Raw genomic sequence first — 57,671 nt, 5'->3', positions numbered from 1 at the left:
TCCTGCAGCTTGGCCTGCTCATCCATCAAAGCCTGCATCTTATCCGGATCTTCCAGTACTTCAGGATCTGCAAATTTTTCGTTAACTGCTTCGTAGGCTTTTAGTGTGTCAACTACTTCCTGTACGCCTTCTTCCACTACCTGGCGTACGGTTTTATTCTCATCCAGTTGGGGTTCCTGCTCGAGGTAGCCAACAGAATAACCAGGTGAGAAAACCACGTCGCCCTGGTAGTTTTTTTCTACACCGGCAATAATCTTTAACAGTGTTGATTTGCCAGAACCGTTCAAACCGATGATGCCGATTTTGGCCCCGTAGAAAAACGACAGGTAGATGTTATTCAGTACTTTTTTTTGTGGAGGAAAGGTTTTGCTCACTCCAACCATACTGAATATGATTTTTTTATCGTCAGACATGTTTTTGTTTTTTTGATTTTGTTGCAAAAGTAACGATAAGTACAGAACAATGGAAGAGTGAGGAGGAAACTATGTGATGGTGTTTAGCGGTATTTTTGTGGGTGGGAGCGTTGATTAAAACAAAAAAGGAGAAACAATATCTGTTTCTCCTTTGAAAGTGGGCGATGAGGGAGTCGAACCCCCGACCCCTTGGGTGTAAACCAAGTGCTCTAAACCAACTGAGCTAATCGCCCTGAAATATATGTAGTTTTAATAATGGTGGGCGATGAGGGAGTCGAACCCCCGACCCCTTGGGTGTAAACCAAGTGCTCTAAACCAACTGAGCTAATCGCCCTGAATATTTTCAGGTAATTTCAATAAATTACGTGCTATGATTTCGTTCAATCATTAGTTGGTGGGCGATGAGGGAGTCGAACCCCCGACCCCTTGGGTGTAAACCAAGTGCTCTAAACCAACTGAGCTAATCGCCCCTGTGCTTATCTCCTTAGAAAAGCGATGCAAAAATATGTCTCTTTTTTATTACCTCCAAATTTATTTAGCATTTTTCTAATATGTCGGCTACAATAAATGTGCTTCCGCCAATGAAAATCAGATCGTTGGGATTTGCATTTTTTTTAGCTTCGTTGAGTGCCGAATGTACATCCGGGTAGGTGTGACCATTTAATTGAAACCTTTCGGCCATTTCCTGCAGTACTTTTTCATCCAAACTACGCGGGATAGCAGCCTTTGTAAAGTAGTAGCTGGCATGTTTGGGTAAGGTTCCAAGCACAGCCGCATGATCCTTATCGTTTACCATGCCCAAAACTATGTGAAGCTTATCGTGAGGGGTGTTCTTAATCTGTTCTACCAGCATTGAAATGCCGTCCAGGTTGTGCCCGGTGTCGCAAATAATTCTCGGGTTGTATCCCAGGTGTTGCCAGCGCCCCAGCAAGCCGGTGTTACTGACTACCTTTTCAAAACCCTGGTAAATGTGCTCTTTACTTATGGTAAAGCTGCCTTTTTGCAGTTGCTCAATAATTGCTAAAGCTGTTAATATATTCTTTTGCTGATAGGTGCCCAGCAAGTCCAGCTTTAAATCGGCATACGCCAACTGGTCGTCTCTGTAAATCTGAAACACCTGCTTTTCGTCAATCGATAGGGTGGCCGTAGAAACTTTCAGTTGTTGATCAGCAAATACAATGTTAGTGCCTCTTTCGTCAGCCAACGAAGTAAAAACAGATGCGGTTTCCTTTTGTGTCTGCCCAATAATGACGGGAACATTTTTTTTGATGATGCCACCTTTCTCAATGGCGATTTTATCCAACGAATCTCCAAGGAATGCTGTATGATCCAGTCCGATGTTGGTAATGGCCGAAACTTCGGGACTGATGATGTTGGTTGAGTCGAGGCGACCGCCCATGCCCACTTCAATGATGGCCACATCAACCGCCTCTTGCTTGAAATGCTCGAAGGCCATCGCTACCGACATCTCGAAAAAAGAGGGCTGTAGTTCTTTGATAATGTTTTGGTGATTGCCCACAAAATCAATCACAGCCTGTTCGCTAATCATCTGGCCATTGATGCGTATGCGCTCACGAAAATCCTTGAGGTGGGGTGAGGTGTAAAGGCCGACTTTGTAACCAGCTTCCTGTAGCACAGATGCAATGCAGTGTGATACAGAACCTTTGCCATTGGTGCCTCCAATATGTATTGTTTTATAGGCGTTGTGCGGATGGTTAAAATGGTCGTCCAAAGCCAGGGTAGTGGCTAAATCAGCTTTATAGGCCGCTTTACCCACGCGCTGATACATTGGCAACTGGGCAAACAAAAAGTCAAGTGTTTCGTGGTAATTCATAATGCAAAAATATTGCTTAATCTCATTCAAACGCTCTTTTTTTCTCTATCTTTAAGAGAAACAAAACCGAACTTTATGGCAAAAAAACTTTTTATTCTCGATACAAATGTGTTGTTACACGACCACAAATGTATATACAACTTTGAGGAAAATGATGTAATTATTCCGATTGTTGTTCTTGAGGAATTGGATCGATTCAAAAAAGGTAATGACCTCATTAACTTTCAGGCGCGTGAGTTTGCTCGCGAGATGGATAAAATGGCGGGCGAAAAGGCTTTTAAAGAAGGTATTCCGCTTGGGGCAAAAAAAGGGAAGCTATTTGTAGCTACTGGCAAGCCCATACCCGAGGTGATGAAGGAATCATTTAGTGAAAACACCTCTGATCATCGTATTCTGGCCATTTCACTGCATGTTAAGTCAACCTTCCCACGCCGGCAAACGGTGCTTATCACCAAGGATATTAACTTGAGGCTTAAAGCAAAGTCGCTAGGACTTAAATCGGAGGATTATGAGAATGATAAGGTCAAGAATATCGATATCCTGGACAAGGGCGTTGAGATTCATGAAGATTTTGATAAGGCACTGATTGAATCACTCTACCAGCATCAGGGTATACCCATCGATGAATTTCCAATAAAGGAAGGTTTACCTGCCAATCAGTATTTTGTGTTAAGAAATGGTAATCAGTCGGTTTTGGCGCATCACGATGCTTTATCGGGTTTGATAAGAAGGGTAGAGAAGCATGGTGCTTATGGTATTGAGCCGCGTAATGCAGAGCAGACATTCTCATTAAATGCGTTGCTAAATCCAGACATTAAGCTGGTGTCATTAACTGGTAAGGCCGGAACTGGTAAGACACTTTTGGCGTTGGCCGCCGCTTTACAACAGCATAAGCAGTATCATCAAATTTTGTTGGCACGACCTATTGTGCCATTGGCAAACCGCGATCTTGGTTTCTTGCCGGGTGATATCAACGAAAAAATAGGGCCTTATATGCAGCCGCTTTTTGATAACCTTGGTGTGATAAAAAGCCGATTCAAGGCCACAAGTAAAGAGGTGAACAACCTGGATGAAATGCTTAAAAATGAGCAGCTGGTTATCACGCCTCTGGCTTATATCAGGGGACGAAGCCTGTCTGATGCCTTTTTTATCGTGGATGAGGCGCAAAATTTGACGCCGCACGAGGTAAAAACGATTATTACACGTGCCGGCGAAGGAACTAAAATGATATTCACTGGTGATGTGCAGCAAATTGATTCGCCTTACCTGGATATGCAATCCAACGGCCTCGCTTACCTGACCGATAAGATGAAAGGGCAGGAGATATTCGCTCATGTTAACCTGGTGAAAGGTGAGCGCAGTTATCTGGCCGAATTGGCATCTGATTTGCTTTAATTTATACAGCATTGGGCTCTCATTCCGGGAGCCCATTTTTCTGCCAGATATAAGGTTGACTAATAGGAACAACGACCAAAGAGCTATGGGCTAATGGCATTTTTGCTACCTTTGCGCTTTTCCTGAAGATACAATGATAGATAATTCGGTTTTTGAAAATAAGAAGGTGGCGTTTCATACCTTTGGGTGTAAGCTTAATTTCAGCGAAACATCAACGGTGGCGCGTACCATGGTTGAGGCAGGGTTTGCGAAGGTGGATATTTCGGAACCGGCCGACGTGTACTTGTTTAATACCTGTTCGGTAACCGAGCTGGCAGATAAAAAATGCAAGCAGGTTATTCGCAAGGCCATCAAGCAAAATCCGAATGCATTTATCGTAGTTACCGGTTGTTTCGCTCAGCTCAAGCCAGAGGATGTTTCTAAGATTGAGGGTGTTGATTTGGTTCTGGGTTCCAATGAGAAATTTGATATACTGCAATATATCGAAGATTTTAAGAAGGGAAACGGTGCCGAGGTACATGCTGGTCAAATAGGCGAGAACAAAGAATTTAAGCCATCCTATTCGTTTGGCGATCGTACCCGCTGTTTTCTGAAAGTGCAGGATGGTTGCGATTATTTCTGCAGCTATTGCACCATTCCATTTGCCAGGGGGCGAAGTCGTAGCGATACCATTGCCAATACGATTGAACAAGCAAAGAAGGCAGCCGAAGGAGGTGCGAAAGAAATCATATTAACCGGGGTTAATATTGGCGACTTTGGCAAAGGGACCGATGAGAACTTCTTTCAGTTGGTTCAACAATTAGAAAAAGTGGAGGGTATTGAACGTTTCCGTATCTCATCCATCGAACCCAACCTGTTGACAGATGAAATAATAGCCTTTGTTGCTGCATCTAAGAAGTTTATGCCTCACTTTCATATTCCGCTGCAGTCAGGCTCCGATAAGGTGCTTAAACTGATGAAGCGAAAATATGATACACAGTTGTTTCGCAGCAAAATTGAGCGCATCAAGGAGTTAATTCCACATGCATTTATTGGAGTTGATGTTATTGTAGGTGTAAGAGGTGAGTCTGAGGAAGAGTTTAAGATAACACATCAGTTTCTGGCCGATCTGGATATTTCGCAACTACATGTGTTTACCTATTCAGAACGGCCCAATACGCAAGCCTTGAAAATAGATGAGGTGGTGCCCATTCCGGTCAGGAAAGAGCGAAGTAAGATATTACACGAACTGTCGGAGAAGAAAACCCGTCATTTTTATAAAACATACATAGGAGAAGAGATGCCTGTGCTGTTTGAGGGGGCCGAACATGGAGGGATGATTAATGGCTTTACGCCTAATTACATCAAGGTGGAAGTGCCTTATGATTCTGAACTTAGCAATTCTATAAAGGATGTTAAACTCAGGCATTTGTCATTGGATACGCTCAATATGACGGGCCAATTAACTTAACATTATGAACTACCAGGAATTATGCCAGCAGGTTTGTGATATTGCCAGGCAAACAGGACACTACATCAAGGCGCAACGTCAGGAGGCTTCGATTAGTATTGAGGAGAAAGGGAGTAACGATTTTGTGACGCAGGTGGATAAGGCCTCGGAACAGCGCATTGTATCGGCACTGCAAGGCTTATTGCCCGAAAGTGGTTTTATTGCCGAAGAAGGTACTACTGACGCCAGGGGAGATGTTTATAACTGGATCATCGATCCTATTGATGGTACCACCAATTTTATTCATGGCTTATCGCCTTATGCCATTAGTATTGCCCTGATGGATGGCAAAGAACTGGTGTTGGGGGTGATTTATGAAATTGGCCTGGATGAGTGTTTTTATTCTTATCGTGGAGCACCAGTGTATTTGAATGGTCAGGAAGTTCGTGTGTCTGCCACATCAACGGTTAAGGATAGTTTGATTGCCACAGGATTCCCTTATTCTAACTATTCGCGGCTGAATGGTTTTATGGATTCTGTACGTTACTTTATGGAGCATTCGAGGGGTTTGCGGCGACTGGGCTCCGCCGCTACCGATTTAGCTTATGTGGCATGTGGTCGATTTGATTCGTTTTATGAATATAACCTCAAAGCATGGGATGTGGCCGCAGGCGCTTTTCTGGTGCAGCAAGCAGGTGGTAAGGTATGCGATTTTAATGGTGGAGATGATTATATTTTTGGTCAGGAGATAATAGCTGCCAATGCTGAATCTTTTAATGAATTTAAAGAGGTAATTAATCGTATTGTCCGGTAAAATGGGAAAGATTGGAAATTATATTGCTTTAGGCTTTTTGTGGTTGTTTAGCTTACAACCCTTCTTCATACTCTATTTATACTCTGATTTATTGTATCACTTTATCCGTCTGATCGGGTATCGCAGAGCTGTTATTAACGAAAACCTGCGTTATGCCTTTCCCGACAAGTCAAAAGACGAGTTGCGCGAGATTCGCTTAAAGTTCTATCGTGGCTTCTGCGATGTGATGATTGAAACAATTAAAGTGCAATCCATGAGTGAAAAGCAGATGCGCAAGCGAATGGTTTTTAATAATATGGAATATGCTAATCAGATGGCGAATGAAGGAAAAGATGTGGTGGCCATCATGGGGCATTATGGCTGCTGGGAGTGGATTCCTTCATTGGCACTGCATTCCAACCATGTGGCATGCGCCACCTATCGCCCGCTTAAAAACGAGCAGTTTGATAATTATATGCTAAAGCTCAGAGGGCGTTGGGGTAGTTTGAATTTTACCATGCGTGATACCATGCGCGAGCTTATTAAAGTAAGGCGTCAGAATAAGAATTTTATCATTGGGTTGATAGCCGACCAATCACCCGATAGAAATAAAATACAGTACTGGACTAAGTTTTTGAATCAGAATACGGCTGTATTGCTGGGGCCGGAGAAGATGGCTAAGGCCTTTAAGGCACCAGTTGTATTTATGAAAATGAGCCGAATAAAACGCGGTTATTACCAGGTAGATATTATTCCATTAGTTGAGGATAGTGTGTCGACCAATGAATTTGAGATTACCGAGATGCATCTAAAATGCCTGGAAGATATCATACGCGAAAGGCCCGAAGATTGGTTATGGTCGCATAAGCGTTGGAAGTATTCTGAAGTCAGAGAAATTCAAAACTAAAACCGGATATGTCTAAAACGGCTGTTGTCATATTAAACTGGAACGGACGGGTATTACTTGAAAAGTTTTTGCCTGTGGTTTTAAAAAATTCTGCCCATGAGGGTGTTGAGGTGATTGTGGCTGACAATGCTTCAAGTGATGATAGCCTGCTCTTTTTGCAGGAGAGTTTCCCGTCTGTCCGTGTTATTCAGCTGGATAAAAACTATGGTTTTGCAGGCGGTTATAATCATGCTCTGAAGCAAATTGAAGCCGATTATTTTGTGTTGCTAAATAGTGATGTGGCTCCAGAAAAGGACTGGCTGCCACCGCTTATTCAAGCTATGGACAAACAGCCATACCTGGGAGCCTGCATGCCTAAGGTAAGATCATACAACGAACCTGATAAGTTTGAATATGCCGGAGCTGCCGGAGGGTACATCGATGTGTTTGGTTACCCGTTTTGCAGAGGACGTATACTGGATCAAATTGAAACAGATGAAGGTCAGTACAATGAGCCTTTAACAGTTTTTTGGGCTACCGGAGCAGCTTTAATGATTCGGGCCGAACTGTATAATGAGACTGGCGGGCTTGATGAATCGTTCTTTGCTCATATGGAAGAAATTGATTTATGCTGGCGATTGAAAAACAGGGGATATGCCATTAAGGTGTTGCCTGCAGCTGAAGTGTTACATGTTGGCGGGGCTACTCTAAGTCAGCAAAGTGCGCGTAAAGCGTTTCTCAATTTCAGAAACAACCTGGTGATGATGGTGAAAAATATGCATGGTAGTCGTCTATTACCTGTATTATTCATCAGGATGGTACTCGACGGTATTGCCGGATTGCATTTTATTACCAAAGGGGAATTTGGCTTTTTCATGGCTGTTTTAAAGGCTCATTTTAGTTTCTATGGAAGATTACCACAAGTGCTAAAACAACGAAAAGAGCTGGCACCATTTCGCCTTAAAAAGCAGCACAAAGAAAAATATCCTCAAAGCATTATTTGGGCTTATTACCTAAAAGGTGTGCGAAAATTCAGCGAGCTAAAGCATTTTCGTTTCCATTAAAGATATGGGAGTACTTCTTCCAGTTTATTGCTGCGCGAACCTTTAATTAGGAAGTAAGCATTTTTAATTCGGGATGCTTTTAATGAATCAATCAGTTCATCGGTTGTTGCAAAAAAACTGAACTCTTTGTTGTCATTTGCTAAGTTATGGAACTCCTCACCAATGAGCATGACTTGTGATAGTTTCAACTCTTTAATAGTATCAATTAGCTTACTGTGTTCGCTAAGGCTGTCACTACCCAACTCTTTCATGCCACCAATGATCAGGATTTTATTTTCAGCATCAACTCTGCCAAAGTTCTGCAATGCTACCTGCATGCTAGAAGGATTTGCATTGTAGGCATCCATGATGATTTGGTTATTTTCCGTCTGGATAAATTGCGAGCGGTTATTGGATGGTGAGTATGCTTGAAGGGCTTTGTTAATGGCTGTTTCGTTCACACCCAGCGCGTATCCAATGCAAATGGCTGATAGGATATTTTCCAGGTTGTAAGCGCCAATTAGCTGAGTGGAGATATCGTAGCTTTTATTAGTCTGACCAGAATGCCATTTAATGGCAACAAACGGATAGTCGGCTGTAATCTGGCCGGTTATTTTGCCATGATTTGGGCCATAATCAATCCGGTTGCTTAGGCCGGCAGCCATTTGATCCAGGTGGGGGTTGTCGGCATTAATAAACACTATACCATTGGTGTGCTTTAAGTATTGATAAAGCTCACCTTTAGCTGTTTTAACACCCTCAAATGAACCAAATCCTTCAAGGTGTGCTTTGCCTACGTTTGTAATAATGCCATAGTTGGGTTCAGCTATTTTGCACAAAGCTTCAATCTCGCCAATATGATTGGCACCCATCTCAACAACACCAAATTCAATAGACTCATCCATGCTTAAAAGCGTTAATGGAACACCAATGTGGTTGTTATAATTGCCAGAAGTAGCCTTAATAGTATATTTCTCTTTTAAAACGGCTGCCACTAATTCTTTGGTGGTTGTTTTGCCGTTAGAACCCGTTATGGCTAAAATAGGAATATTTAAATAGCGACGATGAAAACGGGCGAGTTCTTGCAGGGTTGTTAATACATCTTCTACAATAAAAACATTTGTTAGGCCGCTCAGAGTTTCGTCATCTGCTACCGCAAAGGCAGCTTCATCTTTCATTACACTATCTACATATTTGTTACCATCGAAATTGGCGCCTTTTAAAGCAAAAAACATAAACCCTTTATTATTGCTCCTGCTATCGGTAGATACGCCTTTGCTTGCCAGAAAAGCTTGATGAATGTTTGCGATTTGACTCATGGTATGTCGAAGTGAAAAATGTTTGAATGACAAAAATAAAAAAAGAGGCTAACTATAAAAGTCAGCCTCTTGATAATATTCTGTTGTCAGAATTATTTCTTTTTGCTATTGATTGGACTTCCTACACGTGTCATAGCACATCGGAAACCTAAATCATCGCGACTTTCTCTTTCGTCAAGGTAGCGGCGTGTGCCAGGAGCTAACCAGTAAGCGCGGTCTCTCCAACCTCCACCTTTGTATACGCGTGAGCGGTCAGATACCAAGCTTCCAAGGCTACTGTTAGGTGAACCTGCATACATTGTGCTAGTATTAGCATCAACATCGTTCCAGTCTGAACCTACTACGGCATTCGAAGTAGCATCACCGTCAGCATAGTTGCGGTTGTCAGATGTGCGGTAGTTCTTTCTGTTTAAAATGTCTTTGTCTTCTTCAGTACGGTAGCGAATACGGCCAAGGCTATCTTTTTCTACAATGTAACCTTCTTCATCAAGCACTTTCTGCTGGAAAACGTTACCACGGTATGGACTGAACTCATCCATATCTTCGAATGATAAAGGACGATATACATCAGCCACCCACTCATTCACGTTTCCGGCCATACAGTATAAGCCGTAATCATTAGGGTAATATGATTTAACATCAACGGTGATGTCACCACCATCGTTAAGATTTCCGGCCATACCCATCATGTCACCTGTTCCTCTCACGAAGTTAGCCATCATTTTGCCACGCTCTTTTTTGCTGGCATTACGAGTGATGTGGCCATCCCAAGGATAGATTCGACGGTCAGTCATGCGTTCGTCGTATGAGTTTCCAATTAATCCAAGTGCTGCGTATTCCCACTCAGCTTCGGTTGGGAGTCGGTAACGAGGAAGCAGAATTCCGTCATCCCATCTTACACGTCGAGTGTCGTTATTTGGGTTTAGGTCTTCCATAGGGTTTTTTCCCTGGATACCTTCGTATTGCCCGTAAAGGTATGCTTCGGTATTGAAGTTGTTTTCACCAATCTGGTTTACATCAAATTCCAGAATACCTTCGTCAACCAATATCATTTCGTTTACACGGTCAGTTCGCCATTTACAGTAATCCTGAGCCTGAATGTGACTTACACCTACTACAGGATACTCTGCATAAGCCGGGTGACGCAGGTAGTTTTCTACCATTGGCTCGTTATAAGCCATAGGGCGACGCCAAACCAAGGTGTCCGGCAAAGCCTTGCGGTATACTTCCGGGTAATCAACGTATACACGTCTAATCCAGAATAAATATTCTAAATAATCAATGTTTCTAACTTCACTTTCATCCATATAGAATGAAGGAACGGTCACTCGCCTTGGGGCATTGTTCCATTCATAAAGAACATCTTGCTCAACGCGGCCCATAATAAAGGTACCACCTTCAATAAAAACCAATCCGGGTCCGGTTTCTTGCTCATAGCCTGACTTGTATTCAAAACCACCAAAGTCAGGGTTGTTATATTCCCAACCTGTTGCAGAAGAAACAGTTTTGTTTCCACCGCTCTTACTACATGACGATAAGCCTACTAAGCTAAAAGCCAAAACAGCCAAAATAACTGCGGTATTTAATCTCATAGCACTTTGATATTGTGTTCTAATTATCAATTATTTGCGAACTTTAATGCTGCGCTCGTAATATGCGCAACTGACTTCTTTATACTGCAAAAATAAAAAAAGGTTATAGCTGAACTTCTTTTTCATTCCCTTTTTTTAGTAGTGGCAAAAAGTTATCAATACAATTTTTCATCATTGAAAACGTTAAAAATAGAAAATTCTTGTACAGTAATCTCTATTTTTGTGTTTTTTCATAAACAAAAATGTGTAGTGGCTGTATTAAAATTGATGGGTTTAGAGAGTTGTTGTTGTGTAAGGTGTTGATATTAAGATATTAGATGAAGCAGATTATTGTTGTTTTAGTAATGTGGAGTTGTTACTGGGTTAACGCACAGGAGCATACTGGTAGAGTTCAGTTTCAGTGGATAGATGGTGAAATGGTGAGCGATGTTCAGCCACCAGTCCAATTCAAAGATCTTAGCTTTTGGGATGATGTCAGTCAACTGCCAGTGAAGAAAGTGGACATATTGTTACCAGGTTATATTCATCCTGATTCAGTTGACATTAAGTTGTCATTTGAGACAACCCTAATTACCGACTCTCTCCAACTGGCCTTTTTGACAAACATAGATAAAGATTTTTTTACCCTTTTAACCAAGAATACAGTAAATATCCGTGGTGAATACTTTCTGCAGCTGGTTTTTCAACCCATTATTTTTGATGAACTGGAACAGCACTTTTATCGCTTAGAGCAAATCACCTATGAAACAACCATTCCTAAGGTGTCAGAGAATCAGTTACAATTGAAGGGGCTGAAGAAAGAGGCCAGTGCCTCGGTGTTAGCCAGCGGAAAATGGGTGAAAATAAAAGTGAATGAATCCGGGGTTCATAAAATTCCATATTCGCTGCTGTCTTCGTGGGGTTTCACTAATCCATCAAACGTGAATGTTTTTGGTAACGGTGGTAATATGCTACCACTTACCAATGGAGTATTTGAGTATGAAGATTTAGAAGAGAACGCAATTTTGCATGACAATAATGCCATCTATTTTTATGCGCAGGGGCCTGTAGGATGGCATTATAATTCTACACAAAAGTTTTTTGACCATCAGTTGCATAATTTTTCGGATGTTGCCTATTACTTTCTGTCTGAGGATAATGGAGAGGGGAAGAGAGTGCAATTAAGTGAATTGGTTAGCAGTACTTTTACGAATGAAACAGATGAGTTTGATAGCTATCAGTTTCATGAACTGGAAAATCAAAACCTACTTAAATCGGGCAGAAAATGGTATGGATTGCGTTTCGATCCGCAGCAAGCTCGCACCTATAGTTTTGAATTTAAGAATAGGGTGAAAGAGAAGGATGTTAGAATAAAAACGAATGTGATTGCGAGATCGAATGTGTCCTCTTCGTTTGAAACCCAGGTCAATGATAAAAATGTTCAGACAATTAATGTTCCGGCAGTTGATTATAATAACTACGTCGGAGCGTTTGCAAATGAAGGCTTAAGTATTGGTAGTTTTAGTTCAAACGATGACCTGGTAAGTGTTAATTTAAGGTATAAGTCTGAAGCTGGCAGTGCCAGTGGGTGGCTCAATTACATTACTCTTAATGCGAAGGAAAAAATTGTTGTTAACGATCAACTGAGCTTTCGGAATGCGGATTTTGTGGGAGATGCAATGTCAACCCGCTATTACTTGTCGGGCGTCAGCAGTTCTATGGAATTATGGGATGTAACCAGGCATACTGCAGCAGCCAAAATTAATATTGAAAACTATAATGGTAAAAGCGGCTTTACATACCATTCGGAAGATTTGCGAGAGTTTGTTGCTTTCGATAAAGCAGGCAATCTGCCCCAGCCAGGGTTTGAGGAATCTGTTATAAATCAAAATTTAAGGGGCATGACAGTGCCAGATATGCTTATCGTGGTGCATCCTTTGTTTGAGAGTGAAGCCAGAAGACTTGCAGCTATTCATGCCAGGCATTCAGGCTTACAATGCGAAGTAGTATCGACATATCAGGTGTATAACGAATTTTCTTCGGGTTCACCAGATGTTAGTGCTATACGTGATCTCGCCAGGCATCTTTATAAGCAGGGAGGAAAGTTTAAATACCTGTTGCTGTTTGGCGACGGCTCATACGATAACAAAACCTACGATGATAAGAATACCAACTTTATATTGACCTATCAGTCCGATAACTCTATTAATGTGCAGTATTCCTATGTGTCTGATGATTTTTTTGGATGTCTGGATGATGGCGAAGGTGCCAATATTTTATATAATGGACTCGATATTGGAATAGGGCGTTTTCCGGTTAGTACTATGGAGCAGGCCAAAACCATGGTGGACAAAGTGGAAACCTATCTGTTTAACAGTGAGCCTGGCCCCTGGAAAACCAAAGTTACTTTTGTGGGAGATGACGGCGACAGTAATTTGCATATGACACAGGCTGATACCCTATCCAGGCGGGTGTTTGCCAGTTTCCCGGCCTTTAATCAGCAGAAGATATACTTTGATGCATATACCAAGGTCACAACTTCAACCGGCGATCGTTACCCTGAGGTGAATGAGGAAGTGAACAAGACCATTGAGCAAGGGACGCTCATTTTTAATTATACAGGGCACGGTAGTGAGCGTCAACTGGCGCATGAGAATATTTTGGATATACCTGCCATCAAGAAATTTACCAATATCAACCGCTTGTCGGTATTTATGACGGCCACTTGTGAATTTAGCCGATACGATGACTATCATGATACATCAGCTGGTGAGTGGGTGGTTCTGTCGCCACTAGGCGGCGGTGTTGCCATGTTTACAACCACTCGTATAGCCTGGTCAAACAGTAACCTGGCCATCAATAAGAGTTTCTATAAATACATTTTTGAGAAAGATGAAAACGAAGAGAAGCTGAGGTTAGGTGAGGTGATGATGTCCACTAAAAATGAATTAATTAACTCCAATAACCGGCTAAATTTTACATTGTTGGGCGATCCGGCTTTGCAGCTGGCCTATCCTTCTGGCGATATAGTTACCCATAGTATTAATGGCAACGTCGATAGTACGCATACCGAGGTGCTCAACGCATTAACCATTGCCACCATTGAAGGTGAGATAACGCAGGCAGAGGTTAATGAGCCACTGGTTTCCATGCAGGTGTTTGATAAGCCTATCACGGTTAAGACCCTGGGTAATAAGGGAGCTGTGCCTTTTGAATATCAGGTGTATCAGAGTCGCATTTACAGTGGGCAGCAGGAGGCTAGTGGCGAGTTTTTTCAGTCGTCTTTCGTGGTGCCTAAGGATATACGATATAATGTAGGTGCCGGGCGTATCAGCTATTATTCTACCGATGCTAACGGTGCAGAGGCCTTTGGTGCCGATAACTCAGTTTTAATAGGAGGCGTGTCAGATAATCCGCCAAATGACACTGAAGGACCTGAGATAGCTGTATGGTTAAACGATTCTACATTTGTAAGTGGAGGTTTAACTGGCAGTCAGCCTGTTTTATTGGCCCGCTTGTATGATGAAAACGGGATTAATGCAAGTGGAGTAGGCATTGGACACGATATTACACTGGTAATTGATGATAACCGTTCCTTGCCTGTTAACCTGAATAGTTACTACGAGGCAGATAAGAATAGTTTTACAAGTGGCACCATAACGTACCAGTTGCGGCCACTTGACGAAGGGATGCATAAACTTGAGTTAAAAGCCTGGGATAATCTCAATAATTCATCTGTGACTAACCTGGATTTTGAAGTATACATTGGCAAGAAACTTAATATTAGTAATGCATCAGTTTACCCTAATCCTTTGGAGGTTGGTGGTACAATGTATCTTGAGTTTGAGCATGATGCCCCTAACATGATATTAGATGTTACCTGCAGCTTATACAGCATTAGCGGGCGACTGATTGATCGTTTTGAAACGCAACAGCCAGCCAGTGGTACTTCTGTTAAGCCGATAGAGTGGCGGCCACGGCAGTTGCAGAAAGGCCTGTATGTGTTGCAATGTGAAATTCGCTCACCAGAAAACCAGGTTGGAAAATTCTCCAAAAAAATCCTCGTTATTAGATAATAAAAACAGATTTTTGCAGTTCTGTAAATATTCACCTGACCTTTTTACTAATTACTTAGAAGGAAGTAAATAATTATGAATCAATATATGAATCAAACAGTATTAAAAGTTAGCCTTGTTGCTTTTGCCTTTTTTTTAAGCTTTAACACCATTGTTGCACAATCTGACGGTAACAATGCCATCACAACAGCAGCTCCCTTTTTAAATATCAATCCGGATTCGAGAGCTGCCGGTATGGCCGATGCAGGTGTAGCCACATCACCAGATATGAATTCTCAGTTTCTTAATCCTGCCAAATATGCTTTTATGGAGGAGGAAATGGGAGTTTCTGTTTCGTTTACTCCCTGGTTGCGCAAGTTGGTGAACGACATCAATATGTCAACAGCCACTTTTTATTATCGACTGGATAAGATGCAAACAGTTAGTGCGTCTTTAAGGTATTTTTCGATGGGAACAATTGAATTTACCGACGGAATAGGAACACCTCTTTACAGTGGTAAACCCAATGAATTTGCAATTGATGCAGCTTACTCCCGTGTTCTGTCTGATAAGTTCTCGGGAGCTGTGGCTTTTCGCTATATCCGCTCTGACCTAACTAATGGCTATTCAGAAACAGGCGATTTGCAAGCTGGTAATGCATTTGCAGCCGATATGGCATTTTACTTCAAGCAGCCCATGAAAGTTAATCGTAACGATGCCGAGTTTACGGCAGGGATTAATATTTCTAATATAGGTTCAAAAATCAGTTATGATGGCATTAACAAAGAGTATATACCAACTAATCTGAAGCTGGGAACTGGCTATGCCATGGAGCTGGATAAGTATAATTCAATTTCATTTGCACTTGATATTAATAAATTATTGGTACCATCTAACCAGATTCGCCCAGATGATGCTGATGAAAATTGGGTAGATCCTAACGAAGGCAAGTCAGTGCCGGCTGCTATCTTCGGCTCTTTTAATGATGCACCTGGTGGCTTCCAGCAGGAAATGCAGGAGGTGACCTTTTCGTTAGGTGCTGAGTATTGGTATGACAAGCAGTTTGCCATTCGTGCCGGTTATTTCCATGAACATGAGAATCAAGGTAACCGAAAATTTGCTTCAGCCGGTTTTGGCTTGAAATTTAACATGTTCACCCTGGATGCCTCATATATTATTCCAATGGTGCAAAACAACCCATTGGCCAATACGATGCGTTTTTCGTTATCATTTGATTTAAGCGATATGCGATAACAACTTTATTCATTATATTTGAAGAGACCTTAGGGAATTTCCTTAAGGTCTTTTTTTTGATTGACTATGATGAATATAAAAGTTGGTTTTGGATACGATGTTCACAAATTAGGAGAAGGAGAAGAATTGTGGATTGGCGGCATAAAAGTTGAGCATACCAAAGGAAGCATTGGTCACTCTGATGGGGATGTTTTAATACATGCTATTTGTGATGCCCTGCTGGGAGCTGCCAATATGCGAGATATAGGTTTTCATTTTCCCGATACAGACCCAAGCATCAAGGGAATTGATAGCAAAATTTTATTGTCCAAAACAATGCTACTACTGCGAGAGGCTGGTTATGAAGTCGGAAATATTGATTCGACTGTTGCCCTTGAGCAACCTAAACTGAAACCGCTTATTCCGAAAATGCAGGAGGTGCTTGCACGTGTGATGACTATTGATAAAGAAGATATTGCCATCAAAGCTACTACCACTGAGAAACTGGGTTTTGTGGGCACTCAGCAAGGTATTGCGGCTTATGCTACGGTTTTAATTCAGAAAAATAAATGAGATATGGAAACGGCTATTCTAAAGTATTTCTCGCATCAGCATTGTAATGTATGTAAGGTACTAATGCCAAAAGTTAAACAGCTTCTTGAAGAAGAGTTTCCAAAGATGGCATTTCAGTATGTAAATACTGAGGAAGAACCTGAAGTGGCTGCCAGTCATCAGGTGTTTACCGTTCCCACTATATTGGTGTTTTTCGAAGGGCGGGAGTATTATCGTTATGCCCGAAATGTTTCTATTGTTCAACTCAAGGAAGCCATTGAACGCCCTTATCATTTGCTTTTCTAATTACTGAAGTATAGAAACTATAAGGGCAATTACTTGTTTATCAGGTATGTCAATAAGAGTATATTTTTGCTTAAATAACATTCGTTTTATTGAAAACTCTTGTAACACTCATATTTCTTTATGTAGCCTCATACTGTATTTATGGGCAAGAGCTTCTTAAAGTTAAAAAAGTCTCTTTCAAAGGGAATAATGCAATCAGTTCATCCAGGCTTGAAGAGGAGCTAACCATTAAAACATCTGGTAAAACAGGGGAACGCTTTTTTAATAAAGAGGCAGACAGGTTTACCATGCCTTTGTATGAAGATAACAAGGAACGGATTAAATATGCCTATCAAAAAGAAGGTTTCTTAAATGTCACCTTTGATGAGCCTAAGATAAAGGTAACATCTGGCAAGCGGGTTAAAATCATCTATAATATCAACGAAGGAGAGCCGGTTAAACTCGAGGAAGTGACCTATACCGTTGATTCAATAGATAGTTTCCAGCAGTTCTTTAGTAAGAAAACCCAGCGGAAAATACGCTTACAATCCCAATTGAAGGTTAATAAGCCCTTTAGGGATGAATGGTTCTTTGCCGACCAGGCCTTTATCAACGATGAATTGAATAACATGGGGTATGCCTATGCACGAGTGAAGCATCAATTAGTGGTTGATACACTCAAGAATATGGCCTACTTAGAGTGGATAATAAAGAAGGATAAGCTGACCTACTTTGGTAATATTACTGTTGAAGGAAATGAACGCGTACCCACTAAAAATGTTGTTAAACAATTGCGATTTGAGCCAGGTGATGTTTGGTCGAAATACGAAATTGATGAATCGCAAAAGCAGATTTACAACCTGGGAATGTTCAGGGTGGCCTCAATAAAGACTCTGATTACAGATGATAAGCCAGATACTTTATCAACATTGGTGGTACTTAAAGAGGCGCCAAGGCTGACTTCAAGATTTGGTGTTGGTTATGGTAGCGAAGATAAATTCAGGGTGTTTGGCGATGTGCAGTACTTAAGCGTCATCACTAAGACAGGTCGCGTTAACTTGTTTGCAAAGCATTCTGCGCTTGAGCCCTACAACTTTCAGCTTAATTTCATTCAGCCAGCCGTTGTTTTCCCGTTTAATTCACTGAACATTAACCCCTACTTTATGAAGCAGCATGAGCCGGCTTATAGAGTAACCAGGCAAGGCTTAAACCTGACTTTATTGCAGCATTTTACCGACCGCTTTAACTCTTCTGTTAATTTTTATCTGGAGGAGGTTAATTCCGACTCTGTTTTGGTGACCACTCAGGCGCGAGACATGCAGTACGACCAATCCTCTAGCTATAGTAAATCGGGTGTGGCTATAGGTTTTGTATTTTCAAATGGCACCCCCAGGTTGGATCCTGTAACCGGCTATTCATTGGCAGTCAACATCAAACGTAATGGAACTATTATTGAGGAGTCAGTGCCTTTCTACCGAAGCTTGGTTGAATACAAGAAATACCTTGGCATATCGCAGGGAGTTACTTTGGCCTTTAAAGGAAAAATGGGCTTGGCCTTTATGTCGCGAAGCGATGATTTGGTACCTGTTGAGGAGCGCTTTTATGCTGGTGGAAGCTATTCGGTAAGGGGATGGGCAAGAGCACAGTTGGGGCCCAAAGATGGCAACGGTCAACCTTTAGGTGGTAATAGTTTGCTCGAAGGCAGTATTGAATGGCGTTATTTGCTTTCGCCCAAGGTGGTGTTGGCACTATTTGGCGATGCAGGTAATGTTTGGCAGAATTCTTTTGATTATCGACTCAATGATTTACATTATGCGGCCGGTTTTGGTATCCGTTTTAAAACGCCCATAGGTCCGGTTGGTCTGGATTTTGCGCGTCCTGTTTTTGAGCAGAACAACACCTGGCAGATTCACTTTAATATAGGAAACCCGTTCTGATAATGGTAAAAAAAGCACTTAAATACACGACTATAATTATCAGTGCACTCTTGCTGATAGTTGTGCTATTGATGGCTTTTACTCAGACCAAACTGTTTCGTAATTATGCCAAAGAAAAGGCTTTGCAGCTGGTTAATGCCCGCCTGAATGGAGAATTAAAAGTGGGTGAACTAAGAGGTAGCTTATACAATTCATTGTTTCTGACTGATATTACATTGGTTGAGGGAGACTCTGTTGTTTTAGCCGTCGATTCCATAAGTATAAAGTATCAACTACGTCAGATTATTCAAAGGCAAATTCACGTAGATTCACTGAAGATTTATTCACCATATTTTAACTTGTGGTTTAAAGATAGTTCTACACTGCATGTGGCATATGTGTTTGAACCAATGCAACCCAAGAATAAGAAGACTTTATCCTCCTTCCCCTGGAAGATTGATGCGGGTAATGTTGAACTGATTAATGGCAAAGGTAGACTGCAGTTGAAGTATGGACAAGCTTCTCTGGGGTTATCAGATATAACTATCGGAGGTAGCACATCTATTGCCGATAGGGATGTTTCTGTTAGGGCGCATGAAATGACTTTTGAATTGTTGGAGCCAGAATTTCAGCTTAAGAAGGGCTTTGTACAAATAAGGAAGCAAGGAAAAGCTTTCCAGGTAGATAGTCTTTTGCTACAAAGTGCACAGTCTTTATTGCATGGGCAAGGACATTACTTATCAGGCGACGATTTTGATATTGCATTAACCGGAGGACCTATCCATAGTGATGAGGTTAAGCAGTTTCTGCCACAGCTGCCTTTGCGAACAGTTTCAAAGATGAGGGTGCAGATGGCATCACAAAAGGATAATACTCTATGCAATATTCTTCTTGAAAAAGGACGCAAATCGGTGAGCTTAAATGGTACCATTAAAGCACATCCGGAGGCTATAATTCAAAAGAGAAGCAATGTGGGTTTTAACATCAGGCTGGCATTCAATCAGTTTGTTCCGGAGGAGTGGTTGGATATCAAAGCGACAAACTCGCATTTGAATGGTTCAATCGCTGTTGATGGTGTAGATTTATTAGACTATAAGAAAGATTTGAATCTTCAGGCGCGCCTCAATAAGTCAACCTATAATGGTACTGTAACCGATACACTATTCATCGATGCTAGCCAGGAGAGTAATAGTATTGATGCTAATGTGCTGATAGTGTATAATAAGAGTCGAAGTCAAGGGCAATTAATAATCAAGGATTTATATAACACTCCTCACTACACTGCTAACTTTAATACGAATAACCTTGATGTGGAGGCCATTGAACCCAGTATGAAAAATACCGTTATCAATGGACGCATTGAAATTGCCGGGACAAATATTTTAAGTGAGCCGCGCCACTTTAATGCCGAAGCCGATCTGTCGCACAGCAAGGTGTTTGATTATTCAATAGATTCTGTTTTTGTGCGGTCAGAATTAGTTGATAGTCTCTTGCAGATAGATACGTGTGTTTTAGTGACTGTGGACAATCGATTAGAGGCAAACGGACAATACAGATTAGCAGATATGGCATTTAAGGCCAATGCCAGAATTGAGACTACTAGCCTTTTAGGTTTACAAAAGTTTGGTATGCCACCAGTCACATTCACGAAAGGCGCAGCATTTCTTAGTTTAAACGGGCGTCCTGATTTATTTAATTACCAAGGTGAGCTTGACTTTGGCGATATAGCTTATGAGGAGATTTCGGGCGACTCGGTAAGGGCAACTTTTAGCGGTGTTTATAAGGCTGATTCAATGGTTGTAGCCGGTATGATTGATATTAAAAATGCTGAAAGAGGTGCGATCTATCTTGATTCACTGACAACTTATTTCGACTTTGATAATAGGCATTTGCTTTCTTCCATTCAATTTGCCAATCATAACTACCTTGATGGCTATATAGAATCAGAAGTGATATTGGGCGATACGGTTGATTTAAGGATTCATAAAGCATCGCTCAGTTTGCCAGTGGCTAACTATTACTTAACAGACACCTTACAGCGTATTCAACTTCATGGAAAAACATTGCTTATTGATAACTTGGAGATTAAAGATGAAGTTGATAGTGCTTTTTATGTAAATGCCAGAGGTATGCTAAGTGCAGCAGATACCACTGATTTTGAGTTTACAATTAATCAGTTAAATCTGCTGCCACTTAATAGGTTTGTGGCCAGTGACGACACTATTGATGGGTTGTTATCCATTCATGCAGTATTGGAAGAACAACAGACAGGTTTGCATTTAAGCGCTGAATATAACTTAGAATCACCTAAAATAGGGCAATTGCTTTTTCCGGATGCAGAAGGGCAAGTTCATTACGATACCGATACGTTAAAGTTGAATACCTGGTTGCCACAGCTGGATAGTGCCGTACATGCGCATTTGGCGATTCCCATGGTGTATGGTGTCGATTCCGCGCGAGGGTATTTCCTGGAACCGCCGAATACCTTTAGCGCAAAGCTGGTGATTGATTCCTTGCGGTTTGATACACCTGAAGTAGCTGAATCAGGGCATACCAAAGCAGGAGTTGAGTTTAGTGGTGTTGTGAATGGAAGCGGAGAGCTGACCAAGCCGCTTTTTTATGGGCAGATAAACATGAAAGACGGGTATATAACAAGTCATGAGAAAGGACTTTACTACAAAGATGTTGCCGGGAAGTTCAACTTTAAAGGAGCCTCCCTATCGGTTGATTCATTATATGTTGGTTCCGATAAAGGGTATTTTAAAAGCAATGGTAACTTGCTGTTTGATTCAACAATAGTTTCCGGAAAGGTAATAGCTTCCGATGTAACAACAGAGATGAATAATTTTCATGTGTTGAATCATAAAAATTACGATATAAACATTAGCGGAGGCCCATATTATAAAACGGACTCCCTGGGTAATCCTCAGTTTGGAGGGAAAGTGCTCGTAAATCGTTCATCATTCAATATTCCAGGTTTGATGGATGCCGATAATAAGCAGAATCAAATGAAAGATGTGCCGCTATTGGTGCAGGCTTTACAAGAAGATGATAGCGTTCGTCTGGAGCTGGAGATGGATGAAAAGAGAGAGAGTTTGCCACTTCTAAAGCAGTTGCGAGGGCGAATGACCATTGAGATTCCCAGAAGTACCTGGTTGAAGGGTGAAAATATGAATATTGAAATTGGTGGAGATTTTGATATTGCTAAAACGGGTGATTATTTCGAGTTATTTGGCGATGTGGATATTATTCGGGGTAACTATATCTTGTACGGACGTAAATTTAATATTAATGAAGGCGTCATTACCTTTATGGGAGGACAAAAGGCTGATCCAAGGCTGGATATAAGTGCCGAATATGTGTTTCGGGGAGGAGATAGAGAAAAGCACTCACTAAAGCTAATTGTGAGTGAACAGCTCTCCGAGCCAACCATTGCGTTTACATTGGACGAGAACTCTATAACAGAGTCAGATGCCGTTTCAATCATGGTGTTTGGTAAAACAATGGATGAGCTGAGCTATTCGGGGCAGAATGGTATTATTGGATCAGTTGGTTCCAATATGTTGGCCAATATGGTGACTTCATCGCTTAACTCAACCATAGGTCAGCGACTTAAACTGGATATGATTGAAGTAAATGCCACCGAAAACTGGACCAGTGCAGCCTTCGTGGTTGGGAAGTATATTACCAATGACCTGTTTGTTATTTATCAACGTGGTTTTGGTGAGACTGAGGATGATGAAATAACTCCCGAATCGATTACGCTTGAATACGAGGTGAGTAAATTATTGTTCTTCCGTTTGCAGGGAGGTGCTTCCAAATCATCGGGTTTTGATGTAATTTTGAAATTTGAATCGGCTAAATAGATAAGCAATGATGAATGTGAAAGAAATAAAAGTGCAGCATAATTCAGTTTGTCAGCTGTTGGCACAAAAAAATATTAAGGATTGCCTCGATATTTTGCGTGGAATGGCTGTTGAATCGCAGAACAGTAACTTAATTGATGAACACTATAACATCGAGTTTACCTACAAAAATATTCTGAAATATACCGTTGAGGGCATATCAGATCCTGAACGTCAGAAGATTTACAATCATTTGATTCGGGATGTTTATCAGTTGGCCGATAAAGTCAGGGAAGCTCTTTTGCTTAAATATTCTAATGAGCTGATTTATGAGTATCACAAGAAGTATGATGAGCAAAGCTTTCAAAAAATCATCAATGAAATTTCAGCCACATGGAGCAGTATTGAACTACAAAAGGTGGTTGATGCTTCTGCCGAACATCACCCTGAACTGAGGAAGCTCATGAATGAGCTTTTTAATCTGGTTTGGGCATCTTCGGCAATTGGCAGTGCAAATAAATCATTGCTAAAGGGCTTATTAGTGAAAAGTACATTGCCGGCGTATTATAAGTCAATGCTTATTGGTGCAATTCATTTGTCATTGATGAATGCCTTCTCATATGATTACATGCATCTGTTAATTGAGTTGAGTAATCACCCTGAAGATGAGGTAAATGCTCGCGCCATCACAGCGCTTCTGTTAGCCCTCAATCAATACGATGCCCGCCTGCCTTTGTACCCGGAATTGTACACGCAACTGTTTATGATGATTGAAGAAGGAGGTTATCAGACCCTGATCCAGAGTATTGCCATTCAATTGATTCGTACACGCGAAACAGAGCGCATCTCACAAAAATTGAATGACGAGATTCTGCCAGAGGTTGTTAAAATGCATCCAAAACTGAACGACAAGCTGGATTTAGATAACCTGATTAGTGACAGTCTGGGTGAAGGGAAAAACCCTGATTGGGAGGATGTATTTAAAGATTCGCCGAATCTGTTGAATAAGATGGAGGAACTAACCCAATGGCAGATGGAAGGTGCGGATGTATTCCTGTCAACTTTTAAGCACCTCAAGCATTTTTCTTTCTTTAATGAGATTTCCAATTGGCTCCTGCCATTTTATCCGTCGCATCCTGAGGTGCAACAGGCTCTTTTTAAAGAGGATGCCGTTTTTAGTAACCAGAGCCTGTTGGATGGCCTTGCATCATCTCGATTCTTGTGTAATTCAGATAAATATTCGCTAATACTTAGCATACCTCACATGCCGGGTATGCAAAAAGAAATGATGGGGCAAATGTTTTCGGCCGAAATTGAGCAGATGGTTGAACTGGAGAAGGATGAAAAGGTATTGCAGGCCAATCAGCAGAAACTGGTTGCCAGCAATCAGTTTATTCAGGATTTATATCGCTTGCTGAAGGTTCACCCGCAGAAGCATCAGTTTGTTGATGTGTTCGACCAGAAAATGGATTTTCATAATCGCTGGTTTTTCAATCAGTTAATGGATGATACAGCATCGTTACGCGAAATTGGGGAGTACTTTTTTAAAAAGAATTACCTTGAAGATGCGCTTGAAATATTTGTTATTGTTAATGATAGACATGAGGAGGCAACTGATGTGATACAGAAGATTGCCTACTGTCATCAGCAGCTGGGTAATTACCAACAAGCTCTTAACTATTATCTGAAAGCCGACTTAACGGCAGGCAATAGTATGTGGAATAAAAAGAAAATAGCCTTGTGTTACCGTCATCTTAAAAATCCTCAGAAGGCGCTTGAATATTATAAAGAAGCTGAGAAGCTGGGACCTGATAATCTCCACACACAGGTATCAATTGGCCATTGTTTGCTCGAATTGGAGAATTTCTCAGAAGCTCTGAAATATTTCTTTAAGGTTGAATACCTCGATCCGGGTAATAATAAGGTAGGGCGACCAATTGCCTGGTGTTCGTTTGTGGAAGGTAAATTTGACCAGGCTGAAAAGTACTATCACCAGTTGATTGTAGCAGAGAAAAATAAACATGATCTGATTAACCTTGGTCACACCCTTTGGTGCACCAGGAAACGGAAAGAAGCGCTATCGTATTATCAGAAAAGTATTCAACTTCCCGGGCATTCGCTGGAAGCATTTATTGAAACATTTAAGGAGGATGTGCCTTACCTGAGAAAGCATGGCATTGATTCTGGCGATATCCCGCTTATGCTCGATCAAATCAGGTATTCCCTCGAAAGTTAGCAGTTGCATCTATGGCTAAGAAGAAAATAAGCTGGGAACTATATAGTTATGGAGAATATAGCAGCTGGGAGCGCCAATCAAGAGCCTTACCTAAGTTGCTGAAAATTACTGATAGGGTACAAATAAGACCGGATCTGGAATTTGGCTATGTGTTGAAAATTAAAGGAGCTAAGGGCAAAAAAGTGGACTTTAGAATAGAACACCCACCATTTAAAAATACTAAAGGAGAAACCGAGCCCCCATTTGTGGGCGAGTATTACGTCAATTCAAACGATTATGAGTTTTTTCTGGGTGATACGGTATGGGAACCGTATAATGATAAAGCCGGGGAGTGGCGACTTATTACAATGATGGAGGGGAAGGTGCTGGCTGATAAGGTCATTACACTTTGTTTATGAGCTTAGCTCATCAAAACAAAGATCAAAAACATAATAAAGCCAAGTAAAGCAATAATTAATGCTACTTCAATTATCGAATAAATTAGAATTTTGCGTTTCAATTTTAAGGTTATGTCTGTCTCTTTCTTCATGTCATTCATCTTTTTCTGCTTATCACTCTTAATTTACAAACATACAAGGCAATGTGGTAATATCAAGAGTGTTTAACAGTAATTAACAGTGAGTTGACTTTTTTTAACCCAATGAGAACGAATAGTATCAATCGGTAAGAGATAATTGATAAAATAGTATTATCGATTATCAAGTCTGCTTTTTAGCTGTTAAATTGTAAATAATGAGTTGTTTTGTTAGCTAAGATGTTTCTTAATTTTCCTTATTAAATCTTCTGGTTGGAATGGCTTACTGATATAATCATCCATACCTGATGCCAGACATTTTTCTTTATCTTCTGGGAATGCGTTGGCAGTAACGGCTATAATAGGTGTATGCGTACCAGTGCTTTTTTCTATTTGTCTAATCTTTTCAGTGGCTTTGAACCCGTCCATTATGGGCATCTGAACGTCCATCAGAATCAAGTCATATTTCACCTTTCCGAACTTATCCAGGGCTTCTTTGCCATTAAATGCAACCTCTATCTTTTTTACTTCATCTTTGATATACAAGATGATGATTTGCTGATTGCTAAAGTTGTCTTCTACCAGCAAAATGTTGGCATCGGCAATGTCTACTACCGGCTTGAAATAGTTTTCAGATTGCTTGGTAGGCGGTTTAATGCTCTCTATCGATTGGCTCTTCTTATTTTCTTTAAATGTGGCCGAGAATTCAATAGTGGTATTCACCGAATCCGGAATAATCTCGATGGAGTTGCCGTCCATCTCGATAATCTTTTGTGTTATGCCCAAATCAAGTAGGTTAATGTATTTAGAGCGATTAAGGTGGATGACATCCGAAGAATGGATGGCGTTTTCTCCTAATTCCGATTTAGGAATAGGAACAACCGTATTGCTTATAATACGAAATGCCAGTGTAATCTTGTCGGGCAGTAGTTCCTTACGGGTTACTTCAATGGTAATGGTTTTAAGCTCCGACTTATTGTATTTCAACAAGCTGTTAAGCAGGTTAAGGAAAATCTGTTTGATCTTAATGCTGTTGCCAATCAGGTTGGTGGGAATGTCAGCTGATAATGAAAGGCTGAATTTTTTCTTCTCCTGATCGTCCTGAAATAGTTTTATAGTGTTGTTAATTGTGGAATACAAATTAAAACTAACTTCTTCAGTTGGTATCTGGTTAAAGTTGGTGGTTGATGCGGCTACCATGTTGTTAACAACATTCACCAGGTTATTTGACGAAGCATGAATCGTGTTAATGTAATCGCGCTGGTCGTCACTTAAATTTGTTTTTTCCAGAATGTCGATGATACCAGTGATGTTACTAAGAGGTGTTCTGATTTGGTGTGATAATTTTGAAATAAGTTCTTCCTGAGTTTTGTTAAAATTTTGAGAATCAAGTACTCGTCGTTCTTTTCTGAGGATAATCTCAGTATAGGTGTAATGAATGGCGTAGGTGGTAATGAAGAATATTAAATAGAATGCCAGAAATACCACCTTTTCAACCAACGTATATTGTTTTGAGTACGCGATTATTCCAAACTCATTAACCAGTAATACAACAGCTGCTATTATGGTCAGGAAAAGCATCGAAAGAAAAGAGCCTCTTTTCATGCCCATCAACGAAATAATAAATGGAGGGAATAATGCCGACCAGATTATGTCGATACCTGTGCTGCTACCAAAAACTACAAAATACAGAAATGTAATACTAGAGAAAAAGAATAATGAGTTCTGCATACCTTTGGCTTTTGAGTTGCGAGTGAGGTATACAAAGTGGAAAGCAAATACAAGACTCAATGTTAATAGCGGGAATGCATAAAAGTTATTTTCATTACGCAGGCTAATGATACCTTCTATAAAAACGATGCAGAAAAGAAAGAAGTTAATAAGGTTGTTGATTAGTAGTGAGTTTTGCTCCTCGTCATCAACCTTATCCTTGTTATCCATTTTAAACAAGTTGAGAAAAGTATTTAGTAGTTTCATCTGTTCTTAAATTTGTTGTGTTACGCGTTTTAACCAAACCTCCTCAATTCTTCGTTCCCTCTATTAAAACTTCTTAAGATGCCTTAATGTTTTGGTTTATTTGCTTGTTTATAATGTGTTTTAATTGTTGGTTAAACAAAAATAAGCGAATAACTTATTTTCACGCATCAGTAACTGATTTTTAATAATGAACAAATATATGCAAATTGATGTAACCGTTTAAGGGTGGAAACGCGTATGAACAGAAAAACAAAAAAAATGATGAAGACGATATTGATTTCAATCTGTACTCTGCTGCTGAGCTCTGTAATGTTTGCCAAAGAGCACTTACCGACCAAAGAGGAGTATAAAGCTTTCTTAAAGACCAAAACACTGGTGGTGATGGATGTAAATCCGATGAGTGATTTTAATTTTAAGATTAAAGAGGTGATGGAGTCGGTTTGGACTCTCACCGAATTTGAATTCATCTCTAATGCTGAGTTTGAAGATAAACGCAATGATCCGGCCTATTCATTTCTACTTACTACTGTTGCAACATTTGATGTTGATAAAACCAAAGCACGTTATAATTTCTTAAGTTTATTGCTGGGTGAATCAGACACTCAGGTTAGAGATCTGCCCGATTTATGTTCTTTACCTCTTTCATACCTGCGCGTAGAGGATACAAGCTACGCCTATAAATTAGAAGCTTTTATTCGTTTTATTCAGGATCATGTAACGTTGATGAACGAACGTCCTGAATTGATTAAAGCCAATGCATTTAAGTATTATAACAATAATGTTAAGTCATTGAATGGAAAAACTCTGTATCTGGTAAAAGAAGATTTAACAGCAGAGGTTAATTCCATAGGAAAGATAAAGAGTGTATATCCGTACGATGTGAAAATTGTAAGCCAGGATGAAGTTGAGGCAGCCATTGAAAGAAGAGATAGCAAGGTGGTGTTTATGCATAAGGTGGGGCCCGAAGGCACTAAGTATAAAGCACGGTGTTACAAGATATTAATCGGCGCGGATAGTTCAACTTTTTATTACTTTGATTACCATATGGTTAATGCGAAAAATAGAGACGGATTATTAGAAAAAGATCTAAAAAAGATGGCGTCTTAGTGTAAGGATCTGGATTGATTTTGTTACTATCGTAGCCCTTATTAGGTGTATAAATGATATTTGTCTTGACAATTTTAATAGCTGAAGAGGCTTATCATTCAAAAACTTAATTATTTTTGTAGGATTGTTAAATAGTTGAAAAAATCACCATGCCGCTAACAAATCGTAAAAAAAATAACCTGGTACCGGAGCCAGCGCTTCGACGCATGCCTTGTTATTTGGCTTATTTAAAGCTAGCACAAAAGGAAGGACTAAAGCACATATCATCAACATTAATTGCCAGGGATATGGGGGTTGATCCCACTCAGGTAACCAAGGATTTATCATATACCAGCATTGTTGGTAAAACCCGCGTGGGTTATGAAGTTGAGCCTTTAATAGAAGTGTTGGAAGATTTCTTAGGTTTTACAGTTGTTGACGAGGCCTATCTTTTTGGAGTTGGAAGCCTGGGTAAAGCATTATTACATGATCATGGCTTAAAGCAGTTTGGGTTAAAGGTTGTGGCTGCATTTGATGTTGACCCTGAGGTGGTTGGTAAAACTATTGAAGGAGTACCTATCTATCATTTTGAAGAGTTATCTAAGATGCACGAAGGAACTGCCAAAATTGGTATTCTGACGGTGCCGGTGGATAAGGCTCAGGATGTTGCTAATAAACTCGTGGAAGTTGGTATAAGGGCGTTATGGAACTTTACGCCGGTACGTATCAAAGTAGATGAGGATGTGGTGGTGCAGAATACTTCGTTATATGCCCATCTGGCTGTGATGTTTAATAGGATGAAAGCGGAATAAGCTAGAGATATTTTATGAAGAAGAGGTGCTGAGTTAAACAGCACCTCTTTTTATTTTTAGAAAGTAAGTGTGAATTTCGTCATTGTGTCCGGCTCCGAATAGGCCGATATATTACCACCGTGCAAACGTAATATCTGTTTGGACAAGCTAAGTCCAATACCAGAGCCTTGCGGTTTGGTGGTGAAGAATGGGATAAATATCTTATCAAGTACGTTAGGAAGAATGCCTTGCCCGTTATCAATCACCTGGATGGTGATGCGGCCTCTTTTATTTAAAAAGGCATTGAGCTGAATTTCCGGTTCTGGCCTTGTATCAAGTGCCTGCATGGCATTTTTAACTAAATTAATAATCACCTGCTCAATCAGCTTTTCATCGGCTGATAACTCCAATGAGTTGGGTTCGATATTAATCTTACAATTAATGCCTTTTGCTTTCATTTCCTCACTCAATAAACCTTTAATATTCAGGAATAATTTGCTAATGGGGAAGATCGAGAAAGTTGGCGTCGGAATTTTAGTTAAATCTCTATAGGTATTCACAAAGTGAAGCAGGCCATCCGTGCGTTTGTGTATGGTTTGTAATGCTCCCTCAACTTCCTCAATGGTTTCAATGTCTTCACTGGCAATGTTTTTCTCCTTAAGGCTGCCTGATAAATCTTTCAGGATCATTGTAATGGTTGAAGAAAGGGATGAAATAGGTGTGATGGAGTTCATAATTTCATGGGTCAGCACACGAATCAGTTTTTGCCACGATTCCATTTCTTTCTCTTCAAGCTCATCCTGAATGTTCTTAATAGAGGTTAAAAGAATGGTGCGGTTATGAATCTTAAACTCGGTAGCATAGATGGCCAATTGTAAAAGTTCATCTTTCTCCTGAACACGAATCAAGGTGTTTTCACCATGTCGGATGCTAAGTAGCTTGGTTACAAGCTCTGGGCTGAAATCATTTAAGGCTTGTATGTTGTTGAGCGAACGCACCTGAAAAAGTTTCTTGGTGGCATTGTTAATCAACTCCACCTTGCCGTCTTTACTGTAGGCAATTAATGAAATACCTATGTGCTGAATAACGGTTTGCAGGTAGTAGTAGTTTTCCTCTTTTTCGGCCCTCACCTCCTGAAAATCTTTAATTACTTCGTTAAATGACTTTTTGAGCTTGTCGAACGATGAGTCAAGGCTTTCGACCTGGAATGTGCGTGTAAAATCAGAGTAACGAATCGACTCCAGAAAGTTATTCAATACACGATTGGTACGATCAACATAATGGATCATTGCAAATATCTGAAAGGCAATGAGCAGACCTACCAATACAAGCGTCATGGTTAGCTCTGTATTGAAAAACAAGTAGAAGAATGCAAAAATAGACCCTGCCAATAGCAAGGTCCTTACAATGAAGTTTATTCTGAAGTTATTATAAACCATGCTTTTCTAGTCTTCGATACAGTGATGTTCTGGTGAGGCCCAAATCGGCTGCTGCTTTTGACACATTTCCTCTGTTCATGCGTAACACTTTCTCGATAATTTGCTTTTCAATGTCTTCAAGATTATAAGTGTCAAACTCAAAACCCTCTGAGCTTGTTGGAAGCGAGGATAGTTGAAAGTCGGATTCTTCCAGGTTCGGAGATTCGCTCATAATAACTGTGCGCTCAAGTATATGTTGAAACTCACGTACGTTACCTGGCCATGGATAGTTGGTGAGCTTCTTAATCACCTTTGCAGGAAGTTTATTGATCTTCTTTTTATACTTCTTCGAGAATATTTTTAAGAAATGGTCTGCCAATACCGGAATATCTTCGGGTCGCTCGCGTAGAGGAGGTAGTTCGATTTCTACTGTATTAATTCTATAAATTAAATCCTGGCGGTAGCTATCTTCCATAGCCATTTGCTTCAGGTTCATGTTGGTGGCGCAAATTAAGCGAATGTCGATAGGTTTCGGCTTGTTGGCACCCACACGTGTTACCTCCCGTCTTTCTAATACTGTTAGTAGCTTGGCCTGCAACGGAAGCGAAAGGTTGCCAATCTCATCGAGGAATATGGTACCTCCGGAAGCTAATTCAAATCGTCCGGGACGCTCGGCTTTAGCATCGGTAAATGCACCCTTTACATGTCCGAATAATTCACTTTCAAAAAGCGACTCGCTTAAGGCGCCTAAATCAACGCTAATAAAGCTTTCGTTGTTGCGTAACGAATTGCGGTGGAGTGCTCGTGCTACAAGTTCTTTACCTGTTCCGTTTTCACCAAGAATCAGTACATTGGCATCGGTCGCTGCTACCTTCTTAATGGTGTTAAACACGTTTTGCATACCAGGCGATACGCCGATAAAATCGGCAAATGGCTGATCTAATATGGTGTTAATCTCTTGTTGCTTGCTTTTTAGGTCTTTTACTTCATTACGTGATTGACGCAGCTGAATGGCTGAGTTGACTGTTGCCAGCAGTTTCTCGTTCTGCCAGGGTTTCAGAATAAAATCAGTGGCACCAGCTCTGATAGCTTTTACTGATTTTTCTACATCACCGTAGGCTGTAATAAACAGGACCACTGCAGAAGGATCTATTTCCAGGATCTTCTCCAGCCACTGGAAACCTTCCTGGCCACTAATAGCGTCTTTTGTAAAGTTCATATCCAAGAGCACTACATCAAACGACTCATCGGCCATTAATGCCGGAATTTTATTGGGATCGGTTGAGGTGGTTATGCTCTCAACGTGAGGTTTAAGAAGTAGTTTGAGTGCAAATAATATGTCCGCATTATCATCTATTGCAAGTATACGTCCTGATTTTTTTGTCATCGCATTGAGTTTTTCGCTATTAAATATACCATAAATTGCCAACAACCCGTCAGGAATTGTTCGAAAACGTACGGTTATTAAGTTGGCTTCAAACGACCAAAAAGAATGCCGTTTTTGTAATGAACTTGATTATAAGGCATTAAGGCTTGTGGCATGGAAAGTGGTATTTGTTTCATCAAGAATTCATATACATTTGTAGAACAAATTAATCTGATTTAAAGGTTAAGTTTCAGTATAGTAGGAGTTTGGGGTGAATTGGAAATTGTTGATGGATATACGGGAGCTTAGTAAAAGGGGATAATCTAGAGAAAATAGTATAAATAAAGATGTTCGATTTCGTACAAGGTTGTTTCAAAATCGTACATATATTTGATTAATCATGATTCATGCAAGAAATCTAACAAAGGTATTAAGGGATGGTTCCATTGAGAGCACTATTCTTCAAAATGTCAATCTTGACATTGAACAGGGTGAATATGTGGTAATTCTTGGGCCTTCGGGAAGCGGAAAGTCCACTTTAATTAATATCATTGGATTAATCGAAATGCCTACCTCGGGGGAGTTATTTTTTATGGGGCACGAAGTAAGTCGCCTAAAAGATCGTCAGAGGAGTAATCTTAGGCGCGGAGGTATAGGGTTTGTTTTCCAGAATTTCGGGTTGATTGATGAATTAAATGTATACGAGAATATTGAACTGCCATTGAAGTACCTGAAGTATTCGAAGAAAGAAAGGCAGGATAAAGTGGCGAAGGTACTGTCTAAACTGCAGGTTTCGCATTTGAAACACTATTTTCCAAAACAATTATCTGCTCTGCAGAAGCAGTTGGTAGGAATTGGCAGGGCTATAATTACAAATCCAGACTTGATAGTAGCTGACGAACCCACAGGGAATTTGACTTCAGCTTGTGGTAATAAGATAATGGAGGTATTGTCTTCTTTAAATGAAGAGGGCTTTACTATAGTAATGGCTACTCATTCGGCTCTTGAGGCCGATCGAGGGCAGCGCGTGATACAATTGTTTGATGGGCATGTAGTAACTGAAAATATAAAGAATCGTCTGTAATGATGCTGAATCACCATATCAAAGTAGCCATCAGAGGTATTAGAAAGCAAGGTGTTTATGCTTTGCTAAATATCTTTGGTCTGTCTGTTGGTTTGGTATTAGGACTTTTTGTTATTCTATTAGTACGACACGAATTGAGTTATGATAGTTCCTTTACTCATAACAGCCGAATATACCGTGTAGCAACGGAAGGCATATTAGGAAATAATAATATCAATAGTGCTACGTCGCCGATGCCATTGGCTGTAATGCTTCGGGAAATGGACGATGTGGAAGAAGTGGTTCGATTTATTCCTGGTGCAAATAATGTAGTGTCTTATGAGGATAAGCATTTTAATGAGGATGGATTTATGTTTGGTGATTCCACCTTTTTTAATTTGTTTGATTTTAAATTTTTAGAAGGAGTTGATTCTGTTGTTTTTAATGCTCCAAGGCAGCTGGTTGTAACAGAATCAAGTGCATATAAGTACTTTGGCAGGATAGATGTTGTTGGAGAATCCCTTGAACGTGAAGGAATAAACTACAAGATAGTAGGTGTATGTGAAGATGTGCCGGGTGCAACTCATTTCCAATTTGGGTTTGTGGCATCACTTAGTACAATCGATGAAATTCTATTAAATAAAGCCGATTCTGCTTACCTGGAGGACTGGAAGAATGACTGGCTGTATTTAAACTGCTATACCTATTTGAAGCTAAAGGATGGTGTTGAGTCGGATACCTTTATGGATAAGATCAATCAACAAAAGGATAAGCTTTTTGTGCCGCAGGTTCAAAAAGTTGTTGAAGATGAGCAAGCCGGAAATAGTATTGAGCTGTCATTTTTTGCTCAAAACATTAAGAGCATCCATTTCGATTCCCACTTAGATGGAGAATTGAGAGTGAACTCAAAACCTATTTACATTAAGCTTTTTGTGTTTGTGGCAATATTTGTTTTACTGACCACATGCATCAATTTTATGAATTTGACGACAGCCAAGTTGAGGGTCAAATATCAGGAAGTGGGTTATAGACAATTGGTCGGTGCTTCGCGTACGCAGTTAATCGCTCAATTCTTGGTGGAGGCTCTGGTGTATGGTTTAGGAGCCATGTTTATTGGAATGGTTTTACTGGAGCTGATGTTACCTTTCCTTAATCAGTTTTTTGGACTGAACCTTGAATTTGACTTCTTCAGAGGCTGGGTGGATTTCTTTGGAATTTTAGTCATTTTGCTTTTCGTTGGGCTTTTGGCAGGTAGTTTCCCTGCGTTTTTCTTTTCCGGAAGAAAGCCCGGGAAGTTGATTTCTGGCTCTTATAAAATTGGAAAGAGTGGATTTGTTGTGCGTGGTTTGCTTGTGGCAAGTCAGTTTGGCGTGGCCATGTTTTTAGTTGTGGTGGCCACAGCTATGTGGTGGCAGATAAATTATGTGAGAACGAATGATCATGGTTTTGATAGTGAAAATGTGATTGTTGTTGAGCGGGGACATGCGGTTCGTAATAATCTTGAGGCGTTTAAGAGCGAACTTAAAAAGATAGATGGGGTAGAGTATGTGAGTGCATGTAATAGCTTGCCTGGTGATGACCATTTTCAGGGTGCGTTCCGTATTAGCAACGGCAAGGAAGAGCGGGTGCATATGCTGCCTATCAATTATATAGATGAAGAATATTTTAAAGTACTGGGATTACAGTTAAAAGCAGGACGGTTTTTGAGCGATGAACTGGGAGATAGTCTTGGTATTAACCTTAATATAGCTGCCATAAAGAAGTTGGACTTAAGAAAACCATTGGATGAAAAACTCGAAGTTTATGGTAATAGAAATTGGTCCCTCAGTACTGTTGGAGTTATAAAAGATTATCATTTTGAATCGTACTTTACCGAAATTCGACCCCTGGCGCTGATGTTATTGCCGGAAAAAATGCGTTTCGAATATATTTTAATTAAGAAAGGAAGTGGAACGGGTTTGGATATGCAGGCAGTGCGATCGGTCTGGGGTAATTACTCAGAAGGTGCGCCTTTTGTGTATTCAATGCTTACGGATCGCATAAATGGACTATATGATGATGATGTACGGATTGCGAAGATTATGTCCGTTTTTGCACTGCTTTCCTTGTTTATTGCCCTATTGGGTGTTATTGCTCTGGTGGCATTCGTAATCGAATATAAATCAGAAGGTATAGCGGTTAAAAACATTTTGGGAGCAACGCGGCAATTGATCATGACTCAGGTTTTCTCAATGTATGGAATATATGTTGTGCTGGGTGTTGTTTTGGCATCTTTTCCTGCTTATTGGGCTATTCAGGCCTGGGGAAGCAGCTATGCTTATTTTGATTTCGTTGGAGGTTTTGTGTTCGTTTTCTGGGCATTGGTTTTAATGTTGCTTTCATTTATTGCTACTTTTATTCAGGCCTTTAGAGGCGTGAGTTTACGTCCTGTAAATTCATGATCTGACAATTTTAGCAGAGATTATATTGTTCAGCAGATAGTTTTGTCTAAGATTCTTATCATATATCAATTTAACACTTCCTTTTAAGCTCTGTATATGAAAAATTTCGATATATTTGCGCGACTAAGACGTGAAGTTTGTCAAAACGAATTATAAAAATTTTTAACAAATGCAGAACAAAGGAGCTATTAGACTTTTTGCCATATTGTTGGTATTGGTCAGCTTATATCAATTGATGTTTACATTCCAGACTCGTAGAGTGGAAAATGTGGCGAAAGAGATAGCAGGTGGCGACTCGGACAAAGAATTTGCCTACCTGGATTCAATTAAAAACGAGACGGTTTATAACTTTTTATGGGGTGCCCGTAAATATACATACCAAGAGTGTAAGGAGCGCGAAATAAATTTCGGTCTTGACTTGAAAGGTGGTATGAACCTTATTCTTGAGGTTAAAGTGGCTGATGTTGTTCGTGCACTTTCCAATTACAATACCGATGAAACATTTTTGAGAGCGTTGAAAGAAGCTGAAGAGGCTGAAAAGAATTCTTCAGATGATTTTATCAAGCTTTTCGGAAAAGCGTTTTCTGATATTGATCCTAATGCGCAACTGGCAACAATTTTCAATACTGTTGAATTAAAAGAACGTGTAAGCTATAACTCTACAAACGAAGAGGTACTGAAAGTAATACGTGAAGAATCAAATAGTGCAATTGATAATGCATTCAATATTCTTCGTTCGCGTATCGACCGTTTTGGTGTAACACAGCCAAATATTCAGCGACTGGAAAAAGCGGGACGTGTATTAGTTGAGTTACCGGGTGTTACCGATCCTCAGCGTGTGCGTAAACTGCTACAAGGTACTGCAAGCCTTGAGTTTTGGGAGACCTACGAGAATTCAGAGCTTTTTGAATCACTGGTTCAGGCTGATTCTAAAGTTCGCGAAATTGAAGCTGCCAAAGCACCTGTAAGTGCAACGGAGGAAGAAGCTGAAGAAGTGTCTGCCGAAACTGCAGAGGAAGCTTCATTGGTTGATCAGTTAGCAGCAGATGCTACAACAACAGACTCATTGGAAGCTGCCAGTACTAAGTCATTGTTTTCATACCTTCAGCCAAACCACCCTCAGCAAAGAGGTCCTGTAGTTGGTATTGCTTTATCGCGCGATACTGCTGAAGTGAATGCTTATTTAGCAAATCCAACAGTTAAGAGCTTGTTTCCAAAAGACGCGCGTTTCTTCTGGACAGTTAAGCCAATTGAAAAAGACTATTTAGTTAGCCGTTTTGGTTCAGATATCAATGAAAAAGAAACTGCTTTCCAGTTAGTGGCTATCAAAGTAAGTACTCATGATGGCCGTCCGCCATTAGAAGGTGATGTAATTACCTCAGCTCGCAGTCAAACTAACCAGCGTGGACAGTTTGAAGTAAGTATGAGCATGAATGCAGAAGGAGCGAAAACATGGTCACGTCTGACAGGAGCTAATGTGGATCGTAGCATTGCTGTTGTATTGGATGGTTTTGTTTATAGTTTCCCAACTGTTAATCAAAAGATTGATGGTGGTCAGAGTCAGATAACTGGTAACTTCACACCAGAGGAATCTCAGGATTTAGCTAATATTCTTAAGTCGGGTAAATTACCTGCACCAGCACGAATTGTTGAAGATACGGTAGTTGGTCCTTCACTGGGGCAGGAAGCTGTTGACAGTGGTTTAACATCTTTCATCTGGGCATTTGTTGTAGTGCTTATCTACATGCTACTATACTATGGTGTACGTTCAGGATGGGTAGCTGATTTTGCTTTGATAGCTAACATGTTCTTTATTATGGGTGTTCTGGCATCCTTTGGAGCTGTGTTAACATTGCCAGGTATTGCGGGTATCGTTCTGACAATTGGTATGTCGGTGGATGCCAACGTACTTATTTATGAGCGTATTAAGGAGGAATTGAGAGCCGGTAAAGGTATTCAAATGGCCATTAAAGATGGTTATAACAATGCGTTCTCTGCCATCATTGATGCCAACGTAACGACCTTCCTAACTGGTCTTATTTTATTCCTATTTGGTACAGGTCCGATTAAAGGTTTCGCAACCACATTAATGATTGGTATTGCTACTTCATTCTTCTCAGCTATTTTCATCACTCGATTGATCTTCGAACAGATGTTGAGTAAGAATAAGAAGCTGGTTTTTGATACCAAGTTGACACGTAATTTGTATAAAAACCTACATGTAAGATTCCTGGAGAAACAAAAATTATTCTTTGTAATTTCAGCAATTGCTGTACTGGCCTCTATTGGTTCGTTGGCAACTCTGGGTCTGAAGCAAGGTATTGATTTCACAGGTGGACGTACATTTGTAGTTCGTTTCGACGAGCAGGTTTCATCAGTTGATGTACAGAAAACATTAACCGATGTATTTGATGGTGCTCATGTAGAAGCTAAGCAATTTGGTAATGAAGGTAACCAGGTGCGTATTGCCACTAACTACATGATTGAAGAAAATTCAGATGAGATAGATAACCAGGTTGAGACAAAGTTATATGAAGGCTTAAAAACGTTCATTAAGAAAGATATTTCTCAAGACGACTTCTTGTCTGATTATCGAATGAGTTCTCAGAAGGTTGGTCCAACCATTGCAAGTGATATTAAAAAGAATGCAGCATATGCTATCGGATTCAGTTTATTGGTCATCTTCCTGTATATACTGATTCGTTTCCGCAATAAAGAATATGGTTATGGTGCATTAGCTGCATTGGTACACGACGTTATTATTGTGTTAGGTATCTTCTCATTGACATACTCGTTTATGCCATTCTCAATGGAGATTGATCAATCCTTTATTGCAGCAATACTTACCGTAATCGGTTATTCGATTAACGATACGGTGGTTGTGTTTGACCGTATACGTGAGTACTTCAAACTATTCCCAAAACGCAATAAGGAAGAGGTGGTTGATGCAGCACTTAACTCAACTGTGAGTCGTACAATCAATACTTCGTTAACAACATTTGTGGTGTTGTTAGTTATCTTCCTGTTCGGGGGTGAAGTTATCCGAGGATTTGTATTTGCATTAATGGTAGGTGTGCTTGTTGGTACATACTCATCATTGTTTATTGCAACGCCGGTTGCTTTCAACTTTCTTAACAAGAAGAAGCAAAAGAAATAATAAGAAACTGATATAAAAGAGAGCCCTGTGAAGATTCACAGGGCTTTTTTGTTGTCAGAACAAGTAATGTCAGTTGACAGTTAATTTATGCTAATTAGATTCCCTGATAGGTGGTTTTGATTTTTCTATTGATATTTTTGGAACTATCTTTGAGCTTGAAATTGTTTGCTATGAATACAATTCTTTTTATATCCGGAGGTGAAATTATCATCGTTGTTTTGGTTGTTTTGTTACTGTTTGGTGCCAAAAGCATTCCTGATGTTGCGAGAATGCTCGGTAAGGGAATGAATGAATTTCGTAGAGCATCAGAAGAAATAAAACGTGAATTCAGAGAGAATACAAGCGATATAAATGATGTGGTTAAGGAAACTCGTGAAGGAATAGATACAGAGATTAAAGCTGTTAATTCTGCCATTGAGGAAGAAATGTCAGATGATGATCCTTATAACCTTAAGCAAAATGCTGAGTCCGCAGAGGCAAAAGATGACAGCCAATCGGACGAGGTACCCCCTGTATCTCCGGAGGGTCCTGTTTCGAGAGAAGATAAACTTGATTAACTATTGATTGTATGCCCCCAGTTTTATATTTATTGGCCGGTTTTGTGTTGTTGTTTTTTAGTGGAGACTGGCTGGTAAAGTCGAGTGTACAGTTAGCCCGTCATTTTAAAGTATCCACCCTGGTTATTGGAATCACTGTGGTAGCTTTTGGTACTTCTGCACCCGAGTTGCTGGTTAGTCTGCGAGCCGTTTTTGATGGTGCTGCCGATATTTCGGTTGGTAACGTTGTTGGCTCTAATATTGCTAATATTGCATTAGTGTTAGGTATGGTAGCCATTGTATATCCGGTAAAAGTTATTAAGAAAACAGTGTGGCTTGATTGGATAGTTATGATGCTGGCAACACTCGGACTGATACTTGCGAGCTCTAACTTTATTATAAGCTCATTTGAGGGGATTCTGTTTATAGTATTGTTGGGAGTTTATATAATCTGGGCAGTATTTAATAGTCGTAAGCAGGGCAAGAGCAAGGAAAAAATTGAAAAACCATCACTTTCGCTGGTCAAAACGGTTTTGTTATTCTTACTGGCCGCTGCAGGCCTGTATTATGGTGCCGAATGGCTGGTAGTTGGAGCTAAAGATATTGCCACCAGACTGGGAGTTAGTGAACGGGTTATCGGGATATCGGTTGTTGCTGTTGGTACGAGTATTCCAGAGCTGGCTACATCATTAATAGCCGCCATAAAGAAGGAATCTGATATATCCATTGGTAATATTATTGGCTCTAATATTTTTAACATTTGGGCTGTATTAGGGGTTACCTCTACCATTAAACCAATTAATGTTAGTCCATCCATTGTGAATACAGATTACTGGTGGATGGTGGGTATTGCTATTCTTTTGTTCCTGTCGATATTGCCGCTTTCAAAAGGATTAGTTTCGCGTTGGAAAGGTGGAATTTTTCTAAGTATTTATATCTTGTACATTTATCTTTTATTTGTTTAGATATGATTAACTGTACCGGGATAACGAAGAAATATGGAGACCTTGAAGTATTAAAAGGTATTGATCTGACAATTAATAAAGGTGAGGTGGTGTCGATAGTTGGTGCCAGTGGTGCGGGCAAGACAACCTTACTTCAGATATTGGGTACACTCGACAAACCAACATCTGGCGAGGTGGAGTTAGACGGGATTAATCTTAATAAGTTAGCAGGTAAAGAACTATCTGTATTCAGAAATACACGCATCGGCTTTGTCTTTCAGTTTCATCAGCTTTTACCCGAGTTTACCGCACTTGAAAACGCGATGTTGCCCGCATTAATCAAAGGAGCATCTAAGGCAGATGCTGAAAAGCAAGCCAAGGAATTTCTGACATTTTTAAGTCTTGACCATCGTCTAGAACATAAGCCATCAGAGCTTAGTGGGGGTGAAAAACAGCGAGTAGCAGTGGCCAGAGCTTTAATTAACAGGCCTGCTGTTATCTTTGCCGATGAGCCATCAGGTAACCTTGATTCGCATAGCCAGGAAGAGCTTCAGAAACTATTTTTTGATTTGCGCGAGGCTTATAATCAGACTTTCGTAATTGTTACCCACGATTACCATTTAGCTAAAATGTGTGATCGTATGATTGAAATGAAAGATGGCCTGGTTTATAACACCTAAGGGATGGAATTAATCGAAATTAAAGACTTTCTGGATGAAAAGGTGAATAAATATAACCGGCCAGAATTTATAGAAGATGATCCCATTTCTATTCCACGCCTGTATACCAAAAAAGAAGATATTGAAATAGCTGCTTTCTTGACAGCTGCTATAGCCTGGGGGCGACGTGATCTGATATTAAAGAGTGCGAAGCAATTAATGAGCTTGCTTGAGAATGCGCCCTGTGATTTTCTGTTGAATGCCAGCGAGAATGAATGGTCGCGTTTTGAGGCATTTTATTACCGCACCTTTTCTTCAGTTGATTGTTTGTATTTTGTAAAAGCTTTAAAGGCGATATACCTACGCCAAGGTGGGCTTGAGCAGCTATTTACCACACGCTATCAGTCAGGTGATATAAAACCTGCTCTAGTGCATTTTCGTTCCGTATTTTTGAGCTTTGAGGCTCCAGATAGGACCTCAAAGCATATTGCAAATATAGAGAAAGGCTCTTCTGCCAAACGGCTTAATATGTTTTTACGATGGATGGTGCGAAAAGATAATCGGGGAGTGGATTTTGGTATCTGGCAAAGCATTTCTTCGGCTGATTTATTATTGCCGTTAGACGTGCACACTGGTAACGTATCACGACAGTTAGGTATTCTTAAGCGTAAACAAAATGATATTAAAGCGGTGGACGAGATCATGTTAACCCTGAGAGAGTTTGATGCAGCCGATCCTGTCAAATATGATTTCGCCTTGTTTAGTTTAGGAGTCAATGAGTCTTTTTAAGTATGGCCAATAGTTACTTTCAGTTTAAGCAGTTTACTATCCACCAGAGTCAAGCGGCCATGAAGGTAGGGACCGATGGTGTACTTCTGGGGGCATGGGCCGATATTAACAGCTGCTCATCCCTATTGGATGTTGGTACCGGAACAGGCTTAATTGCTTTGATGATGGCCCAACGAAATGCGAAAGCTTTGATCACAGCCATTGATATTGATGAAGGAGCTGTGCAGCAGGCCGCTTTCAATGTTGAAGCGTCGGATTGGAGCAACCGGATTTTGGTTGAACTATGCCCACTTCAGGCATTTAAACCCGAAGCCTGTGGTTTATTTGATCATGTAGTATGTAATCCGCCTTTTTTTAATAATGCTTTTAAAAGCGAAAATCAATCGCGTACTATGGCACGCCATACCGACTCGCTTTCCTATAAGGAGTTGGTTGCATACACTTATCAATTAACACATGAAGAGGGAAAGTTATCACTTATTATTCCTTATGATTCGAGTGAAGAGCTTATATCTTCAGCAAAGCATGTTGGGTGGTATTTGCATAAACGTTTAAATATTCGTCCCACACCAAATAAAAAATATGTCAGGGCATTGGTGGAGTTCATAAAAGAAGATGTGGCAGAAGCATGCTTAGATGATATGATCATCGAGGATAAAGGCCGACATAAGTATTCAGATAAATATATTGCACTTACGAAAGAGTTCTACTTAGCAATGTAGACGATTATTTATCCATATTTAGTGCAACATTTAGTTGTGTGATGCCGTATGTACATAATAGTTATGCGGATAAAAATCAATATTTTACTGGATAGTATCTCATTTTTTGCGTTTCTTAGGTTAAAAGAAAATTGAATTAAAATCACTATTTTGGTGGCGGAAAACAATTAAGATGTTTAAAAGAAAGTATACAGATAGTGAGTTGTTAGATGCGGTTTACTCGAGAGACAGTAAGCTGATCAAGTATATTATGCAGCTTGTTTGGGAGCAAGTGAGTAATATTGTGATGGAGAATAGCGGAACCAAAGAGGATGCGATGCAAGTTATGCAAGAAGCATTTATTGCCATCTACTCAAAAAAAGAAAAGCCAATATTGGTTTCAAAATTTTCAACCTATTTTATTGCCATTTGTAAGAACCTTTGGCATTTTGAGTTGCGAAAAAGAAAGGTGACACCGGTTTATCAGATGTTGACAGATGAGATACCTGAATTGGAAAGCGAGATTCATGAAAAAGAACTTTTTGAGAAACGGAGGCGTTTATACTTAAAGTACTTTAATAAGATTCAGAAGGTATGTCAGGATGTGCTTAGGCTGGTTGCTATTGGTTTTACCAATGAGCATATCACCACCGAATTAGCATTTAGTTCGGTTGCATACACAAAGAATAGGAAATCGATGTGTAATAAAAAGTTGCTGGAGATGATTAAAGCAGATCCAGAATATAAGGAGTTGAAGTATGGATTATGATAAGAAAATACTGCAGTTGTTTACAAACGAACTGGATCCTTTACACCGCGCTGAGTTAAAGGCTGAGTTAGTCAATAACGAAGGATTAAAAGAGGATGTCAAGCTTCAGCAAGAGGTGCTTTACACAATTGCTAATCATGAGGAGGACTATTCCGATTTCAGGAAGCAGTTGAAAGATATAGGCAATGAATTTATTACAGAAGAAGATAGTAAAAAGTCGTCTTTCAAAATTAATTACTGGCTGGCTGCTGCATCGGTTGTGGTGGTTATTGGATTAGGAAGTTACTTAGGGTTGCTGAGAGATGCTAACTATACAGGAAATCAGGCCTTCGTGGAATATTATAGTCCTTATGGGGCTGACTTAACAGTTAGAGGAGGAGAACAGTCGGGTAGCTTTAACATGGCCTTTGAGTTGTATCATTCCGGTGACATGAATAACGCCATTGAGGCTTTTAATGAATTGCGTGAAGAAAATGAAGAGCTGGCAGGTTTCTTTACCGGACTTTGCTACCTGGAGCTTGGCGAGATAAAGGAAGCCAAAAATGAGCTTGAAGCCACCAGAAACATTGCTATTTTTTACGAAGAGCAGGTTAAATGGTACCTTGCTTTATGTCATTTAAAACTGGAAGAATACAAGGATGCAGAACTGCTGCTGACTCAAATTATGACAAGCAATAATAAATACGCCAAAGAAGCTAAAGATATATTGGCCAAGCTTGATTCTTAGCGCGAATGCTTTTTGTCATATATAAAAAGTATAACAACAGATAACATGGCAAATGCCAAAAGGTACATGAAAATGCCTTTTGGCATTTTTTGTTTGATAGGATTTGTATTGCCAGATAAAACATAATTGGCCCAATAGTATGGGTGAGAATGTATGCCGTCTGCTTTTGACAAGTAATTGAGTTTGCTGTTTTGAAGTGCCTTGTTCTTGCCAATACCTTTATTGAGTTCGTTATAAAATTCACTGGTTATATCTGCCCCGCTAGCATCATTTACCGGCCAGAGCGTCATTACTTGTGATTCAACGCCCGCAAATGTAAAGGCTCTGGCAATGCTTAATAATCCCTCTCCCTTCTTTTTCTGACCGCTTCCTGAGCTGCACGAGCTGAGCACTGTTAATGGCGATTTGATGCTGTAGTTATATATCTCAGCGGCTGTAAAACTACCTGTGAGGCTATCTTTTGAAGCAAATACGATTTGGGAGTTAAATGGTTGGATGTCATCGTTTAATGAATGCATGGCCAGATGTATAATGTCATTGTCCTGCATAGATGCAATAAAATTGGTTTTATTGGCAGCTTTGCCTTTAAAGAGCTTGGTTGTGTATATTTGCTCTATAGAGAGTATTTCCTTTTGGGCACCTTCAAGAGGAGGTAACAATGAATCTAATAGCATATTAGCGCTGAAGTCGATTGAATCAGGTATGGCCTTGCCACAATACTCCGGAGCAAAAGCAATGACACGATTAAATTCAACTGGTTGATGTGACTGGTAATCAAGTAAGGCAGTATTATAGGCATAGCTCAAAGTTTGTGTTTTAACCAGCCAGGGATACTCTTTAAAACGTGGTTTTTGCTTTGAAACATCCTCTGTTAATAACGATTCAAAAGGCAGATAGGCAAGGTCGGAATGGGGAATGATAATAAGCTCCTTACCCATTACTGTTTGTTCTAAATCTTTTAGAAGATTGTTATACAATGTATAAGAAGCTTTTGCAAAATGCCGGATGTGCTCAAGTGAGTGTTGTCCAATAAAAGGGGTTGATAGTTCATCTAAGACTAATTGTAAGGCATCATTAAAGTCAGTATTAACTTTTATAATATCGCATCGGTATGCATCCTTATCAATCACAAAACGAATTATTTCGTCTTCTGTTTGATAATAATCAATGACGGTTTGATTCTTGTTAATGCGCTCTTGGGTTTCAGCCAAAGACAATGAAGGCACTCTTGCCTGTTCTTCTATATACTGTGGAAAATCCTTTTTTATAAACGAGTTGATGCTATCGATATTGGCCATGCAGAGGCTCATTTTTATACTAAGTTGGTTGGTAAGACTACTGTCAGGTTTGTTAGTAAACAAAGCTTCATTGTAGCGCTGCATATATCGGTCGTATTGCTCTTTGTGATGATTAAGTTGATTGATTATTTCAATGGGTACGCCTGAGTTGAGCTTATAGTTCTTGTCTGCTACGCCTTGAAGCAAAGCATATGATTTACCTTTTTGAATAAATGAAAAGGCTTGCTCCAGGTAATCTCGGTTTTTTGTGGCATTGTATAGTGCCATGGCTACTTTAGTACTCTGCAAAGTGAAATCGTAGTACATTTCACCTGTTATCAGGCGATCACGGTCATAGTTTTGCTTACTCCTTAACAAGTCCAGTCCATTACCTGCAACTTCAATGGAGGCCATGGCTTCATGAAGTGTATTTATGTCACCGCTTTCTTCGTATTGACTGTAAAGATTGTTGGAGAGCGCAATATTCACTTTCCGGTATAGAAAGGCAATTCGGCTATTCTGTATAGTTGATGAGTTATCCTGTAAGTGAGGATATTTTGTAAGCATTTCACTAATTACATTACTCAGTAGGTCATTTGCCTCACTAAATTGCTCCAGATGTTTGTAGCATAAGGCTTTTTCGTAATAGTTATCCCAAAATAGGTAATGAGTGTAATTGCTGTTGCCTTCTAAGACTTTAGTTACATTGTTAAGATGCACCAAGCTCTGTGTATATTGACCAAGATCAAAGTAGGCTAGTGCAAGAATATTTTCAAAATGTCTGTTTAAAGGAAGATTTAATTGGTTGTAATATAGGTGCTTGGCTGAATCGATATAGGCGTATGCAACATCATCTTCATAGATTTTTGCAAATTTTTGTCCCGCAGAAAGGTAAGCGTTGGCAAGATGTTTTTTATCAGTTTGTTTACATTCAATTATACCTTGCAATAAGTAGTATTCCATTTTATCATTTTGCTGCAATTCATAGTATAGCCCTGCAAGCATTCGATTTGCCGAGATACGGGTATTTATACGTCCTTGGTTCAATGGTGTTGTAGAAAGTGCTCTGGTAGCATAAAGTATTGTGCTTGTATAATTGTTTTGCTGGTAATAATGGTAAGCAAGTGAAACTAATAATGATGCATACTCATCGAGAAAATACTGAGATTTGTTTTTATAAAAGGCACTGAGGTTTTGAATTATAAGTTTTGCCTTATCTTCTTTACCCATTATTAATAGAAGATCAACATAATTCTGATAAAGTGCATGGTTATTGTTATTAATTGTGTGATTAAAAGGCATTGCAAGTGCTTCCTGTAAAACGCGATAGGCAGCTTCATATTGCCTGTACGTGCTATATAATGTGGAACTATAAACTTCAACAGAAAGGTTGTAGTTCTCGTAGTTCGCATTGTTTAATAGTGTCTTTTTTTCAAGTTCAAAGGATTTACTCAGGTACTCAAGCCTTAGTGCATGTTGCTCCTCATTACCATAAATAACTGAAAGATTATGGTATATTTTTGCTTTCACAGAGTCAACCAAAAAAGCATCAGAGTTATCTTGTATTAGTTGATTCAATATGGTTTTGCCACGATTGTCATATTTAAGGTTTATCGAAAGAATGCCACAGTATAATTTGATATAAAACGCAAATAGTTGATCATCCTGATTTAAATCAATTGAGTTGAGAAACTTATAACCTTTCTCAGTTTCTTGAGCATAAACAAAGGATCTGATTGTTTTGTATAGCAGGCGAAAGCGTTCATCATCCTTAGGGCGCAAGTCTTCCGATGACAATATTTGAGCTCCAATTTCAGCTGCTTTTGAGAAATTTTCTGCAGAATAATACTTCGTAAAATATATTATGTAGTCATTATTTTCTTGAGAATAACTTTTTTTTACTAGGCTTAATAGGCACATTATGAGGGTTATAGCGTATATGCTTCTCATTTTCTTAAAAAAAAGTTCAAAAAAAGGTGTTACGATTCCCGATTTCTGCAATTAACCTATAGAAACCATTAATACGATAGTATCATGAAGTCTGTAGTTAATTCAAAAAAACAAGAGCAATATAAAAAGTTTATGGCAAAAGATGCCGCTTTTTTGAAAAAGATAGTTGGAGGAGAGGGCGATCTAAATTCACCTGTTCAAGACGAAGGATCTAAAATTAAGTTATAGCAAAATTTTTAGCATTGAAAATTGGGCTTTGGACAAGCACGATATATGAAAACAATAAAAATATATAAAACTATCCCGATTAGTTAAGTCTGAACGCAGACTGTTTGTAGGAACCAAAGAAGGTGAGGCGGTTTCCCTTATAGATTCCCGATTCTCACATTATCTCACCTAGTACCCCTCACCTTCTTTATCCTCATCTTAATTGGAAAGGAGAGTACGATATTGGCGCAGCACGAAGTACATAAAACAATCGCCCTGATTGATACCGAAATCAGAGGCAAAGCAACTGGTTCACCTATTGAGTTAGCCGGGCGGCTGTGTATGTCTGTGCGTATGCTCTATTTCTACATCGATATGATGACCTCTTTGGGAGCTGAGATATTTTTCTCAAAGGAAACCAACAGCTTTCTATACGAAGAGGATGGTTATTTTAAAGATGGTATTCGTTGGATAGTAACCAGCAAAGTAAGGGCATCTAAGTAACGCGATATTGTTGGCAGGAAAGCCATTGTTGCTTAATCTTAAATAAAATTGCTATTTTCGGGATGTAGCAATTGATAACATGCCCACTGATACACCCAAATTTGATCAGCTTAAAAATAAATTCAATTACTATTCCGCTAACTTTTATCGCGGATATGCTTTGTATTGGGTGATTTTAGTGATTTTACTTCTGACTTTTTGCGCCCTGCCTTTTATTTATGTAGATGTATCTGTTCAAAGCCGGGGAATCATCACCTCTGAAAATAAAAAAGTAGCTATTGTATCGCCCTTAACAGCCAGAGTAGTCGATTGCTACATCAAAGAGAATGCAAAAGTTAGTAAGGCTGATACCCTTGTTAGGCTTCACCAGAGCGGAATTCAGAATGAGATGGCTATTAATCATCAGCAGATCGTTTTGCAGCAGAATTATGTTGCTGACTTATCAGTTTTGCTGAAAGAAAGAGATACTGATAAACTTCTTACTTCGTTATATAAGAAAGAAAGGGATGAATACACAAACACACTAAATGCTTACCAGGGGAAAATACAAAAGCTCAACATTGATTTTGACAGAACAGCCGAATTGTATGCCGCTGGAGTTGTACCATTAACAACGTTCCAGGAAGATTCCTTTAAATTGGACGTAGCTCGTAATGAGTTACTGACATTCCAAACTTCAACCAAAGCTCGCTGGGAAAGTGAACGACGAGACTATACCTTGGCTATTCATGAACTGGAGGGCCGCATTGAGCAACTCAGACAGCAACAGAACCAGTACATTATTACGGCGCCATTTGCTGGTAGTCTTATCGACTTCATGAGCATTGCGCCAGGACATATACTCAACGAAAATCAGCACATCGCTTATTTGTCGCCTGAAGAGGAATTGATTGCAGAGTGTTACGTCAGTCCTGCGGATATTGGGTTTATACATCCGGGTATGGCCGTTCAGTTGCAGATTGATACCTATGATTACAATCAATGGGGACTGTTAAGTGCACAAGTAATGGAGGTCGCCGATGATGTGGTACTGATGAATGATACCTATCGCTATTTAATCAGGTGTCGCTTGTCCGATGATCATCTGAAGCTAAAGAACGATGTTGAAGGCTCACTTAGAAAGGGGATGAGCTTGACAGGGCGTTTTGTGATTACACAGCGCTCATTGTTTCAGTTGTTGTTTGATAATGTTGATGACTGGCTAAATCCAAAGATTATAAATGATACTAAAACCTTAAACCTTGGTAAATGATGAAGCTTAGTATACAGCAATATGATACAACAGATTGTGGTGCTGCATGCTTAGCTTCAGTTGCCAGGTATTACCGTTTGAGATTGCCACTGTGGGATATTCGTCGCCAGGCAGGCACCAATAAAGGGGGGACGAGTGCTTATGGTTTAATCAAAGCTGCCGAATCATTAGGGTTTGATGCTAAGGGTGTTGAGATAGACTTGTCTGATTTGAAGGAGTTACCCTTGCCGGCCATTGCTCACTTGCAACAGCCATCTGGTTCCCATCACTTTGTGGTGATTTATGGTGTGAGTAAAAAGCAAGTTAAAGTGATGGATCCGGCTTTTGGCAGGATGCATAGGATGTCCTTGGAAGCTTTTAGAAAAAGATGGACAGGGATCGTTATATTATTAATTCCTTCAGCAGATTTTACTGCCGGGGATAAAACCGTTTCTAACTATCGGCGATTCTGGAATGTGCTAAAGCCCCACCGCGCCATTTTTATGCAATCAGGTCTTGGAGCATTGGTTTTTTCCATATTGGGGCTTTCTACAGCATTTTATATTCAAAAACTGACCGACTTTGTGCTGGTAGGGCATAACCAGAACTTATTGCACCTTCTTGGGGTCATCATGGTGGTAATTTTCGCTATACAATTATTAATAGGAATATTGCAATCGTGGTTTGTATTGCGTGTCAGCCAAAATATTGATACCACACTAATCTCTGGTTATTTCCGGCATTTAATAAAGTTGCCACAAAAGTTCTATGACAGCATGCGCATCGGCGAGTTGATTTCCCGTGTTAATGATGCCGTTAAAATACGCAACTTTATCAATCAGGTAGCAGTGGAGGCTATAGTCGATATTTTAATCATCATTATTGCGTTTCTGGTGATGATGGTATTTAGTATGAAACTGGCACTATTGTCCTATGCGGTTATTCCCATCTACCTGTCACTGTTTCTGATAACTAATGCTGTTAACCGGCGTCTTGAAAGAGCTAAGATGGAAGAAACAGCAGAACTGGAGATACAACTGGTTGAATCATTGAGAGCCGTTAAAACCATCAAACAAATGGGCGCTGAAGAGCATTTTGCCAATGGTGTTGATAATCGGCTAATGGCCGTACTTCAAAAAGTTTATAGTTCTGGTAAGCTCGATATTTTTTCATCGTCAGGCATGCAATTCATAAACAGGGTGCTCACGTTGGTTATTCTTTGGGCTGGTGCAGGATTGGTCATTGATACAGGACTATCAGCCGGTGAATTGATGTCCTTCTTTGCTATATCGGCTTATTTTACCGGACCAGTAGCCAGGTTGGCAGCTATTAACAAGAGTGTGCATGGAGCCCTGATAGCCATGGATCGCCTTTTTGAGCTGCTTGAACTTAAGCAGGAAAACGCTGATAAGCCTGCGATGTCATTTGCACATGAGGATGTGGGTGATATTGTTTTCACAAAAGTTTACTTCTCATATACCCTTGAACAGGATTTGTTTCAAGACTTTAGCATGCGAATAAAGTCGGGTGGTATAACGGTTTTACTGGGAGATAGTGGTTCGGGTAAGTCAACCATTGGAGCGCTTATTCAGGGTTTATACCCGGTAAATAGTGGGAGCATTGCCATTGGTGGACACGATGTGGCGCAAATAAATCTCACTCATTTGAGAAGAGTAGTTGGCATTGTGCCGCAGAACATTGAACTGTTTGCCGGTAATGTGATTGAAAATATTGCACTGGGTGATGCTGAACCTGATATAAAGCGTATTCGTGAGATTATTCAGCAACTTGGTTTAGAAGAGACAATCGAGCAATTGCCTGAGGGCTATTATACATGGCTGGGTGAAAACGCGGCACAACTGTCTGGTGGGCAACGACAGCGATTAGCGATTGCCCGTATGCTCTATCTCAATCCCCAGGTGTATATCTTTGATGAGGCAACGTCTTTCCTCGATGATCGCTCCGAAGCCATTATTAAAGAACTTATCATGAGCTTAAAAGAAGTTGGTAAAACCATTATTATGGTGGCGCACCGCATGAGTGTAATTGATATTGCCGATGAGGTGTTTGTTTTCGGTAAAGGGGAAGTCATACAGTCGGGTAGTGTTAAAGAGCTGAAAGCGGATAAGAAAGGGCGTTTTTATGAGATGTGGAAGCACCATTGGGGGTAAATACACATAAGCTATACTGCGTATGATTCTTTTCTCTACTTTTGTGGCCTGATAAGAGTAGAGCTTGAATGAAAAATAGTTACGCACCCCATTATTGGCCGAACCTAAAGCTGGCCACACCAGTCATATTAGCTCAAGCTGGCCAGATGCTGGTCAACTTAGCGGATACATTAATGGTGGGACAGGTAGGAACCATTCCTTTGGCAGCAGCCTCTTTTGCCAATAGTATTTTTATTAACGTGTTGGTACTGGGTATAGGTATTTCCTATGCAATAACGCCGCTGGTTGGTAAAGCCTATGGCGCCAAAAATAAAGATGAATGTGCCTATTGGTTTCAGCAAGGCATATTCGCCAACTTAATTATTGGAGTTTTATTATCTGTTATTGCCGGAGCCATTGTTTGGGCAATGCCACTGATGGGGCAGGAGGCAGGAGTAGTTGAGGAAGCCGTACCTTATTATCTACTTTTAGTGCTGTCAATATTACCATTACAGGTGTTTAACAGCTATAAGCAATTTGCCGAGGGCTTAAGTAATACGCGTATAGCCATGTACATTACTGTGGGTGGTAATTTGTTAAATATTGGCCTCAACTACATATTTATATATGGACATTTTGGTGCTCCTGCCTTAGGAGTTGTGGGGGCAGGTATTGGTACGCTGGTGTCGCGTATTATGATGGCCATTTTTTTCGTATGGATATCCTATCGCATCACACTTTTCAACAACTACCGAGGCATTCATTTAACGCGTTTTTCAAAAACGGCTTTTGTGAGCATATGCCGACTGGGTTTTCCTATTGGTCTTCAGTTTGTGATTGAGGTGTTTGCATTTAGCCTGGGAAGCATAATGATGGGGTGGATAAATGCAGTTAGCCTGGCTGCTCACCAAATTGTACTTAGTTTGGCCAGTTTAACCTACATGATGTCATCCGGCCTGGCTTCGGCAACCACCATAAAAGTGAGCATCTTCAGAGGACAAAAGAATTATCTGGCACTTAAGCACAGTGCCTTTGCGTCTATTCATCTGGTATTGATGTTTATGACTGGTATGGGCATTCTGTTCTTAACACTGCGTTACTGGTTGCCGGGTTTGTTTATTGATGACAGAGAAGTAATTGAGATAGCGGCTGGTTTGATGGTAGTAGCTGGCTTATTCCAGATTTTTGATGGTGTACAAGTAGTTGCACTCGGTATCTTAAGGGGCCTGGAGGATGTGGTGATGCCTGTTATTGGCGCCGGGATTGCCTACTGGCTTATATCATTGCCTGTTGGATACTTATCTGCATTTATATTCAGTGCCGGACCTGTTGGTATTTGGATTGGTTACCTGGCAGGATTGGCATCAGCCGGCATCTTTTTATTGACTAGATTCAGAATATTGTATAAAGCACGATACGGTGTATAAATCCATTAATATGCAGATAGATGTAGTGGCCACGGCTCAGTTGGTTAATTCGGATGTAGTAGAAGGAAAAACAGTGGTGGTAATTGATGTTTTGAGAGCCACCTCAGTTATGATAACGGCTTTACAAAATGGCGCCCAAGCCGTAATACCGGTAACAACACCTGATGAGGCGTTTGAATTGAAAGAGCAATTGGGCAGGGATGTGCTTCTGGGGGGAGAGCGAATGGCTGAACCCATCCCTGGATTTGACTTTGGTAACTCTCCATTATCATATACTGCGGATGTTGTTAGTGGGAAAACCTTAGTCATGACAACCACCAACGGCACGCTGGCCATCAACAACTCATTAACGGCACAAGAACTAATTGTGGCATCGTTTATTAATAGTGATGCAGTCTGTCAGTTTCTGTCGAATAAAGAGGAGGTAATTATCGTTTGTTCGGGTAACAATGGATTATATACTCTGGAAGATGCCCTCTGTGCCGGACAAATTGTTTACCAGCTTCAGAAGTTAGGTATGGCTGTTCAGTGCACTGATTTTGCATTGGCACAAAAAGCTCTTTATGAAAGTCACAGGCATAACCTTAGGCAGTTGTCAGCTAGAGGTTATCACTATAATGTGTTGCAGCAAAAGGGCTACGTAGATGATTTAGCCTATTGCTTTGAGACAAATATTAGTAAAACGATTCCGGTGTGGAATGGTCAGGCGCTGGTCAGCCACCATTAGAAGACAAAAAAATATAACTGATAACGCTTTAAATAAAAGAGCCGCTCTAGCATTCAACTAAAGCGGCTTTTATCTTCAAACCATTGCGAGCTTGAGCTTGCCTGAGGTTTTAATCAATAATTCGGTTAAGAATAACATACGCAGCTGCTCCGCCAATCAGTAACAAGGCAGCAAATATTAAAGGTGTGTTACTCGAAGGAGTGTTCATAGCATAAAAGGCTAATACTATAACTCCCAAAACGATTAGGATGATTCCAAAATTTTTTAAAAATGCATTCATGGTGATTTGTTTAAAGGTACATTCTAAATATACAAACAATTCGTTTGCGGGCAAAGGTTAATTCAAATATTGAGCACATTATAAGCAGGTTGCTGTTGCTGTATGATGAGTTTGATCATTGGTCGACTGTTACCTTCAGCCTATGTTTGTGAGGTAATAAGCTTTAGTCATGGTAAAAATAAATGTCTGCCTATTCCAACCCTTCACACAACTATTTCGTCACTAGTATGAATAGGATAACTCAAATGGGAAGAAATTTTATACAATTTGGCATCTTTAGCCTAATGCTATTGCTCTTGGGTGCCTGCCAGAAGGAAGAATTTACGCAGCCTGTAGCTACTCAGTTACTGGTAAAGCTGGCAGATGGCAGTTCTCCCAACATTAGTTTTGAAATGGGAACAGTGTTTTTTCAGCAAATACAATTTGACGGACATAGGCAGCAGGGAGGCGATGTGCATTTTTCAACCAAAGCCGACAAACCAATGGGGCCGGTTACTTTCTCAGGTGAGAGTGAAGGATTCATTAAGCACTTTGATATACCACAAGGCGTGTATTCACATATGCAATGGCAGTTTGTCGTAGGCGATATGGATGAGCTTGACGATGTTACAGATGGTGATGATGAAGGGGATGAACTGGATATTGATGGTGGTCTCCTGCTAAACGGGCATTGCCTGAAAGCCGATGGAACGATATTGCCACTGCGTATTGTAATTGATGAAGATGAGCAATTTAGAGTGAACACGTTTGCAACGGATGACGCCCAGACAATAACACTGACAGCCGCCAATAGCTATGCGATGCTATTGCTTATCGATCCTTATTATGCGGTGCGCTCCATCTCAACGGCATCATGGGAAAATGCCGAGGTGGAGAACGATGACGACGAGTTGTATATAGAGGTGTCGTCAGATGTCAATGAGGGCCTGTATGAAACCATTTTGTTTCGCCTCGAAAGTTCAATGAAGGTGACTATTCAATAAATGCCGGCTGTGGTGAAGGATATAAGTGATGAGCAGTTGCTCAAAGGATGCCGCAAGCGCGAGCGAAAAGCACAGGAGCAGTTGTACCGCAAATATGCAGGTGAGATGCTGCGTATTTGCCTGGCGTACGAGCCCGATAGAGATGATGCAAAAGATATCCTTCAGAATGCTTTTTTGAAGGTGTTTAGAAATATAGAAGCCTATAGTGGTGAAGGTGCGCTGAAAGCCTGGATAAGGCGAATTATTACCAATACGGCCATTGATGCCTATCGGAAGAAACAGCAAATTGCAACCCTGAGAATCGATGATTTGGGCGAATATGCTGAACCGTCGCAAGAGTTTACCGATCCTTTGGTGTGTCAGGATTTATTGAAAGAAGTGGAAAAGCTGCCCGATGGAGCACGTATTGTTTTTAACCTGTACGCCATTGAAGGCTACGGCCATAAAGAAATTGCTGAACGTCTGGGCATCAGTGAAGGCACTTCTAAATCGCAGCTCAACAGGGCGCGCAAGCTATTGAATGAACAGTTAACTGGCATTGAGGTGTAATATGCAGAATAACGAATTCCATAAAAAGTATCGAGAGTTGCTGGAGCAGGACGCACTGCAGGCACCTGATGATGTATGGATGAATATTTCGGAGGCACTGGATACTGATGCATTACCTGTTGAGCCCAATGATGAGGTTCAGGCAATGATTGACGAGGTGTGGGGAGGCATTACCAATGAGCTGGATGTTGATGAGGTGTGGGATACTATTTCAGAGCAGCTGGACAAGGAAGAGAAACGATCTGTGTTTATAAGGTATTGGCGCTGGCTGGCCGCAGCCATTATTGTCCTGCTAATTGGTGTTGGAGGCATTTTGCAAATATTTACACCCGAACCTACGCAACCCCGCATAGCAAAAATGCATCAATATAATAAGCAAGGACATCAGCCTGCTGATGAGGTGCAGAATTCAGATTTGGTATCAGCTGAATTGTTATCAGATGAGGTGGTTGCCGGTGTTTCTGATGGTCCCAATGAGGAACTGTCAAACCAAGAGAATACTAATGAAACGTACATAGCAACATTACTACGTGATGAGCCTGGTGTAAAAACAAGTAATACGATTCACCCAAACGAAGAAAGCAGTACAGTTGCTTGTTTCCCGATACCTGCATCAGGCTCTTTTTCACTCCCACATTTAAATACCCCATTGGAGGGGAAAGCTGCCTATATACAATTGCCCGATGGTGTGAATATCAATCGCGCAGCCAGCCTGAGGCAGTATCGTCAACCCAATACCTACTGGATGGCTGATTTTGCACCTATTCAAGCATTGGATGAGGGGGGTGAGTTATTGCACGACCGTCGGGATAGCCGCTGGACAACAGGTGTGGTAACAGCCGTTAAAAACACCTATCTGCTTAATCAGGAAACACTGGATGGTTTTTCGCCTGCCGGTATGAATAATGCCAGTCTGGCTTTTATGCCCGATGTAGGCCTAAACCTGCAATATGCCCTTAACCGACGCTATGTATTGGAGTCGAATGTATTTGTTTCATCCACTACTAAGCAAAGCTATAATTTTTACAGCTATGGCGAGTATGTGTCGAAAGATATGCAGCTGCATTACCTGGCCACCGAGCTGTTGCTAAAACAAAATGCCAGACGCAGTTTTTTCAAAGATAAGTTGATACGGCGCAATGTGGCAGGGGTTTATTTGGCGCACATGCAGTCGGCTTCGGAGCAAGTGGGAAGTGAGGTAATGGATGTATCCTCAAAGTATGCGTCGTTTGACTATGGCCTGATGCTGGGGCAGGAGCTTGAGTTGCGTTCAAGCGGACCTGTGAAGGTGTCTACGGGTATTGCTATTAAATATGGCCTGCCCAACGTATATGTGGGAGATGCACAGGTGCCGGGGCAGTTCAATAAAACGCATAACGCGTCCATCGAATTCCGGGTGGGTATTGCCTACCGCTGGAAAGCAAAGGCCGGTATTGACCATTACCTGGGCTTTAACCCAAAGAAACAAAGGAAGTAGTTATTTAAACTGGATAGTAAGGCGAGCCACGCGACCATTAGCACCAGCTGCATAGGCCGATGCTTCACCTGGTACCGGGCGCAGGGTGTAATAGCCTTCTTCACCTCCGTGAAGCCAGTTTTTACCATCATCCATGGAATAGTCATAACCTGTTTTGCCCATGGCAACAGCCAGCTGTGTGTCCTCTACAGTCACATATTGCACGCAAGAGCGAAAACCTGTCGGCATGGATTGGGCCAGCTGCCAACTTAAGCCACCATCGCTGGTATAGGCAGCAATGCTGTCATTGTGTTCGGGGTGCATATAGTTACCGCCCACAGCTATGCCTTTTTGTGCATTGCTAAAAGCCACGGAATAGATACCATCTGCCACCGATTGGGCTTTCATTGGTGTGCTGACAACACGCCAGTTGATGCCGTCATCCTGTGTGAGGTAGATACGGGCGGCCGGGCCTCCAGAGGCCATCCAGGCATAGCCATTGTCCAGGTATTCGATGCAGGTGTTGGAAGCGGCAAAATTGCTTTCGCCCGGAAGGGCCGTTGGCACTTGCTGGCTGCGTTTCCAGCTCTGACCGCCATCGGTGCTGCGCAGTATCATAAAACGTCCGTCAACCGGATCCGAAACAGCCAATGCTTTGCGGCTCGTGGCAAACTTCAATGAATTGAAAAACAGTCCATCACCCGAAAGGGTATCTACAGTCTGCCATGCGCGCCCGCCGTTGCTGGTTTGGTAGATGATGGCCGGGTTATTCACCCCAATAACAAAGGCATGCAGAGAGTCAAGGGCGTGTATGGACCTGAAGTCGTTGCCTGCTTCGTGACTGATGGAGCAATCGTGCCAGGTACCTCCGCCATCATTGCTTCTAAGGATGGTGCCTCCCGAGCCCGATAGCCATATGCACTGATTGTTAATAACGCTAAGCCCACGGATAGAAGCCTGTGTAGGCGTAACCAGCTCGGTAAAAGTAAACGAGGGTTGGGGAGTAGAGGTGCAGGCTGCCATCAGCAACATAAGGCTTGCCATCAGACAGTGGATGAGGTAGAGGTGTTTGTTCATGGGATGAAAAGTTATTAACCTGAGTTCGACGTAAAATTTCTGATTCAGATCGCTTATAAATAGTGAGTTTCAATCGAAAATTATGAAAGAATAGCGGGCTATTTTGAATA

General features: G+C 40.6%; 44 protein-coding genes and 3 tRNA genes (1 of these 47 running past the window's edge). 34 read left to right on the top strand and 13 right to left on the bottom strand.

Annotated elements, in window-relative coordinates; all coding sequences use genetic code 11:
- The 5 genes from ettA to KEM09_RS19235 all read right to left on the bottom strand — a co-directional run.
- Positions 1-413, bottom strand: the 5' portion of a protein-coding gene (gene ettA, locus KEM09_RS19255) for an energy-dependent translational throttle protein EttA (RefSeq protein ID WP_212230801.1). The gene continues 1,273 nt to the left of window position 1, outside the view; the window shows 413 of its 1,686 coding nt (coding positions 1-413); the start codon lies at positions 411-413; its stop codon lies beyond the left edge, outside the window.
- 158 nt (positions 414-571) lie between these two features.
- Positions 572-646, bottom strand: a tRNA-Val gene (locus KEM09_RS19250).
- A 23-nt stretch (positions 647-669) separates the two neighbouring features.
- Positions 670-747 (bottom strand) — tRNA-Val (locus KEM09_RS19245).
- A 58-nt stretch (positions 748-805) separates the two neighbouring features.
- Positions 806-883 (bottom strand) — tRNA-Val (locus tag KEM09_RS19240).
- 65 nt (positions 884-948) lie between these two features.
- Positions 949-2,247, bottom strand: coding sequence for a bifunctional folylpolyglutamate synthase/dihydrofolate synthase (locus KEM09_RS19235; RefSeq protein WP_212230799.1), 1,299 nt, complete (start codon positions 2,245-2,247; stop codon positions 949-951).
- Between the two features lie 75 nt (positions 2,248-2,322).
- Here KEM09_RS19235 and KEM09_RS19230 point away from each other — a divergent pair, with 75 nt between their 5' ends.
- From KEM09_RS19230 to KEM09_RS19210, 5 genes are all read left to right on the top strand, one after another.
- Positions 2,323-3,642: a PhoH family protein gene (locus KEM09_RS19230; RefSeq protein ID WP_212230797.1), complete on the top strand. Its 1,320-nt coding sequence runs from the start codon at positions 2,323-2,325 to the stop codon at positions 3,640-3,642.
- A gap of 133 nt (positions 3,643-3,775) precedes the next feature.
- A complete protein-coding gene (mtaB, locus tag KEM09_RS19225) occupies positions 3,776-5,092 on the top strand; it encodes a tRNA (N(6)-L-threonylcarbamoyladenosine(37)-C(2))-methylthiotransferase MtaB (RefSeq protein ID WP_212230795.1) in 1,317 nt (438 codons plus the stop codon).
- Between the two features lie 4 nt (positions 5,093-5,096).
- The gene (locus tag KEM09_RS19220) at positions 5,097-5,885 is read left to right on the top strand and encodes an inositol monophosphatase family protein (RefSeq protein ID WP_244825116.1); all 789 of its coding nucleotides are present in this window, start codon (positions 5,097-5,099) and stop codon (positions 5,883-5,885) included.
- 1 nt (position 5,886) lies between these two features.
- Positions 5,887-6,771 (top strand): lysophospholipid acyltransferase family protein, encoded by an 885-nt coding sequence (locus KEM09_RS19215; protein ID WP_212230793.1) that lies wholly within the window; start codon positions 5,887-5,889, stop codon positions 6,769-6,771.
- Positions 6,772-6,779: 8 nt separating this feature from the next.
- The gene (locus tag KEM09_RS19210) at positions 6,780-7,814 is read left to right on the top strand and encodes a glycosyltransferase family 2 protein (protein ID WP_212230790.1); all 1,035 of its coding nucleotides are present in this window, start codon (positions 6,780-6,782) and stop codon (positions 7,812-7,814) included.
- Here KEM09_RS19210 and KEM09_RS19205 read toward each other — a convergent pair.
- Both KEM09_RS19205 and gldJ read right to left on the bottom strand, forming a co-directional pair.
- Positions 7,811-9,112: a UDP-N-acetylmuramoyl-tripeptide--D-alanyl-D-alanine ligase gene (locus KEM09_RS19205; protein ID WP_212230788.1), complete on the bottom strand. Its 1,302-nt coding sequence runs from the start codon at positions 9,110-9,112 to the stop codon at positions 7,811-7,813. The genes KEM09_RS19210 and KEM09_RS19205 overlap by 4 nt on opposite strands.
- 92 nt (positions 9,113-9,204) lie before the next feature.
- Positions 9,205-10,704 (bottom strand): gliding motility lipoprotein GldJ, encoded by a 1,500-nt coding sequence (gene gldJ, locus KEM09_RS19200; protein WP_212230786.1) that lies wholly within the window; start codon positions 10,702-10,704, stop codon positions 9,205-9,207.
- A 317-nt stretch (positions 10,705-11,021) separates the two neighbouring features.
- Between gldJ and porU the strand changes: the two genes are divergently transcribed.
- The 8 genes from porU (at position 11,022) to KEM09_RS19160 (ending at position 25,203) form a co-directional block, all read left to right on the top strand.
- Positions 11,022-14,759, top strand: coding sequence for a type IX secretion system sortase PorU (gene porU, locus KEM09_RS19195; protein WP_212230784.1), 3,738 nt, complete (start codon positions 11,022-11,024; stop codon positions 14,757-14,759).
- A gap of 87 nt (positions 14,760-14,846) precedes the next feature.
- A complete protein-coding gene (gene porV, locus KEM09_RS19190; RefSeq protein ID WP_212230782.1) occupies positions 14,847-15,992 on the top strand; it encodes a type IX secretion system outer membrane channel protein PorV in 1,146 nt (381 codons plus the stop codon).
- A gap of 66 nt (positions 15,993-16,058) precedes the next feature.
- Complete coding sequence (gene ispF, locus KEM09_RS19185; protein WP_280516773.1) at positions 16,059-16,544, top strand: 2-C-methyl-D-erythritol 2,4-cyclodiphosphate synthase; 486 nt, start codon at positions 16,059-16,061, stop codon at positions 16,542-16,544.
- A gap of 3 nt (positions 16,545-16,547) precedes the next feature.
- Complete coding sequence (locus KEM09_RS19180) at positions 16,548-16,829, top strand: thioredoxin family protein (protein ID WP_212230780.1); 282 nt, start codon at positions 16,548-16,550, stop codon at positions 16,827-16,829.
- Between the two features lie 89 nt (positions 16,830-16,918).
- On the top strand, positions 16,919-18,745 hold the full coding sequence (locus KEM09_RS19175; RefSeq protein ID WP_212230779.1) for a BamA/OMP85 family outer membrane protein: 1,827 nt from the start codon (positions 16,919-16,921) through the stop codon (positions 18,743-18,745).
- A gap of 2 nt (positions 18,746-18,747) precedes the next feature.
- The gene (locus KEM09_RS19170) at positions 18,748-22,590 is read left to right on the top strand and encodes a translocation/assembly module TamB domain-containing protein (RefSeq protein WP_212230778.1); all 3,843 of its coding nucleotides are present in this window, start codon (positions 18,748-18,750) and stop codon (positions 22,588-22,590) included.
- Positions 22,591-22,597: 7 nt separating this feature from the next.
- The gene (locus tag KEM09_RS19165) at positions 22,598-24,805 is read left to right on the top strand and encodes a tetratricopeptide repeat protein (protein ID WP_212230777.1); all 2,208 of its coding nucleotides are present in this window, start codon (positions 22,598-22,600) and stop codon (positions 24,803-24,805) included.
- An 11-nt stretch (positions 24,806-24,816) separates the two neighbouring features.
- A complete protein-coding gene (locus tag KEM09_RS19160) occupies positions 24,817-25,203 on the top strand; it encodes a DUF3859 domain-containing protein (RefSeq protein ID WP_212230775.1) in 387 nt (128 codons plus the stop codon).
- A gap of 347 nt (positions 25,204-25,550) precedes the next feature.
- Here the strand turns inward: KEM09_RS19160 and KEM09_RS19155 are convergent, their stop codons facing one another.
- On the bottom strand, positions 25,551-27,296 hold the full coding sequence (locus tag KEM09_RS19155; RefSeq protein WP_244825115.1) for a response regulator: 1,746 nt from the start codon (positions 27,294-27,296) through the stop codon (positions 25,551-25,553).
- Between the two features lie 258 nt (positions 27,297-27,554).
- On the opposite strand from KEM09_RS19155, the gene KEM09_RS19150 reads away from it, so the two are divergent.
- Entirely contained in the window at positions 27,555-28,403 is an 849-nt protein-coding gene (locus tag KEM09_RS19150; protein ID WP_244825114.1) for a hypothetical protein, read from the top strand.
- A 149-nt stretch (positions 28,404-28,552) separates the two neighbouring features.
- Entirely contained in the window at positions 28,553-29,194 is a 642-nt protein-coding gene (locus tag KEM09_RS19145) for a redox-sensing transcriptional repressor Rex (protein WP_212191796.1), read from the top strand.
- A gap of 56 nt (positions 29,195-29,250) precedes the next feature.
- Here KEM09_RS19145 and KEM09_RS19140 read toward each other — a convergent pair whose 3' ends face one another.
- Positions 29,251-30,612, bottom strand: coding sequence for a sensor histidine kinase (locus KEM09_RS19140; protein ID WP_212230774.1), 1,362 nt, complete (start codon positions 30,610-30,612; stop codon positions 29,251-29,253).
- Positions 30,602-31,978, bottom strand: a complete 1,377-nt coding sequence (locus tag KEM09_RS19135; RefSeq protein ID WP_212230773.1) for a sigma-54-dependent transcriptional regulator — start codon at positions 31,976-31,978, stop codon at positions 30,602-30,604. Before KEM09_RS19135 ends, KEM09_RS19140 begins: the two co-directional genes overlap by 11 nt.
- A 379-nt stretch (positions 31,979-32,357) precedes the next feature.
- Here KEM09_RS19135 and KEM09_RS19130 point away from each other — a divergent pair, with 379 nt between their 5' ends.
- From KEM09_RS19130 to KEM09_RS19085, 10 genes are all read left to right on the top strand, one after another.
- A complete protein-coding gene (locus KEM09_RS19130; RefSeq protein WP_212230771.1) occupies positions 32,358-33,041 on the top strand; it encodes an ABC transporter ATP-binding protein in 684 nt (227 codons plus the stop codon).
- Positions 33,041-35,461 carry an ABC transporter permease gene (locus tag KEM09_RS19125; protein ID WP_212230770.1) on the top strand — a complete coding sequence of 807 codons (2,421 nt, stop codon included), beginning with the start codon at positions 33,041-33,043 and terminating at the stop codon, positions 35,459-35,461. The genes KEM09_RS19130 and KEM09_RS19125 overlap by 1 nt, the downstream gene beginning before the upstream one ends.
- Before the next feature lie 169 nt (positions 35,462-35,630).
- Positions 35,631-38,618 (top strand): protein translocase subunit SecDF, encoded by a 2,988-nt coding sequence (gene secDF, locus KEM09_RS19120; RefSeq protein WP_212230769.1) that lies wholly within the window; start codon positions 35,631-35,633, stop codon positions 38,616-38,618.
- A 170-nt stretch (positions 38,619-38,788) separates the two neighbouring features.
- Entirely contained in the window at positions 38,789-39,175 is a 387-nt protein-coding gene (locus KEM09_RS19115) for a twin-arginine translocase TatA/TatE family subunit (protein WP_212230768.1), read from the top strand.
- Between the two features lie 11 nt (positions 39,176-39,186).
- Positions 39,187-40,119, top strand: a complete 933-nt coding sequence (locus KEM09_RS19110; protein ID WP_212230767.1) for a calcium/sodium antiporter — start codon at positions 39,187-39,189, stop codon at positions 40,117-40,119.
- 2 nt (positions 40,120-40,121) lie between these two features.
- The gene (locus KEM09_RS19105) at positions 40,122-40,778 is read left to right on the top strand and encodes an ABC transporter ATP-binding protein (RefSeq protein WP_212230766.1); all 657 of its coding nucleotides are present in this window, start codon (positions 40,122-40,124) and stop codon (positions 40,776-40,778) included.
- A 3-nt stretch (positions 40,779-40,781) separates the two neighbouring features.
- Complete coding sequence (locus KEM09_RS19100) at positions 40,782-41,546, top strand: TIGR02757 family protein (RefSeq protein ID WP_212230765.1); 765 nt, start codon at positions 40,782-40,784, stop codon at positions 41,544-41,546.
- A 2-nt stretch (positions 41,547-41,548) separates the two neighbouring features.
- Complete coding sequence (locus KEM09_RS19095; RefSeq protein WP_212230763.1) at positions 41,549-42,268, top strand: tRNA1(Val) (adenine(37)-N6)-methyltransferase; 720 nt, start codon at positions 41,549-41,551, stop codon at positions 42,266-42,268.
- Positions 42,269-42,440: 172 nt separating this feature from the next.
- Entirely contained in the window at positions 42,441-43,016 is a 576-nt protein-coding gene (locus KEM09_RS19090) for an RNA polymerase sigma factor (protein WP_212230761.1), read from the top strand.
- Positions 43,006-43,743 (top strand): tetratricopeptide repeat protein, encoded by a 738-nt coding sequence (locus KEM09_RS19085; protein WP_212230759.1) that lies wholly within the window; start codon positions 43,006-43,008, stop codon positions 43,741-43,743. The genes KEM09_RS19090 and KEM09_RS19085 overlap by 11 nt, the downstream gene beginning before the upstream one ends.
- On the opposite strand, the gene KEM09_RS19080 is transcribed toward KEM09_RS19085, so the two are convergent.
- Positions 43,740-46,817, bottom strand: a complete 3,078-nt coding sequence (locus tag KEM09_RS19080) for a CHAT domain-containing protein (protein WP_212230757.1) — start codon at positions 46,815-46,817, stop codon at positions 43,740-43,742. The two genes, KEM09_RS19085 and KEM09_RS19080, sit on opposite strands and share 4 nt — an antisense overlap.
- A gap of 237 nt (positions 46,818-47,054) precedes the next feature.
- Here KEM09_RS19080 and KEM09_RS19075 point away from each other — a divergent pair, with 237 nt between their 5' ends.
- The 6 genes from KEM09_RS19075 (at position 47,055) to KEM09_RS19050 (ending at position 53,216) form a co-directional block, all read left to right on the top strand.
- Positions 47,055-47,198, top strand: a complete 144-nt coding sequence (locus tag KEM09_RS19075; protein WP_212230755.1) for a hypothetical protein — start codon at positions 47,055-47,057, stop codon at positions 47,196-47,198.
- Between the two features lie 222 nt (positions 47,199-47,420).
- Complete coding sequence (locus KEM09_RS19070; RefSeq protein WP_212230753.1) at positions 47,421-47,681, top strand: hypothetical protein; 261 nt, start codon at positions 47,421-47,423, stop codon at positions 47,679-47,681.
- 79 nt (positions 47,682-47,760) lie between these two features.
- Positions 47,761-48,933, top strand: a complete 1,173-nt coding sequence (locus KEM09_RS19065) for an HlyD family secretion protein (protein WP_212230751.1) — start codon at positions 47,761-47,763, stop codon at positions 48,931-48,933.
- On the top strand, positions 48,930-51,083 hold the full coding sequence (locus KEM09_RS19060; protein ID WP_212230749.1) for a peptidase domain-containing ABC transporter: 2,154 nt from the start codon (positions 48,930-48,932) through the stop codon (positions 51,081-51,083). The genes KEM09_RS19065 and KEM09_RS19060 overlap by 4 nt, the downstream gene beginning before the upstream one ends.
- 68 nt (positions 51,084-51,151) lie before the next feature.
- Positions 51,152-52,489 carry an MATE family efflux transporter gene (locus tag KEM09_RS19055; RefSeq protein WP_212230747.1) on the top strand — a complete coding sequence of 446 codons (1,338 nt, stop codon included), beginning with the start codon at positions 51,152-51,154 and terminating at the stop codon, positions 52,487-52,489.
- A 10-nt stretch (positions 52,490-52,499) separates the two neighbouring features.
- On the top strand, positions 52,500-53,216 hold the full coding sequence (locus tag KEM09_RS19050; protein ID WP_212230745.1) for a 2-phosphosulfolactate phosphatase: 717 nt from the start codon (positions 52,500-52,502) through the stop codon (positions 53,214-53,216).
- 109 nt (positions 53,217-53,325) lie between these two features.
- Here KEM09_RS19050 and KEM09_RS19045 read toward each other — a convergent pair whose 3' ends face one another.
- Positions 53,326-53,496, bottom strand: coding sequence for a hypothetical protein (locus KEM09_RS19045; RefSeq protein ID WP_212230743.1), 171 nt, complete (start codon positions 53,494-53,496; stop codon positions 53,326-53,328).
- 245 nt (positions 53,497-53,741) lie between these two features.
- Between KEM09_RS19045 and KEM09_RS19040 the strand changes: the two genes are divergently transcribed.
- Genes KEM09_RS19040 through KEM09_RS19030 form a run of 3 tightly spaced genes read left to right on the top strand, consistent with a single transcriptional unit; the run spans position 53,742 to position 56,505 of the window.
- A complete protein-coding gene (locus KEM09_RS19040) occupies positions 53,742-54,479 on the top strand; it encodes a hypothetical protein (protein WP_212230741.1) in 738 nt (245 codons plus the stop codon).
- Positions 54,480-54,491: 12 nt separating this feature from the next.
- On the top strand, positions 54,492-55,028 hold the full coding sequence (locus KEM09_RS19035) for an RNA polymerase sigma factor (RefSeq protein ID WP_212230740.1): 537 nt from the start codon (positions 54,492-54,494) through the stop codon (positions 55,026-55,028).
- A 1-nt stretch (position 55,029) separates the two neighbouring features.
- Positions 55,030-56,505, top strand: a complete 1,476-nt coding sequence (locus KEM09_RS19030; RefSeq protein ID WP_212230739.1) for a hypothetical protein — start codon at positions 55,030-55,032, stop codon at positions 56,503-56,505.
- Here KEM09_RS19030 and KEM09_RS19025 read toward each other — a convergent pair whose 3' ends face one another.
- Positions 56,506-57,561 (bottom strand): WD40/YVTN/BNR-like repeat-containing protein, encoded by a 1,056-nt coding sequence (locus KEM09_RS19025; RefSeq protein ID WP_212230738.1) that lies wholly within the window; start codon positions 57,559-57,561, stop codon positions 56,506-56,508.
- Positions 57,562-57,671 lie beyond the last annotated feature (110 nt).

Origin of the sequence: Carboxylicivirga mesophila (genome assembly GCF_018271975.1) — a bacterium.
GTDB lineage: Bacteria > Bacteroidota > Bacteroidia > Bacteroidales > Marinilabiliaceae > Carboxylicivirga > Carboxylicivirga mesophila.
The sequence above is the reverse complement of the archived record's forward strand: the minus strand, read 5'-3'. Positions and strand labels throughout refer to the sequence as shown.

Coding starts and splice junctions, on each gene's coding strand:
- KEM09_RS19155 (WP_244825115.1), bottom strand. CDS start 27,296: ATGAAACTACTAAATACTTTTCTCAACTTGTTTAAAATGGATAACAAG.
- KEM09_RS19045 (WP_212230743.1), bottom strand. CDS start 53,496: ATGAATGCATTTTTAAAAAATTTTGGAATCATCCTAATCGTTTTGGGA.
- KEM09_RS19030 (WP_212230739.1), top strand. CDS start 55,030: ATGCAGAATAACGAATTCCATAAAAAGTATCGAGAGTTGCTGGAGCAG.
- KEM09_RS19115 (WP_212230768.1), top strand. CDS start 38,789: ATGAATACAATTCTTTTTATATCCGGAGGTGAAATTATCATCGTTGTT.
- ispF (WP_280516773.1), top strand. CDS start 16,059: ATGATGAATATAAAAGTTGGTTTTGGATACGATGTTCACAAATTAGGA.
- porV (WP_212230782.1), top strand. CDS start 14,847: ATGAATCAAACAGTATTAAAAGTTAGCCTTGTTGCTTTTGCCTTTTTT.
- KEM09_RS19100 (WP_212230765.1), top strand. CDS start 40,782: ATGGAATTAATCGAAATTAAAGACTTTCTGGATGAAAAGGTGAATAAA.
- KEM09_RS19140 (WP_212230774.1), bottom strand. CDS start 30,612: ATGGTTTATAATAACTTCAGAATAAACTTCATTGTAAGGACCTTGCTA.
- KEM09_RS19170 (WP_212230778.1), top strand. CDS start 18,748: ATGGTAAAAAAAGCACTTAAATACACGACTATAATTATCAGTGCACTC.
- KEM09_RS19090 (WP_212230761.1), top strand. CDS start 42,441: ATGTTTAAAAGAAAGTATACAGATAGTGAGTTGTTAGATGCGGTTTAC.
- KEM09_RS19075 (WP_212230755.1), top strand. CDS start 47,055: ATGAAGTCTGTAGTTAATTCAAAAAAACAAGAGCAATATAAAAAGTTT.
- gldJ (WP_212230786.1), bottom strand. CDS start 10,704: ATGAGATTAAATACCGCAGTTATTTTGGCTGTTTTGGCTTTTAGCTTA.
- KEM09_RS19150 (WP_244825114.1), top strand. CDS start 27,555: ATGATGAAGACGATATTGATTTCAATCTGTACTCTGCTGCTGAGCTCT.
- mtaB (WP_212230795.1), top strand. CDS start 3,776: ATGATAGATAATTCGGTTTTTGAAAATAAGAAGGTGGCGTTTCATACC.
- KEM09_RS19165 (WP_212230777.1), top strand. CDS start 22,598: ATGATGAATGTGAAAGAAATAAAAGTGCAGCATAATTCAGTTTGTCAG.
- KEM09_RS19230 (WP_212230797.1), top strand. CDS start 2,323: ATGGCAAAAAAACTTTTTATTCTCGATACAAATGTGTTGTTACACGAC.
- KEM09_RS19025 (WP_212230738.1), bottom strand. CDS start 57,561: ATGAACAAACACCTCTACCTCATCCACTGTCTGATGGCAAGCCTTATG.
- KEM09_RS19060 (WP_212230749.1), top strand. CDS start 48,930: ATGATGAAGCTTAGTATACAGCAATATGATACAACAGATTGTGGTGCT.
- KEM09_RS19145 (WP_212191796.1), top strand. CDS start 28,553: ATGCCGCTAACAAATCGTAAAAAAAATAACCTGGTACCGGAGCCAGCG.
- porU (WP_212230784.1), top strand. CDS start 11,022: ATGAAGCAGATTATTGTTGTTTTAGTAATGTGGAGTTGTTACTGGGTT.
- KEM09_RS19095 (WP_212230763.1), top strand. CDS start 41,549: ATGGCCAATAGTTACTTTCAGTTTAAGCAGTTTACTATCCACCAGAGT.
- KEM09_RS19215 (WP_212230793.1), top strand. CDS start 5,887: ATGGGAAAGATTGGAAATTATATTGCTTTAGGCTTTTTGTGGTTGTTT.
- KEM09_RS19105 (WP_212230766.1), top strand. CDS start 40,122: ATGATTAACTGTACCGGGATAACGAAGAAATATGGAGACCTTGAAGTA.
- KEM09_RS19180 (WP_212230780.1), top strand. CDS start 16,548: ATGGAAACGGCTATTCTAAAGTATTTCTCGCATCAGCATTGTAATGTA.
- KEM09_RS19205 (WP_212230788.1), bottom strand. CDS start 9,112: ATGAGTCAAATCGCAAACATTCATCAAGCTTTTCTGGCAAGCAAAGGC.
- KEM09_RS19085 (WP_212230759.1), top strand. CDS start 43,006: ATGGATTATGATAAGAAAATACTGCAGTTGTTTACAAACGAACTGGAT.
- KEM09_RS19210 (WP_212230790.1), top strand. CDS start 6,780: ATGTCTAAAACGGCTGTTGTCATATTAAACTGGAACGGACGGGTATTA.
- KEM09_RS19135 (WP_212230773.1), bottom strand. CDS start 31,978: ATGACAAAAAAATCAGGACGTATACTTGCAATAGATGATAATGCGGAC.
- KEM09_RS19160 (WP_212230775.1), top strand. CDS start 24,817: ATGGCTAAGAAGAAAATAAGCTGGGAACTATATAGTTATGGAGAATAT.
- KEM09_RS19055 (WP_212230747.1), top strand. CDS start 51,152: ATGAAAAATAGTTACGCACCCCATTATTGGCCGAACCTAAAGCTGGCC.
- secDF (WP_212230769.1), top strand. CDS start 35,631: ATGCAGAACAAAGGAGCTATTAGACTTTTTGCCATATTGTTGGTATTG.
- KEM09_RS19040 (WP_212230741.1), top strand. CDS start 53,742: ATGGGAAGAAATTTTATACAATTTGGCATCTTTAGCCTAATGCTATTG.
- KEM09_RS19220 (WP_244825116.1), top strand. CDS start 5,097: ATGAACTACCAGGAATTATGCCAGCAGGTTTGTGATATTGCCAGGCAA.
- KEM09_RS19235 (WP_212230799.1), bottom strand. CDS start 2,247: ATGAATTACCACGAAACACTTGACTTTTTGTTTGCCCAGTTGCCAATG.
- KEM09_RS19110 (WP_212230767.1), top strand. CDS start 39,187: ATGCCCCCAGTTTTATATTTATTGGCCGGTTTTGTGTTGTTGTTTTTT.
- KEM09_RS19130 (WP_212230771.1), top strand. CDS start 32,358: ATGATTCATGCAAGAAATCTAACAAAGGTATTAAGGGATGGTTCCATT.
- KEM09_RS19050 (WP_212230745.1), top strand. CDS start 52,500: ATGCAGATAGATGTAGTGGCCACGGCTCAGTTGGTTAATTCGGATGTA.
- KEM09_RS19125 (WP_212230770.1), top strand. CDS start 33,041: ATGATGCTGAATCACCATATCAAAGTAGCCATCAGAGGTATTAGAAAG.
- KEM09_RS19065 (WP_212230751.1), top strand. CDS start 47,761: ATGCCCACTGATACACCCAAATTTGATCAGCTTAAAAATAAATTCAAT.